48 protein-coding genes and 1 pseudogene are annotated in these 45,091 nt (G+C 54.4%); 28 read left to right on the top strand and 21 right to left on the bottom strand.

The features are described from left to right. The 3 genes from V7665_RS04190 to V7665_RS04180 all read left to right on the top strand — a co-directional run. Nucleotides 1-523 (top strand): UDP binding domain-containing protein (locus tag V7665_RS04190; protein WP_335663281.1); only part of this gene is annotated, 523 nt, incomplete at its 5' end. Nucleotides 524-539: 16 nt separating this feature from the next. Beyond that, nucleotides 540-1,343, top strand: coding sequence for a class I mannose-6-phosphate isomerase (locus V7665_RS04185; protein ID WP_335663280.1), 804 nt, complete (start codon nt 540-542; stop codon nt 1,341-1,343). A gap of 10 nt (nt 1,344-1,353) precedes the next feature. After that, the gene (locus tag V7665_RS04180; RefSeq protein WP_335663279.1) at nt 1,354-2,421 is read left to right on the top strand and encodes a mannose-1-phosphate guanylyltransferase/mannose-6-phosphate isomerase; all 1,068 of its coding nucleotides are present in this window, start codon (nt 1,354-1,356) and stop codon (nt 2,419-2,421) included. 9 nt (nt 2,422-2,430) lie between these two features. Here V7665_RS04180 and V7665_RS04175 read toward each other — a convergent pair whose 3' ends face one another. Next, nucleotides 2,431-2,805 carry a hypothetical protein gene (locus V7665_RS04175; RefSeq protein ID WP_335663278.1) on the bottom strand — a complete coding sequence of 125 codons (375 nt, stop codon included), beginning with the start codon at nt 2,803-2,805 and terminating at the stop codon, nt 2,431-2,433. A 94-nt stretch (nt 2,806-2,899) separates the two neighbouring features. Between V7665_RS04175 and wecB the strand changes: the two genes are divergently transcribed. The 3 genes from wecB (at nt 2,900) to V7665_RS04160 (ending at nt 6,797) form a co-directional block, all read left to right on the top strand. Then, on the top strand, nt 2,900-4,045 hold the full coding sequence (wecB, locus tag V7665_RS04170) for a non-hydrolyzing UDP-N-acetylglucosamine 2-epimerase (protein ID WP_335663277.1): 1,146 nt from the start codon (nt 2,900-2,902) through the stop codon (nt 4,043-4,045). Between the two features lie 105 nt (nt 4,046-4,150). Further along, the gene (gene wecC, locus V7665_RS04165) at nt 4,151-5,449 is read left to right on the top strand and encodes a UDP-N-acetyl-D-mannosamine dehydrogenase (protein WP_335663276.1); all 1,299 of its coding nucleotides are present in this window, start codon (nt 4,151-4,153) and stop codon (nt 5,447-5,449) included. A gap of 25 nt (nt 5,450-5,474) precedes the next feature. Beyond that, nucleotides 5,475-6,797, top strand: coding sequence for an O-antigen ligase family protein (locus tag V7665_RS04160; RefSeq protein ID WP_335663275.1), 1,323 nt, complete (start codon nt 5,475-5,477; stop codon nt 6,795-6,797). Here the strand turns inward: V7665_RS04160 and V7665_RS04155 are convergent. From V7665_RS04155 to V7665_RS04135, 5 genes are read right to left on the bottom strand one after another with little or no spacing between them, the layout of a single operon-like run. Next, the gene (locus V7665_RS04155) at nt 6,742-7,575 is read right to left on the bottom strand and encodes an SMP-30/gluconolactonase/LRE family protein (RefSeq protein WP_335663274.1); all 834 of its coding nucleotides are present in this window, start codon (nt 7,573-7,575) and stop codon (nt 6,742-6,744) included. The genes V7665_RS04160 and V7665_RS04155 overlap by 56 nt on opposite strands. After that, nucleotides 7,572-8,315 carry an SDR family NAD(P)-dependent oxidoreductase gene (locus V7665_RS04150; RefSeq protein ID WP_335663273.1) on the bottom strand — a complete coding sequence of 248 codons (744 nt, stop codon included), beginning with the start codon at nt 8,313-8,315 and terminating at the stop codon, nt 7,572-7,574. Before V7665_RS04150 ends, V7665_RS04155 begins: the two co-directional genes overlap by 4 nt. Further along, entirely contained in the window at nt 8,308-9,252 is a 945-nt protein-coding gene (locus V7665_RS04145) for an NAD(P)-dependent oxidoreductase (protein WP_335663272.1), read from the bottom strand. Before V7665_RS04145 ends, V7665_RS04150 begins: the two co-directional genes overlap by 8 nt. After that, complete coding sequence (locus V7665_RS04140; protein ID WP_335663271.1) at nt 9,249-9,953, bottom strand: acylneuraminate cytidylyltransferase family protein; 705 nt, start codon at nt 9,951-9,953, stop codon at nt 9,249-9,251. Before V7665_RS04140 ends, V7665_RS04145 begins: the two co-directional genes overlap by 4 nt. Beyond that, a complete protein-coding gene (locus tag V7665_RS04135; RefSeq protein WP_335663270.1) occupies nt 9,904-10,857 on the bottom strand; it encodes a glycosyltransferase in 954 nt (317 codons plus the stop codon). The genes V7665_RS04140 and V7665_RS04135 overlap by 50 nt, the downstream gene beginning before the upstream one ends. Before the next feature lie 126 nt (nt 10,858-10,983). On the opposite strand from V7665_RS04135, the gene V7665_RS04130 reads away from it, so the two are divergent. Then, the gene (locus tag V7665_RS04130; protein WP_335663269.1) at nt 10,984-11,805 is read left to right on the top strand and encodes an FkbM family methyltransferase; all 822 of its coding nucleotides are present in this window, start codon (nt 10,984-10,986) and stop codon (nt 11,803-11,805) included. Nucleotides 11,806-11,814: 9 nt separating this feature from the next. Next, nucleotides 11,815-13,236 (top strand): hypothetical protein, encoded by a 1,422-nt coding sequence (locus V7665_RS04125; RefSeq protein ID WP_335663268.1) that lies wholly within the window; start codon nt 11,815-11,817, stop codon nt 13,234-13,236. A gap of 16 nt (nt 13,237-13,252) precedes the next feature. Here the strand turns inward: V7665_RS04125 and V7665_RS04120 are convergent, their stop codons facing one another. From V7665_RS04120 to V7665_RS04105, 4 genes are all read right to left on the bottom strand, one after another. Next, nucleotides 13,253-14,083: a hypothetical protein gene (locus tag V7665_RS04120; protein WP_335663267.1), complete on the bottom strand. Its 831-nt coding sequence runs from the start codon at nt 14,081-14,083 to the stop codon at nt 13,253-13,255. Continuing rightward, a complete protein-coding gene (locus V7665_RS04115) occupies nt 14,034-14,666 on the bottom strand; it encodes an FkbM family methyltransferase (RefSeq protein ID WP_335663266.1) in 633 nt (210 codons plus the stop codon). Before V7665_RS04115 ends, V7665_RS04120 begins: the two co-directional genes overlap by 50 nt. A 62-nt stretch (nt 14,667-14,728) precedes the next feature. After that, on the bottom strand, nt 14,729-16,003 hold the full coding sequence (locus tag V7665_RS04110) for a WcaI family glycosyltransferase (RefSeq protein WP_335663265.1): 1,275 nt from the start codon (nt 16,001-16,003) through the stop codon (nt 14,729-14,731). A gap of 108 nt (nt 16,004-16,111) precedes the next feature. Continuing rightward, on the bottom strand, nt 16,112-17,548 hold the full coding sequence (locus V7665_RS04105) for an exopolysaccharide biosynthesis polyprenyl glycosylphosphotransferase (protein WP_335663264.1): 1,437 nt from the start codon (nt 17,546-17,548) through the stop codon (nt 16,112-16,114). Between the two features lie 154 nt (nt 17,549-17,702). On the opposite strand from V7665_RS04105, the gene V7665_RS04100 reads away from it, so the two are divergent. From V7665_RS04100 to V7665_RS04090, 3 genes are all read left to right on the top strand, one after another. Then, a complete protein-coding gene (locus V7665_RS04100; RefSeq protein WP_335663263.1) occupies nt 17,703-18,581 on the top strand; it encodes an HpcH/HpaI aldolase/citrate lyase family protein in 879 nt (292 codons plus the stop codon). A gap of 97 nt (nt 18,582-18,678) precedes the next feature. Further along, a complete protein-coding gene (locus V7665_RS04095; protein ID WP_335663262.1) occupies nt 18,679-20,133 on the top strand; it encodes a coniferyl aldehyde dehydrogenase in 1,455 nt (484 codons plus the stop codon). A gap of 12 nt (nt 20,134-20,145) precedes the next feature. Further along, a complete protein-coding gene (locus V7665_RS04090) occupies nt 20,146-21,315 on the top strand; it encodes a CaiB/BaiF CoA transferase family protein (protein WP_335663261.1) in 1,170 nt (389 codons plus the stop codon). A gap of 1 nt (nt 21,316) precedes the next feature. Here the strand turns inward: V7665_RS04090 and V7665_RS04085 are convergent, their stop codons facing one another. After that, nucleotides 21,317-22,702 (bottom strand): DEAD/DEAH box helicase, encoded by a 1,386-nt coding sequence (locus V7665_RS04085; RefSeq protein WP_335663260.1) that lies wholly within the window; start codon nt 22,700-22,702, stop codon nt 21,317-21,319. A gap of 409 nt (nt 22,703-23,111) precedes the next feature. On the opposite strand from V7665_RS04085, the gene V7665_RS04080 reads away from it, so the two are divergent. Beyond that, nucleotides 23,112-24,029 carry a glutathione S-transferase family protein gene (locus V7665_RS04080; RefSeq protein ID WP_335663259.1) on the top strand — a complete coding sequence of 306 codons (918 nt, stop codon included), beginning with the start codon at nt 23,112-23,114 and terminating at the stop codon, nt 24,027-24,029. A 242-nt stretch (nt 24,030-24,271) separates the two neighbouring features. Here V7665_RS04080 and V7665_RS04075 read toward each other — a convergent pair whose 3' ends face one another. Then, on the bottom strand, nt 24,272-24,628 hold the full coding sequence (locus V7665_RS04075) for a hypothetical protein (protein WP_335663258.1): 357 nt from the start codon (nt 24,626-24,628) through the stop codon (nt 24,272-24,274). Nucleotides 24,629-24,915: 287 nt separating this feature from the next. Here V7665_RS04075 and ggt point away from each other — a divergent pair, with 287 nt between their 5' ends. From ggt to V7665_RS04015, 12 genes are all read left to right on the top strand, one after another. Next, nucleotides 24,916-26,706: a gamma-glutamyltransferase gene (ggt, locus tag V7665_RS04070; RefSeq protein WP_335663257.1), complete on the top strand. Its 1,791-nt coding sequence runs from the start codon at nt 24,916-24,918 to the stop codon at nt 26,704-26,706. A gap of 46 nt (nt 26,707-26,752) precedes the next feature. Further along, nucleotides 26,753-27,298, top strand: a complete 546-nt coding sequence (locus tag V7665_RS04065; protein WP_335663256.1) for a DsrE family protein — start codon at nt 26,753-26,755, stop codon at nt 27,296-27,298. A 17-nt stretch (nt 27,299-27,315) separates the two neighbouring features. Further along, entirely contained in the window at nt 27,316-28,011 is a 696-nt protein-coding gene (locus V7665_RS04060) for an endonuclease/exonuclease/phosphatase family protein (protein ID WP_335663255.1), read from the top strand. 100 nt (nt 28,012-28,111) lie between these two features. Beyond that, nucleotides 28,112-29,770, top strand: coding sequence for a cytochrome-c oxidase, cbb3-type subunit I (gene ccoN / locus V7665_RS04055; RefSeq protein ID WP_335663254.1), 1,659 nt, complete (start codon nt 28,112-28,114; stop codon nt 29,768-29,770). 13 nt (nt 29,771-29,783) lie between these two features. Beyond that, a complete protein-coding gene (ccoO, locus tag V7665_RS04050; RefSeq protein WP_335663253.1) occupies nt 29,784-30,518 on the top strand; it encodes a cytochrome-c oxidase, cbb3-type subunit II in 735 nt (244 codons plus the stop codon). Next, entirely contained in the window at nt 30,515-30,676 is a 162-nt protein-coding gene (locus tag V7665_RS04045) for a cbb3-type cytochrome c oxidase subunit 3 (protein ID WP_335663252.1), read from the top strand. The genes ccoO and V7665_RS04045 overlap by 4 nt, the downstream gene beginning before the upstream one ends. Beyond that, a complete protein-coding gene (gene ccoP, locus V7665_RS04040; RefSeq protein ID WP_335663251.1) occupies nt 30,669-31,604 on the top strand; it encodes a cytochrome-c oxidase, cbb3-type subunit III in 936 nt (311 codons plus the stop codon). The genes V7665_RS04045 and ccoP overlap by 8 nt, the downstream gene beginning before the upstream one ends. Next, complete coding sequence (gene ccoG, locus V7665_RS04035) at nt 31,591-33,048, top strand: cytochrome c oxidase accessory protein CcoG (RefSeq protein WP_335663250.1); 1,458 nt, start codon at nt 31,591-31,593, stop codon at nt 33,046-33,048. The genes ccoP and ccoG overlap by 14 nt, the downstream gene beginning before the upstream one ends. Continuing rightward, the gene (locus V7665_RS04030) at nt 33,045-33,521 is read left to right on the top strand and encodes a FixH family protein (RefSeq protein ID WP_335663249.1); all 477 of its coding nucleotides are present in this window, start codon (nt 33,045-33,047) and stop codon (nt 33,519-33,521) included. Before ccoG ends, V7665_RS04030 begins: the two co-directional genes overlap by 4 nt. After that, nucleotides 33,518-35,641 (top strand): heavy metal translocating P-type ATPase, encoded by a 2,124-nt coding sequence (locus V7665_RS04025; RefSeq protein WP_335663248.1) that lies wholly within the window; start codon nt 33,518-33,520, stop codon nt 35,639-35,641. Before V7665_RS04030 ends, V7665_RS04025 begins: the two co-directional genes overlap by 4 nt. Then, entirely contained in the window at nt 35,638-35,790 is a 153-nt protein-coding gene (gene ccoS / locus V7665_RS04020) for a cbb3-type cytochrome oxidase assembly protein CcoS (RefSeq protein ID WP_335663247.1), read from the top strand. The genes V7665_RS04025 and ccoS overlap by 4 nt, the downstream gene beginning before the upstream one ends. Then, nucleotides 35,787-36,020, top strand: a complete 234-nt coding sequence (locus V7665_RS04015; RefSeq protein ID WP_335663246.1) for a hypothetical protein — start codon at nt 35,787-35,789, stop codon at nt 36,018-36,020. Before ccoS ends, V7665_RS04015 begins: the two co-directional genes overlap by 4 nt. Nucleotides 36,021-36,036: 16 nt before the next feature. On the opposite strand, the gene V7665_RS04010 is transcribed toward V7665_RS04015, so the two are convergent. From V7665_RS04010 to V7665_RS03985, 6 genes are all read right to left on the bottom strand, one after another. Further along, the gene (locus V7665_RS04010) at nt 36,037-36,672 is read right to left on the bottom strand and encodes a response regulator transcription factor (protein WP_335663283.1); all 636 of its coding nucleotides are present in this window, start codon (nt 36,670-36,672) and stop codon (nt 36,037-36,039) included. Next, nucleotides 36,662-38,194, bottom strand: coding sequence for a PAS domain S-box protein (locus tag V7665_RS04005; RefSeq protein ID WP_335663245.1), 1,533 nt, complete (start codon nt 38,192-38,194; stop codon nt 36,662-36,664). Before V7665_RS04005 ends, V7665_RS04010 begins: the two co-directional genes overlap by 11 nt. A gap of 116 nt (nt 38,195-38,310) precedes the next feature. Then, nucleotides 38,311-39,123 (bottom strand): universal stress protein, encoded by an 813-nt coding sequence (locus V7665_RS04000; RefSeq protein WP_335663244.1) that lies wholly within the window; start codon nt 39,121-39,123, stop codon nt 38,311-38,313. Nucleotides 39,124-39,235: 112 nt separating this feature from the next. Further along, nucleotides 39,236-39,823 carry an NAD(P)H-dependent oxidoreductase gene (locus V7665_RS03995; protein ID WP_335663243.1) on the bottom strand — a complete coding sequence of 196 codons (588 nt, stop codon included), beginning with the start codon at nt 39,821-39,823 and terminating at the stop codon, nt 39,236-39,238. Continuing rightward, on the bottom strand, nt 39,820-40,455 hold the full coding sequence (locus V7665_RS03990) for a hypothetical protein (RefSeq protein ID WP_335663242.1): 636 nt from the start codon (nt 40,453-40,455) through the stop codon (nt 39,820-39,822). The genes V7665_RS03995 and V7665_RS03990 overlap by 4 nt, the downstream gene beginning before the upstream one ends. A gap of 30 nt (nt 40,456-40,485) precedes the next feature. Further along, a complete protein-coding gene (locus tag V7665_RS03985; RefSeq protein WP_335663241.1) occupies nt 40,486-40,845 on the bottom strand; it encodes a hypothetical protein in 360 nt (119 codons plus the stop codon). A gap of 274 nt (nt 40,846-41,119) precedes the next feature. Between V7665_RS03985 and V7665_RS03980 the strand changes: the two genes are divergently transcribed. From V7665_RS03980 to V7665_RS03965, 4 genes are all read left to right on the top strand, one after another. Next, entirely contained in the window at nt 41,120-41,671 is a 552-nt protein-coding gene (locus V7665_RS03980) for a glycoside hydrolase family 108 protein (RefSeq protein WP_335663240.1), read from the top strand. 160 nt (nt 41,672-41,831) lie between these two features. Beyond that, nucleotides 41,832-42,245, top strand: coding sequence for a holin family protein (locus V7665_RS03975; protein ID WP_335663239.1), 414 nt, complete (start codon nt 41,832-41,834; stop codon nt 42,243-42,245). A gap of 172 nt (nt 42,246-42,417) precedes the next feature. Then, nucleotides 42,418-42,681: a hypothetical protein gene (locus V7665_RS03970; protein ID WP_442955169.1), complete on the top strand. Its 264-nt coding sequence runs from the start codon at nt 42,418-42,420 to the stop codon at nt 42,679-42,681. 17 nt (nt 42,682-42,698) lie between these two features. Continuing rightward, entirely contained in the window at nt 42,699-43,325 is a 627-nt protein-coding gene (locus tag V7665_RS03965; RefSeq protein WP_442955167.1) for a DUF6969 family protein, read from the top strand. Nucleotides 43,326-43,334: 9 nt separating this feature from the next. Here the strand turns inward: V7665_RS03965 and V7665_RS03960 are convergent, their stop codons facing one another. From V7665_RS03960 to V7665_RS03950, 3 genes and pseudogenes are all read right to left on the bottom strand, one after another. Next, complete coding sequence (locus V7665_RS03960; RefSeq protein ID WP_335663236.1) at nt 43,335-44,177, bottom strand: class II aldolase/adducin family protein; 843 nt, start codon at nt 44,175-44,177, stop codon at nt 43,335-43,337. 220 nt (nt 44,178-44,397) lie between these two features. Further along, nucleotides 44,398-44,775 (bottom strand): diguanylate cyclase domain-containing protein, encoded by a 378-nt coding sequence (locus V7665_RS03955; protein WP_335663282.1) that lies wholly within the window; start codon nt 44,773-44,775, stop codon nt 44,398-44,400. Continuing rightward, a pseudogene (locus V7665_RS03950) lies at nt 44,762-45,091 on the bottom strand (hypothetical protein); the annotation flags it as partial. The gene V7665_RS03955 and the pseudogene V7665_RS03950, both read right to left, overlap by 14 nt.

Below are 45,091 nucleotides of genomic sequence, written 5' to 3'. Positions count from 1 at the left end.
CTGCTTTCCGAAGGACACGCTGGCCTTGATGAAGACGGCACAGGACAATGATAGTCCGGTTCGCATTGTCGAAGCCGTGGTTCAAGTGAATGAGCAACGCAAACGCGCCATGGGCCGCAAGGTCATTCATGCTTTAGGCGGCACCGTACGCCTCAAAAAAGTGGCTTTGCTCGGCCTTACATTCAAACCGAATACTGATGATATGAGGGACGCACCCTCCATCGCCATCGCGCAAACTTTGATTGACGCAGGAGCGGCAGTGACCGCCTATGATCCCGAGGGCATGGAATTGGCGAAAGAGATCATGCCATCAGTCACAATGGCGAACAGCAGTTACAATGCAGCGAAAGATGCGGATGCGGTCGTCATTGTCACCGAATGGGACGCATTCCGTGCCTTGGATTTGAAGAAGCTTGCAGATGTAATGAAAGGCAATGTGCTGGTCGACTTGCGAAACATTTACAATCCATCGGAAGTTGCCCAAACCAGTTTAATATACACGAGCGTCGGGAGAAACCGGTGAGCCTTAATTCCAGGACATGAAGTTGAAGAGGAAATTCGTCGAAAAGCCCTGGGGTCAGGAAGTTTTACCTGATATTTTTGATGGCGGCAGCGGAAAGAAGATTGGAGAGGTCTGGTTTGAAGCGCCGAAGGGCATCAAACTTCAGCTCATGGTCAAATATCTTTTCACCAGTGAAAAGCTGTCCATTCAGGTCCACCCCAATGACAGACAGGCGCGCAGGATTGGATTTCCGCATGGCAAGGAAGAATGCTGGTTCATTCTCGATGCAAAACCAGACGCCGTTTTGGGTCTCGGTTTGAAAAAACCCGTCAGCGCAACAAAATTGAAAACCGCTGCAATATTGGGAGAAATTGAGCAACTCATTGACTGGAAGCCAGTCAAGAAAGGCGACTTTTTCTATGTCCCGGCAGGAACGATCCATGCCATCGGAGCGGATGTCTCGCTGCTGGAAGTACAGCAGAATATTGATATAACCTATCGCATGTACGACTATGGTCGGCCGCGCGAGCTCCACCTCGAGGAAGCGATTGCGGTTGCCAAGCTGACCGCTTATGACATGGATTATTGCAATGAGATTCCGGTTGACGAGTCTGCCATTCTTTGCGTTGGCGCACCATTTGCATTGTTCCAAATTATCGGAACCGACGACGACGTAATTTCGAAGACGGCGAGCAAAGAATGGCAAATCATCCCTTTGGAAGGGTCGGTTACCGTCCGCGGCAAATTGATCAAGGCGGGGGACTGTGGAATTTGCCCGCGATTCTCCGATATCGATCTATCTAAAAACAAAAGGTCACTCATCGCTTGTACGATGACGTGAGATATTGACCATGGCGCAGACCACGCAAATCACTCCTGTTATCTTATCCGGTGGCACCGGAACGCGATTATGGCCACTTTCGACCCAGGAAAAGCCGAAGCAATTTCTAAACCTGCTGGGCCCGCTAAGCATGTTCCAACAGACGCTGCAGCGCTGTGCAGACCAAACAACATACCGCAATCCGGTCATTGTGGGCTCTGCCAGACATATTGAAATCATGCAGGATCAGATGCAGGAAGTGGGTGCGACAGCCCGCACAATGATCTTGGAGCCCTGCCCTCGCAATACCGCACCCGCGATTGCGCTTGCGGCGCTCGCTGCTGAAAACCCGACCGATTTGTTACTGGTTATGCCCAGCGATCACATCATCAAAAATATTGCTGCATTTCAAAAAGCCGTGCTCGCATCGGTTCCAGTAGCAGAAGCCCGCTGGTTGGTGACATTCGGGATCGAACCTACCGGACCCGAAACCGGATACGGCTATATTCAACAGGGAGATGCCATCGTCGGAAGCGACAGAATTTTATCGGCAAAGAGATTCGTCGAGAAACCAAATAAGGACAATGCCGAGAAAATGCTCGCTGATGGCGGCTTTCACTGGAACGCAGGAATATTTCTCTTTCGTGCCGATGCCTATTTGGCTGCCATGGAGAAATACGCTCCCGAGATACTTGCCGCCTGCCGGTCCGCCATGGCTGGCAAGCAGACAGAAAACGGGCTTTGTCACCCTGACTCGGAGGCTTTCGCATCCGCACCCTCTGACTCAATTGACTATGCGATCATGGAAAGAGCGCAAAAGGTCGCGGTAACTCCCGTCAACCCGGGCTGGTCAGATGTCGGCAGCTGGGATGCCCTGTTCGAAATCTGCAACAAGGACCCGCAGTCCAATGCCCTGTTCGGCAATGCTGTGACAATCGATTCAAGCAATAATCTGATCCACAGCCAGGAACTTGAAGTCGCGGTTCTGGGCGTGGAAAATCTCATTATCGTCACCCATGAAAATAAAGTCATGATATTGCCCCGTGGACAATCACAGGACGTCAAAAAAATAGTGCAAAAACTTGGGGGGAGAGACTAGGATCAGGAGTTATATTGGCGGATTGGCACGATCCAATTTTTCCGGCTCGCCAACCGTTTTAGCTCTTCCGGTAAGCCAAGTCGGCCAATATCTGGCAATCACCAAAAGCAATGATGGCAATAGCAACGTGTTCCAGACATCTCTGATCGCCCCATCAAAATATTCCTGCGTAGCATTTAAAGGATCCGGAACGAAGGAATAGTCATAATATTCATTGGTCAAGGCAGCCACTGCAACCAACAACCAAGGAACCGGGCTGGCTAACGAACGACGAAGAATAAGGGCTACAATCAGTTGAACCCCGACACCCGCATAAATATGCAGGGAGTCACGATCCAGCCCGGTTGACAGTTCCAGCCAGTTTTTGATTTCAAACCAATCCATGAAAATGCGATTGGGCTAGCCGAACGCGGCGGTCAACGCTTTTGCGAAAGATATGATTATCAAAATTTTAGCCAAAAGTGATTAAGCAGCCGGAATGACAAAACAGATGATAACAAAACCGAAAATCTTGACTATTTTTGGCACCAGGCCGGAGGCAATAAAGCTTTTCCCGGTCGTTCAGGCCTTGTCAGCGCGAGACTCTCTGGAAACGCTATCCTGCGTCACGGCCCAGCACCGGGAAATGCTGGATCAGGTTTTGCATATCGCTGATATCCAGCCCGATTTCGACCTGGACCTGATGAAAGCCAACCAAAGCCTCGATGATCTTACCGCCAGATTATTGTCCGGCATTGGCAAAATACTGGACGAAACTAAGCCGCAACGAGTCGTGGTGCAGGGAGATACGGCCACTGCCATGTGCGGCGCTCTGGCTGCCTATTACCGGCAGATTCCGGTCAGTCATGTCGAAGCCGGCCTGCGCAGCTACAATATCTATCACCCGTGGCCGGAAGAGGTGAACCGCAAGATCATCGGCACGATTGCGGACCAGCATTTTGCCCCGACCCAGACATCGGCAGACGCGCTCAAGAAAGAAAATATCCCGGCTGAGCAAATATATGTCACCGGCAATACCGTGATCGACGCCCTTCTTGTCACTTCAACTAAATTTAATGATCAAAGCATGTTAGACGTTAATCTTGGTGAACTATATAAGAAGTTTAGCGACCGCAGGATCATCGGGGTGACGAGCCATCGGCGGGAAAATCTGGGCGATGGATTGACCAATATTGCCAGCGCGCTTCGAACAATCGCAGAGCGCGATGATGTAGCCCTGATTTTTCCGGTTCATCTCAACCCCAAAGTAAGGGCGATCATGCAGGACGCCTTGGGTGATCTCGATAATGTCGCGATGATCGAACCGCTAGACTATCCCAATTTTGTCAGCCTGCTCAATCATTGCAGCTTCATGATGACCGACAGCGGCGGCGTACAGGAAGAGGCGCCAGCGCTTGGCAAGCCGGTGCTGGTGATGCGGGACACTACCGAACGACCAGAGGGCGTTGCAGCCGGAACCGCCAAGCTGGTCGGGACGGACAAAGACGTTATTCTGGCAGAAGCCACCAGGCTGCTCGACGATGAGGAATATTATCTTGCAATGGCCCGCGCGCACAATCCGTTTGGCGATGGCAAGGCCAGCCAGCGCATCGCCGACATCATCGAAAAGAGCCTCACCGCCTGAATATTTCCGGTCAAGCCAGCATATTACCTAAATATTTACAATGATTGGCTAGCTTCCCCGCAGGTCAATCGCGCCGGTGCGGCGCCCTGGGGAGTGGTTTTACACATGTTATCGGAAGAAAAGCCAAGCGTCTGTGTCATGGGACTGGGCTATATCGGCCTGCCGACGGCAGCCGTTATCGCTCGCTCGGGATGCATGGTTCTCGGTATAGACATCAACGAACAGGTCGTGGAAACCATCAATTCGGGCAATATCCATATCGAAGAAGTGGATCTGGACGGACTGGTTCAAGGGGTCGTATCCCGCGGAACGCTTCGCGCTTCGTTGATGATCGAACCGTCCGATATTTTCATCATTGCGGTGCCGACTCCGTTCGGCGAAAATCATATTCCCGACACCAGCTATGTCATGGAAGCAGCGACCAATATCGCCGCCGCCCTGAAAGCGGGTGACACGATCATCCTGGAATCGACCTGCCCGGTTGGCACCACAGAAAAAATGCGGGATCTGATCGCAAAACTGCGCCCGGACCTCAAGGTACCGGGATTGACGAGCGACATTCCAGACATTGCCATCGCTTATTGCCCGGAACGGGTGCTGCCCGGGAAAATCCTCGAGGAACTGATCCAGAATGATCGCAGCATCGGCGGTATCACCCCGCGTTGCGCGCGCAAGGCGCTCGGCTTCTACCGCCGCTTTGTCCGCGGCGAACTGGTGACAACTTCGGCGCGCGCAGCGGAAATGACCAAATTGGTCGAGAATAGCTACCGCGACGTCAATATCGCTTTCGCCAACGAACTTTCGATCATCGCCGATCATATGGAACTCGACGTGTGGGAGGTCATCCGCCTCGCCAACCGCCATCCGCGCGTCAATATCCTGCAACCCGGCCCTGGTGTCGGCGGCCATTGTATCGCGGTCGACCCATGGTTCATCATTCACAGCGCCCCCGAACAGTCACAGCTCATCCGCATCGCCCGCGAAGTGAATGACGGCAAGACCGGCCATGTCCTGGAACAGGCCTCGCTGCTGATTGATGAACTGCCCGGTGTATCGATCGCCTGCTTCGGACTCGCGTTCAAGGCCAATATCGATGATTTCCGCGAGAGCCCTGCCCTCAAGATCGCCACCAAACTGGCGCGGCGCTATGGCGGACGTGTGAAAATTGTCGAACCCTATGCCAGCGAGCTGCCGGCAGCCTTTGCAGATACGGGTGCCGAGCTGATCGATATCGACCAAGCGCTGGAAACCTGCCCGATCATGATCACCCTCACCGATCACGACATGTTCAAATCAATCCCGCTCGACGAACGCGCAGGCAAGGTGGTCTATGACACGCGCGGGATCTGGCCGGATCAGCCGGACAATCGGCAGGCGGTCAACGAAACCAGGCTGGCGAGCTGATTTTGTGATCGCGGAGGAAGCTGCATTGAAGGCGCAAAAATGGCAATGGTCTGACATCCGACCGACCTTGAACAATTTTCTAGGTCGCAACTGGCTCATGTTGCTAGCGATCATTCCCCTCTTCAGAATATTGGTTCTGACATCGTCAGATGGTGATTTTACAAATTGGCAATTGAGCTGGCGCATCTTTTGGTCGCCTTCACTCTATGTTGAACTCGCGGTGATAATTATCGCGCTATTGCACAAAATGAGCCCTGCGAGCATGTTCTCCACCCTCTCAAGACCGGTTCAGTATATATCGGGCATATGGCTCGTCGCAGTCATCGCGGCCTCGTCATTGGCGGCATTTCCGACACTGGCGATAGCGTCCGCGATCAACTGGATTGTGCACATTTTATTTGCGGCAAGCGCGGTACATCTCTTTCGCTGCTTCGACGCAGATCTGGCATCCATGATCCAGAAATTTTGCCTGACCCTTGCTACCTGCGCCGCACTTGCGGGGACGGCGATCATTGCATTTGTGATAATCACCGGCGTGGATTCCGGATATGACTGGAAGAGCAGCCTTCCCGGCTTTGCCCACATTCGTCATACGGGCTATATTTTTGCACCCGCAATTGCCGCCGGTCTTGCCAGCCTCGCCATTTGGCCGAAGTTTCAGATCAAGCCCCACCTGTTCGTCCTGATGATCAACACCACCGCCATGCTATGGCTGGGATCCCGCGGGCCAGCGGTAGCCCTGATCGCCGCGATTGTGATTACCATGATTTTCTCACCCCAGTTGCGCAATCGCTTATTCTGGACGCGTATTGGTGCGGCAATACCGACCGGTTGCATCCTGTCGATCCTGTTGCCAGCACCTGCAATAGGCTGGTTTGGCGCCATTCAGCGTTTCTGGAACGCCAGCGGAGAGCCTTCAGACATATCGTCCGGTCGCACCGATATCTGGCTAGAAACAATACGGCTGATTGGAGAACAGCCATGGTTAGGCTATGGAGGGCTGCAATTTCAGCAGATCAATTCCGCTGCGGAGGGGTTTTTCAAACATCCTCACAATAGCGTACTCCAGTTCATATTTGACTGGGGTCTGCTGGGCGGCACAGCGATGCTGCTGCTACTGGCAATTGCCTATTTCCGCTTGTTACTGGACAAGCGAATCCCAAGTGAATTGCGGACTTTTGGAGTGCTGGGAGCAAGCACAATGCTGGCATTTTCGATGTTAGACGGCGTACTATTCTATAACTTCACAATTGCCGTCACAATAATATTCCTGCTGTTGCCGCTTGCATCCATCAATCCACACGGAATGCGTGCAAGCGACCATCAATCCCTTCGCCTGCGAGATTGACCATCGCACTTGTGACATAGAAGGTTCCGTCCGCTGCAAAAGCAATTTTTGTTGGACGCTGCACTGGCAAATCAACTTTTTTGACGACTTGGCCAGTTGAATCCAAAGCTCGCAGACATGCACCATCCCAGAAGGCTACCCACAAGTTGCCGTCCGGACCAAAGATCATTCCATCCGGATATCCATGGCCTTGACCAAACTGCGCCCATGGAGCGATATCACGGATACCGATAAACTTGTCATAGCAACCACGAAAGATCGTCTGTTTCGCAGAATCAGTAAGAAAAACATATTTTCCATCCGGCGAGAAGGCAGGCCCGTTGGTTACTTTGTATCCGGATAGCAGCTTGTTCACTCGTCTGTCCGGAGCCATCCGCCACCAACTGCCACTGTCAGTCTTTTCGGCATCGTCCATGGATCCTGCCCAAAAATAACCATCCTTGTCCACGGCACCGTCGTTGAAGCGATTTCCCGGGATGTCTGCCTCAGGATTGCATATCGGATTGACGATGCCCTCCGACGAATAATCCGGTAGCATGATCGCGGAAAAACCGGATTGCATGGCAGCCAGAAAACCTGGGCCGGCCGGGTCATCCGCGATACAACCGATCTGCTCGGACACCGACCAGATCGTCTCTGTGAGAGTTTGCGGACAATAGCGAATGATCTTCTGTCCCTTGATATCAAGCCACAGAAAGGCATTTGCTTTCGTGCTCCAGTAGATCCCTTCCCCCAACCGCGCGCGATAATTTCCGATGAGGTATATATCGGGTTTCATACTGGGTCGTGTAGTCGAGACAATATGCCGCCATCAAGATAGAAGCAGCATCCGGTGACGAAAGATGTATTGGAGGAAAGCAGAAAGAGAGCGGCTTGAGCCACATCTTCGCAATCGCCAATTCTGCCAACGGGATGGGCAGCTTCCAGCGCCGCAAATTCTTCATCCTTCCCTTCGAACCCGGCCTTCAGCATGTCCGTCGCAATCGCTGCGGGCGCCAGGCAGTTGACCCGGACATGTGGGCCCAAATCGACGGCAAGTGCGCGGGTTAGGCCATGAAGGGCCGCTTTGCTGGTGGCGTAAGCAACAAAACGCTTCTTTGTCGCCTGAGCATGCACAGAGCCGATATTCAGGATTGACCCTTTGGCCTCGTGCAAATGTGGCAAAAGAGCTTGTGACATAAAAAAGGGTGCGCTCAGATTGACCTTCAGCGTTTCATGCCATTCTTCCGGCTTGATTTCCTCCGTCGATCCCAGAATCTGGACCGCAGCGTTGTTGACCAAGGCCTTGATCGGGCGATCGCCAGCCGCCTTCAGGATGGCATCGATGCAGCCGGTCTGAAAGTCGGCTTCGTCGCAACAATCCGCCAGATCATAGTTGATGAAAGCGTCGCATTTTGCATGATTGATGGCGTTGCGGTCGATGCCTATCACGAACCAGCCTGCTTCGTGCAGCGCGGCAACAATTGCTTGTCCGATACCGCCGTTGGAGCCGGTGACCAGAGCTGCAGGTTTAGTCATTTTGCAGGAACCCCGCGATAATATCGATCGCCATTCGGCTTACACGCTCCACGGCATCGATAGTGTTTGAACCATTATGGCTACCGAAAACATTATAGGGATAGTCCCGAAGCGGGCTATCCACTGGTAAAGGCTCGACTTCAAACACGTCCAGTCCAACCGAATGGATTACGCCCCGTTGCAAACCGTCAATCAGCGCCTGCTCTTCGACCACGGGTCCGCGACCAACATTGACAATGCGCACGCCCGGCTTCACCCGATCAAGCAGTCCGCGATGGAACATATGCCGGGTATGGTTATTGAGCGGAGCGGTAAAGACGAGGAAATCCAGTTTCGATAGCCCTGTAGGCCATTGTGCCGGTGTAACGTGCAGCCCCTCGACTGCTTCGAAAAAAGGATCATAGACCGTAACCTCCATGTCCGCGGAAAGCATCCGTCTGGCTGTGTTCCGACCGATATCACCAAAGCCGATGAGGCCCACTTTTTTGCCTGCCAGCGAAATACCTGCCGGTTTGGGCCAACTGCAATTCTGCCGGATTTCCCGATCGATATAAAAGCTCTGGCGGGCCAGAGCACCGACATAATTCATGGCGAGGTCCGCGACTTCTTTGCCGAACACTCCAGGCGTGTTGGTGGAGTGAAGGCAGAGCCGGTTGGCGGCGTCAAAATCAACATTGTCGACACCGACGCCCCATTTTACAATCGCTCGCAATTTCCCGGCAGCCCCGGCTTCCAGAACATCAGCCGTGGCTGGATCATCGCCGATAATCCAGCCATCATAGGCCGGCAGCATATCGATCAGTTCGGCTTCGCTCATCACTTGCACAACGGGAGCCGCTGTGAAATCGAGGCCTTTCGCGTCAAAATCACCCGCAAATTCTTCAATCAAACCCAGCATGGGTGGACAAGTAACAAGAATGTTCTTGCGCTCGCTCATAGGGCTTTGTCCTGCTGATAAACTGCCATTGCTTCAGCCATATCCCATTCGGCCTGTCCGTCGATATCAACGGATTCCGTTTTGTCCATTTCAAACATCACGGGATTTGCGCCAATACGCGCGTTGGTTTTTGCGAAGCTATCGCGATTAAAAATGTAAAGATTGGAATTTTCCTCAAACCATGTTTCCAGGTCCTGAGTACGGATCAGATTGTCCGGGTCATGATTGATTGCCGATCCATCTTCGCGGTAAAATCGGGTTTGTACCTTGTTCACGGAGAATAGCGAATCTGCTCCCAGCTTCTGCATGGAACTCTTATATTGAGACAAGGCTCGCTCAATCGTCCTGCTCCGCAACAATGGATTGGTTGTATGGGTCATGACATAGTTGTCCGCCGTCACGGCATCAATATCGTCGGCAAGCACCATATTCATCGAAACGAAGTCGCCGCAAATTTCTGGTTTGCGATCTCGGATGACGATCCGGCCACCGGCATCACCATCTAGCAAACCGTTGTCCGCCAGAATGTCGCGCGCATCCGTGTTGATCACAACCGCATCAATCGCGCCGACTCCAAGCAACGAGTCGAGCACCCAGCGGAACAAAGGTTTGCCAGCAAATTCCCTGAAATTTTTACCGGAAACCCGAGCGCTATGCGCCTTCATCGGCAGGAGCGCGACGGTTTGAAAATTCTGGACCACGTGACGATGACCTTTCCGTTGACCGGGGATAGAAATATTTTTCTTTCGCTTCGCGCGAGAGCTTGCGGTGATCGTTATTGCCTCGCCATGTTCCCCAATATTGCATGGCACGGAACATAACGATTTCTCCGAAATGCTTCAGTAGTCGATGTTCCTGCAAGGCAGCTGCGCTATCGAATAGGATACCGATGGCTGTATATCTCACAAAATCGGAAATACTGACATGGATTTCGGGCATAATCGCTTGCAAGGCGATCGCCTCGCGTTCGTATCTGCGCCTTATCTGGGACCAGCTTTCCTCATGAATATGTTCCACTATGGCAGCGGCAGCATAGCCAATTTTTCCGCCATCCTGCCAAAGCTGCTTGGCGAGCGCCATATCCTCAAGACCGGTTAATTCTTCGTCGAACCGATATTTTTCCCAGGTTTCGCGACGCAACACGCTATTGGCGTTGTTGCAGAAAAAATCGCCTTGCGGCAACTTCGATCCATCAGGAAAATATTTGAGCAGCAGACATTTCTCAGAAAATTTGGAATAGCCTTCCCGCGTGATCTGGCGTCCATAGCCATAGTCACAAATATCGTCGTCCAGTGGTTTGCACAGATTGAGGAGCCAATCATTTCCTACAGGCACGCAATGTCCGGAAATCAACACCAAATAACGTCCGCTTGCCGCTTCGCATCCATGATTGAGCGAGCGACCGAAGGTAAATTGGGATTTATCAATCGTGACGATTTTGCAGCCAAAGGATGCCGCAATTTGGAGCGTTCCATCGGTTGATCCGGAATCGACCAGGATGGTTTCGCAGGACAAACCGTTCAATTGTTGCCCGCGCACCGCTTTGAGCAGTTCGGGCAGCCATTTCGCTTCGTTCAGCGTACGGATGATGATGCTGATATCCATCTGGTTTCTCCAAAAACCGGCCTATGGGAAAAGAGTTAACGAAAACTTATTTTTGTGGTTAATAAATCTCAAAGGCTTTTGTGTTTAAAGCTCTGGTTCACCGACTTATGGAGATCATCAAAACCCGTGCTAAAAGACAAACTTCGCCGCCTGCTGGGAGATAGCAAGGTTCGTCGCCTCAAACAGCTCACCGGGCGCGATCAGTTCGATGAGGTGCGGTTGATTCATGAGGTTTTTCGCCAAGCTGCGAAGACGGGAACGATGGTCGATATCGGCGCCCATTACGGCATAGAGCTCGCAATGTTCGTCGATCTGGGCTGGGATATCGTCGCATTTGAACCCGATCCAAAAAATAGGCAGCATCTTGAAGCGGCTTTTGGCAATCATCCCCTCGTGAAAATCGACACCCGCGCTGTTTCGGATCATGCTGAACCGGCGAAGCCCTTTTTTGCCAGCGAGCAAAGCTCCGGCATCAGCGGTCTTTCGGCTTTTCACGAAAGTCACCAACAAACAGGAATGGTTGAAGTCACAACCATGGCGAATGTAGTTCAGGAATATGACTTGTCTGCAATCGATTTTCTGAAGATCGACATCGAAGGCTTCGATTTTTTTGCGATCAAGGGGATCGATTGGAAAACCACCAGGCCGGAGGTTATCATCTGCGAATATGAAAATGCCAAGACATTGCCATTGGGATATTCTGTTGCCGACCTTTATGCATATTTAAGCGAACGTGGCTACCGGATCACACTATCCGAATGGTATCCGATCAGCGAATATGGTGCGCAGCACCGATGGAAAGCTTTTGCTGCCACACCGGATATGCTGGATCCAGAAGGTTGGGGAAATCTCATCGCCTTTGAAAACGGGCCAAGCTTCGACCTGCTATCCATGAAACATATCAACGATCTGGCCAAAGAAGTCTATCCCCGGATTTTTGGTGGATAACAAAGTCAAATGCTAAAAATCGCAAGACATTATTGGCATTCTGCGGGTGCCATGACGGCTTCTTCGGTAGTTGCTCGCGCTCTGGCGATGGCGCTCCCATTGCCCGTTCTCTATGCTTATTTTGATACCACCGTGGTATCCTTTTGGCTGCTGATCACGACATTCCAGTCAATCATTGGGGCATTGAGCGGCAGTTTACCCACTATATCGATGCAGATGCTATCCTATGCATTTGCGGGATCAAATCGATTGACCGGTTCCACCGGGGAACATGCCGCCACCAAACAGTCTGGACCCAATCGCAAATTGATGGCCCGTGTGAACGCGCAGTTGCAAATTGTTTTTCTGATACTTTCCGGTCTGTGGCTGCTTTTTGCAATTACCGGCGGCACCTCGATCATCTATCGCAGCCTATCGGCGCTTCCAAACATGGAACATGGCTGGATGATGTGGGCGGTCTTTATCATTCTGTCGATCCTCAGATTGCTCATTCAACCAATGATGGCGTTCCTGTTTGCGGTTGGGGAGACTTCCTCCGCGCGAAGGGCAGAAGCGTTCACCTGGCTTGCAGGCGCACTGCTCACCCCACTATTGCTTTGGATAACGCATAATCCAGTGATCGGCCTCGCATCACTTTATGCACCTTTTCTCGTCCAGTATTTTGTCGTTCGGCGCTGGGCCAGGAAGAACGGATTTGAGTGTGAGCGCACTAAAAATCCGGAAGAAGACGAGCAACCCATTATGCGCTTGGTATGGCAACGCGCATGGCGCGGGACGATCGGTACTTTTGCCGGCATGTTCACGCTATATGGCGGTGGGTTCCTTTTCGCTCAATATGCGACTGCGGCTGATTTGGCGGCCTTTTTGCTCGCATTAAATGTTCTGGGATTTATTCAGCAGTTTGCGATGTCGCCCCTGTATGGCGCGATGCCTGCAATGGCGGCATCTTATGCCAGTGGAGATGCAACCAAGCTTCTAGGTTTGGCAGATCGGGTCATCTTGAAATCTTCCTGGCTGACGGCGTTGTTGCTCGTCCCGGTGCCACTCGCTTTCGCCTTTGCGCATTCCATTGGCATCGACATTGGGTTCGTTCCGGTTTCAATCTGGCTGTTGTTGGCCATTGCGACGATGATCGCCCGCTATGGGGCGACCCATCTTCATCTTTACGCGGTGTCGAACGAGATCAAGCTACACATCGCAAATGGACTGTTTGCATGCCTCTATCTCATCCCCCTGATGCTTGTGGATCGTCCAAGCCTGACCCTGTTCGCAGCTTTTCAGATTGGCTCGGCGATCCCCTACGCATGCTATGCACGCTCGCTGACATTGGGGGCATTCGGATATGTTTTGGGTCGCGATATCTGGGCGATATTACTACCGATCGGGGCTGTAATCCTATTGATCGCCCCTCAGGTTCAATGGTTTGGATGACTATTCTGCGACGCGGTCAGGAGTTGCTTAACGCCACCGCCTCGTCGATATCGATCTTTTCGAAAATCTGCAACTTCCCACCAACGGTCGCGTCGTAAATTTTGCGGCCATCCTGCTCGAAGGCAAGCCGGCTTTTCAGGAATACTTCCTCGCTTGCGTCGAGATTGGGAACGCCCCAATAACTGCCGTCCTTGAAATAATTGGGGTCAAAATGATTATTGTCGGCGCCGCGACGCTTTTCATAGATATTGGCAGCACCTGACTTGTCAAAACTATGATCGACGCCGACGATTATCACGGGATTGGCACCCATATGATAGGCAAGCTGCAACGCTGCATATGTTACCGTTGCCCCGGACCCCATGCCGCTACTGACATCGCCACTAAATTCCTCATCATTTCGCAGGTTAAAGAAACGGATTGCAGCGGACCGTTTCTTCAGAAACCATCGACTTTTCCAGGCCAGATAGATCGGAATTTCACTCGCTGCAAAAACGTCGCTATGCTGTTTGACTACCAGATTGTTGGTGCACATAATCAGCGAAGGTCGCCAACTTGAGCGATCAAACAGCATATCGATTTTGTTCATCCCGATGGAGGCAATCGAATTGAATCTTTCCAAAGGTGTTTTGTTGATACTGGGGCCATTGCCTACAATCAGAAGCGGTTGCCCTTTATATATATCTTTCAAACTCGCAAGATGCTCCTTTTCGGAAGACCGGAGAAAGAGCATCTCCTCAACCTTATAGCGCACGGGTTTAGTCAGACCGATAATCCATCTTAGCATTTTTATTGACCTATAGCCTCTGGAACAAAATATCGGCCTGAACCGGCTCATTCCTGTCATCTGATACCATATTAAAACGCCCGATCTCCTCATAGCCGTAGCCTGCGAGCAGCTGTTCAATTTCGGGGAAGAGGCGTTGTCCGGTATATAATTCCATAAATGACGCTTCGACAAAGATCCATTTGATTGCACCGACGAGAGCCGTGGCACCCAGCAAAACTTCATATTCGAAACCTTGCACGTCAATTTTTAGCAGCGCTTGCCCGGACATCATTCCCGAAGTTATAATCTCATCCAGTCGACAGACCGGAACGGTCAACAATCCGATTTCTTCCATATCGAACATTGATTTCTGACGATCCGCTAGCGGCAACAAGGAGGAGGAATCGGCGCGGGAAGCGAGATGCAATTCCATGTGGCTTTGCTCAGCGGCCAAGGCGCACCGATGGAGCGTTGCGCGCTTCCCGAGGTGACTGACAAATTTGTCGGCCTGGTCGGGCAGCGGTTCGAATGCAATCAGTTGTGCATCTGGCCACAAGTTTGCGGCCATTGCTGAAAATTGCCCTTTGTTGGCGCCAACATCGATAATCGTGTCGGGTTCAAGCCCGTCGAGAGCGGAAATATGCTCGATCGTCGGTACCACGCCGCGAGACAAGGCAGGCCAATAGGCCGGGTTGCAAAATGCACGCAATGCCTTTCCTACTTTCATCCTGCTCCCCCTGAAAATTCTGACTTGCCAACCGGTTTTGAGAATTTATCCGCCCCGGATATCTGAGCAAAAGCGCGTTCCAAATCAAAAATGATCTGCTCTTTCGACCAGTCTTGCAGACTGCGCCTCCGTGCCGCTTTCGAACATTCGCTGTGCAAGATAGAATCATCCATCAGATTGACTATCGCTTTCGCCATCGCGTCGGGACTATCCGGTTCCACAATCAAACCACATCCTGCGACCGCAACGGCAAGACCGGTCCCTGCCTCGGCCCCCGCAACAACCGGACGACCGGAAGCCAACATATTTGCAAGCTTTGAAGGCAACAGTAAGTCAGCTGCATCTCTTTTCTGCGGTAGCAAATGAATCGTAGCCAATGACAATAGATCGTTCAAATCTTCAAATTTTTGCAGTCCATGAAACTGGATATTTTTCAAATCGGCAGCACATTTCTCCAGTTTCCCGCGATTGGGACCGTTACCGCAGATGACAAATGTTATGTCTTCACGATTTTTCAGACGGCGGGCCGCCTCAATGACATTTTCCAGGCCCTGCTTTTCGGAGATACTTCCCGAATAGAGAGCCACATGATCTGTTGCAATATTCCATCGGCTACGAAACAAGGAGTGGCTCTTGGGTTTGATCGTCGCATCATCTGCCCAATTATTCAGCTGATAAACAGCTGCCGAAGCAACGCCCTTGTCTAACAGTTTCTGGCACATGGCGGATGAAATACTGCTGACCTTGTCAGGCAATGACAAGCAGAAATGTTCGAACGAGTGCGCCCATCGCTTGACCATGTCTTGTGAATTGATTTGTCCTGTTGCAAATGCCGCCTCGACTTCAAAATCCTGAATATGCAGCCATTGCTTGGCACCGGTCATACGAGCCGCCAACGCACCGATCGGCGCGGAAAAAAGTGACGGCGAAACAGTGAATATAATGTCCGGACGCATCCGGAAGCTGCTCGCGATCATCGGGAATAGCGAGGTTATCGCGAAACTGAGATGGTGCAAGATGCGTTTTGGGCCACTGGGATTTCGAGGAACGTAAATAGGGCATCGCGTTATTTGAACACCCGCCTGTCGGTCGCTCGCATAACGCCAGGGTGAATGACCTGCAGCGACCTGCCAATCCGGATAATAGGGCGGCGCGGTGACAACCTCGACCGCATGACCGCGTGCGACAAGATCCTGCGCAAGGCCAGCTGTATAGACTGCAATACCGGTTAATTCCGGTGCGTAATTTATGCCGAGAATGAGGATTTTCATGGCTTGAAGCTATTAAGGAATATGATTAAGAAACGCTTACAAATAATCAAAATGCGCAAGACTGGGTTGCATTCAAAAATTTTTCTTGCCCGCTTATACGGTATTTTATCAGTAGGCATTTTTGTGAATCAGGACCGTAAAGGTCTTCAGGATGATCTCCAGATCTTTCCAGAATGACCAATTCGAGAGATATTCCAAATCTGCCTGCAAACGGTTGACCAAATCCGCTTTGGCATGCGTAGCGCCGCGAAAGCCCCTCACCTGGGCCAGTCCTGTCAGCCCTGGCTTCACCGCATTGCGGTGCCAATACCGCCCGTCAATATCCCAGAATAGCCGGTCATCGGCTTTCGAGGCTGCAGCATGCGGGCGCGGCCCGACAATGCTCATGTCGCCGATCAAAACGTTGAACAATTGTGGCAGTTCATCAATGCTGGTGCTTCTTAAAAAAGAACCCACTCTTGTCAGCCGTTCGTCATCTCGATGGGTCGATATCCTGCCATCAGAGCCAACGGCATTCATACGCATGGAACGGAGCTTCCAGATCGTGAAATTTCGATTGGCGAGGCCAATGCGCTTCTGCAAGAAAAATGCCGGTCCACGACTCTCCAATTTTATTGCGGCTGCGGCAATCAATATGACCGGCAATGCAGCGGGTATAGCCAGCGCGACGATCGTGAGATCGAGCAGTCGTTTTGACACCCGTTGCCTTAAACTCAGCGGATCGCAGCTCAAAAGCAGGGCGGGTTTCCCGTCGATGGTTGTCAAAGCAAGAGGTGCCAGTTCGGTCAATTCCTCAACAACGATTTCACCGTGAATGTTTAACGACTTCATGGCGAAAGCCCATTTTGCTCTATTTTCTGGCGCACATTTGATGATCACTCTTTCCATATTCCGAGCAATCTGGCCTAGTCTGAGGAGGGCATCATAGTCCGAGGGAACTGGCGACCCGGATCTCGTCGTTCCAAAGGTCATTGATGCGGAATCATTCTCATCAATCAATAATATCGCATAGGGATTGTTGCCGAGTATATGTCTGCCAATCTTCGTCACAAAATGCCGGGACAAGGCAAGATTGGCTGCCGATAGGATCACAGCAATACCGAACATGATCCGTGAAAATTCTTCGCTTGTTTTTAACGCGTAAGCAAACAGCAACATCGAACCTGCGGCGAACAGAAACCCCATGATTGCTTTTCGAATGCCAAAATTGGAATCTATCGTAGCACGCGCACTATAGCCATCTTTTGACAGAGTTATCATTGCAAAAATTGGCAGAATAACGGTCAGCAGCAATGATTGCTGATGAGTCAAACCGCCATGACGGAACATATCTGCAGTCAAAAAAGCAACAGATATCGCAATGATGTCGAATAAAAGCAGGGCCAAGCCAATTGTCCTTCGGACCTGCTTCTTGTTGGATAAGCCTGAATCAAGGCCAGTTCCGAAGGGAAATTGTTGGGCATCCGCAGTGTGACCTGTTGCAAACTGCCCCTCTACCGCCGCTCCCTCAGCATCAACCGGCCCAAATTTATGATTGTGCTTCATGAAATTGGCTTTTCCCTTTGGAAACGACATTCTTTTTACGAGTAGAAACTATTGACACCGGGATGGTTAATATGCGGTAAAATTTCTTCATTGCCGCTTCGATTGATCCGAAATTCGGCCTTTTCCATGGTCGCCTCCGATGTTAGAGTTGTTCATGACCGATACCCATTACCGCCCTCGCCGATCCTGCCTGTACATGCCCGCGTCCAACAAACGCGCGCTGGAAAAGGCAAAAACCCTCCCCGCCGACACGATAATCTTCGATCTCGAAGATGCCGTGGCACCGGACGCCAAGGAAGAAGCGCGCGAAAATGCCTGCGCCGCGCTGCAATCCGGCGACTATGGCAACCGGGAACTGGTCGTACGCGTCAACGCGATGGACACACCCTGGTTTGCGCATGACCTCAGGCAGGCATGTCTGAGTCAGGCAGATGCCGTGCTGGTTCCGAAAATATTGAACGCCGATGATATCATCCAGATCACCGATTTCATGGAAGATCTCGATGCCAGTCTCGACACCCAGCTATGGGCGATGATCGAAATGCCGCAGGCGATTTTGAAGCTCGCCGAAATTGCCGCGCTTGGCCCGCAGCGGCGACTGACAACTTTTGTCATGGGTTTCAATGATCTGGCCAAGGAAATGCGGGCGGATCATGATCGCGCGGTTTTCGGCTCGGTGATGACGCAAACAGTTATCGCCGCGCGGGCCTATGGCCTCAACGTCATCGACAGCGTCTATAATGATTTCAACGATCCGGACGGTCTCGCGGCAGAATGTATCGAAGCGAAAAAGCTGGGTTTTGATGGCAAGTCGCTGATCCATCCGGCACAGATCGAGACCGCCAACCGCGTTTTTGCACCAAGCGCGGATGAATTGGCTGCGGCAGCGGCGATCATCGCGGCGTTCGCAGATCCGGTCAATGCCGGCAAGGGCGTGATCGTTGTCGATGGCAAAATGACCGAGCTGCTGCACCTCAGGCAGGCCAGGCAGCTGGTCGCGACCGCACAGGCGATCGCGACATTGGCGGATTAGCCGGTTCACCCTCGACAAGCCGCCAGAAAACCGTTTAAGTGGTCAATTGAAATGGATGATGCCGGGGCGTTAACACCCTGCGCGATGGAGAGCAGATATGGAAGCATTGGAAGCGGCAGCTGGCGAAGTCAGTAAAGACGAAATCATGAAGCTTTTTCAGGCGCAACGCGACGCCTTTCACGCGGAATTGCCGGTCAGCTTTGGCGCCCGCATGGACCGGATCAACCGCACTGCGCAAATGATCATCGATCATCAGGACGATCTGTGCGAGGCGGTATCCAGTGATTTCGGCCACCGCAGCGGCGTCCAGACGGTGATGACCGATCTGATGTCGGTGGTCGGCCATGCCAAGGATCACAAGAAAAATCTCAAAAAATGGATGCGCCCGGAAAAGCGCAAGATGGATTTCCCGCTCAATCTGCTCGGTGCCAGCGGACAGGTCGAATATCAGCCCAAGGGTGTGGTTGGCGTCATCGCGCCGTGGAATTTCCCGATCAATCTGGCCTTTGATCCGGCGATCGGCGCCTTTGGTGCCGGCAACCGGGTAATGATCAAATTTTCCGAATTCTGCCCCGAAACCGGTGAACTGGTCAAGAAGCTGGTCGCCGAATATTTTTCTCCGGAAGAAATGACGGTCATCACCGGCGGACCGGAAACGGGCAAATCCTTCTCCGAAATCCCCTGGGATCACCTGATCTTCACCGGTGGCGGCGGCATTGCCAAACATGTGATGGCAGCAGCAGCCCAGAATCTGACCCCCGTCACGCTGGAACTGGGCGGCAAGTCGCCAACCATCGTCGGGCCGGATGCCGATGTCCAGAAAGCAACCCAGCGCATCGCCATGGGCAAGATGATGAACGCCGGTCAAATCTGTCTCGCGCCCGATTATCTACTGGTCCCGCATGACAAGGAAGAAGCGGTCGTGTCCGGCATTGTCGCGAGCGTTTCCGAACAATATCCGACTTTGATTGCCAATGATGACTATACGTCGGTGATCAACGCCCGGCACAAGGACCGGCTGCAAAGCCTGATCGATGATGCGCTGGCAAAAGGCGCGAAACAGACGATCGTCAATCCGGGTGACGAGGATTTTTCCAACACCAACAGCAACAAGATGCCGTTGACCGTGCTCCAGGACGTCAATGACGACATGCGGGTGATGCAGGAAGAAATCTTCGGTCCGATCCTGCCGGTAAAAACCTATCGCAATCTGGAAGAAGTGATCGATTATGTGAACGATCATGACCGGCCGCTCGGGCTTTATTATTTCGGCGAGACCGAAAGCGACAAGCGCAAGATATTGGACAAGACAATATCCGGCGGCGTCACGGTGAATGATGTGATTTTCCATATCGCCCAGCATGACCTGCCGTTTGGCGGGGTCGGCCCCTCCGGCATGGGCGCCTATACCGGCCCCGATGGCTTCAAGGAATTTAGCCATGCCAAGGCGGTCTATCGTCAGCCGAAAATCAACATTGCCAAAATTGCTGGTTTCCTCCCGCCATATGGTGCGACTACGGACAAGACCATGAAGCAGCAGATGAAACTCTAAAGTCAGGCAAATATGGCAGAATTTCCGTTAGCGGGGCTCAAGGTCCTCGATTTTTCCCGTGTTGTCGCTGGGCCTTATGCCACGCGCATGCTCTCCGACCTGGGCGCAGAAGTGCTCAAGGTGGAGCCACCGGAAGGCGATGTCACCCGCAAGCTTGCCAAGCGGGAAAGCGGGGTCAGTGGCAATTATCTGCAGCTCAATATCGGCAAGCGGAATATCTGCGTCGACCTGAAAGCTGATGGTGCACGCGCGTTGATTCACAGGTTGGCGGCACAGGCCGATATTGTCGTGGAGAATTTCCGTCCCGGCGTAATGGACAAATTTGGTGTCGGTTGGTCCGACCTGTCAAAGGTCAATCCCCGGCTCGTGATGCTCTCTATCTCCGGCTACGGGCAAAATGGTCCGGAGCGCGGCCGAGCGGCCTATGCGCCTGTGCTGCACGCCGAAAGCGGACTGATTGCCCGACAAGCCGAGATGAGCGGCGGCCATCCAACCGATATCCAGTTTGCGATGGCCGACAGCTACAGCTCCCTGCACGGCGTTATCGCAATACTGTCCGCCTTGCGTACACTCGACCAGACCGGCGAAGGCCAGCATATCGATCTTGCGATGCTGAACGTGCTCCACTCAGCCGATGACTATGCCCATTTCGCCCTCGACGACATCTGGCCCAAAGCACCTGAGACACTGGTCTGGAAAGCGCCAGAAGATCGCCAGATTTTAATCACCGGCGATATGAAATGGCTATGGATCATGTTTTCAACAAAAGATGGCCTGAAGGATCCAACCCCTGAAGGGGCCGATGTCGCGACAAAAGTCCGGCTGCGGCGCGAGGCAATGGAACAGCATATAATGTCGCACAAGAGCTTCGATGCGCTGACCGCGACCCTGGACCGGCTCAACCTCGCCTGGGGCGAAGTGCATCCATTTGGACCGGAAATCTACGAACAAACCAGTATCAAGGCTCTGGGCACGATCGTTGACGTTACCGATGATGACGGCAATGCACGGCGCACCGTGCAATCGCCCTATCGCTTTTCAAAATCGAAAAGCGGCATCGACGCCAACGCCAAAACCGCAAAACGCGGCGAACATAATGTCGCCGCGCTTCGGGATTGGTTGCATATGGATGATGCAGAAATCAGCGCCCTGACTGAAAGCAAGGCGCTGATTTCAATATAGTCTAGGCGTCGGCGTTGCGCACCTGACGGCGTTTGAACGATTTCGCGCCATTGTTCCAATGTTTCGGTCCGTCGCTCTTGGCGCCGGCACCTGCGCCGGAACCTGGGCCACCGCGTCCGGTACCACCGCCACCAGGACGGCCTTTACGGGCGCTATGCTTGTTCTTGGGCGGTCCATTGCGGGTTGGCGTTGCGCCATATTTTTTCGGCTTCTGGCCATAGATGCGCGAAGCCACTTCCTCGCGAGGCGGTTCGTCATAGCCTTCCGGCAATGCAATGACATCGGGTTTGACACCGGTCAGTTTCACCACATCACGCAGGAATTGCCGTTCATCCGGTGCCACCAGCGAGTAAGAAATACCGCTCGCGCCTGCCCGTGCTGTCCGGCCGATCCGGTGGACATATTGCTCGGACACATTGGGCATGTCGAAGTTGATGACATGGGTGATGCCATCGACATCGATGCCGCGCGCCGCAATATCGGTGGCGACAAGAATGTTGATCTTGCCCTTCTTGAAGTCACCCAAGGCGCGTTCGCGCTGTGGCTGGCTCTTGTTGCCGTGGATGGCAGCAGAATGAATGCCAACCGCCATCAGGTTTTTCACAACCTTGTCAGCACCATGTTTGGTCTGGGTGAAAACCAGCATATGATCGGGATTTTCGTTGTTGACGAAATCCTTCAGCAGCCGCTGCTTGTCATCCTGATTGATGAAGGTGACGCGCTGATCAACCCGTTCGGCGGTCGTCGATTGCGGCGCAACCGATACCTGGATCGGATTGGTCAGAAACTGGTCGGCCAGTTGCGAGATTGTCTTGGGCATGGTTGCCGAGAAGAACAGGCTCTGACGCTGTTTTGGCAGCATCGGAACGATTTTCTTCAGCGGAACAATGAACCCGAGATCCAGCATCTGGTCGGCTTCGTCGAGCACCAGGATTTCGACCTTGGACAGCGTAAGAAAGCGCTGATCGATCAAATCGAGCAGACGACCCGGTGTTGCCACCAATACGTCGACGCCGCGTTCCAATATGCGCTTCTGCCGGTTGATCGGCACGCCGCCAAAGGCAGAGGTGATGAACAGGCCGAGACCCTTGGAATAGCCGGTCATGCTGTCGGCAATCTGCCGTGCGAGTTCCCGCGTCGGCGCCAATACCAGCATCCGGCATTCATAGCGTCCGGCCCGGCGTTTGTCGTTCAACAGGTGATGGATCGAAGGCAGCGAGAAAGCGGCGGTCTTGCCGGTACCGGTTTGCGCGATACCGAGAATGTCCTTGCCTTCCAGCGCTGGCGGAATAGCCTGTTGCTGAATTGGCGAAGGAGTCGTGTAGCCGCTTGCAGCCACGAGTTTTTGAATAGGTTCCGCCAGAGCGAAATCAGAAAAGTTAGTCAATTTTAATACCTTGTAATAGCAGCAAGTTTCCAGCGCACAGCATGGAAGCTATACGCGTGTTCGCCGTCTGTTAAGACGACCCGCGTGATCAGGCTGCCGGAAAGAAAGAAGCAATGAAGGCGATAGGTTCGAGATGATCTTGTCACCTCTCACGCAGAACTCTCGCCAGACGGTCAATATCAATTGCCGCCTTTGCTGCAATGCAACATAGGTGTTTTTGCGACCAAGTCAAGCGTTACCGTATTCCGCTTGTGCCTGAGGGTGAATTTCCGGTTGGCCGCGGTTGCTCACGCCGAGCCTCTCCGCGGCGAAGATTTAGAACCCCGGCCGCGACCGAACTTACACTCGCTGTGCGGGATCAATTGACCGCTTCTGCTAAATCCTTCATCCACTGTCCATGATTCCGGAGATGACCACAGTGCCTGACATTCTTTTTCACCAATATGACAGCTCACCATTTTCAGAGAAAGTGCGCGTTTGCCTTGGCATCAAGAAGCTGGCTTGGGCTGCTGTCGATCAACCGGTGATCATGCCCAAGCCCGAACTTGTGGCCCTGACGGGCGGATATCGCCGTATTCCGGTCATGCAGATCGGTGCAGACATTTACTGTGACAGCCAGCTAATCGTCCGGGAACTTGAACGACGATTTCCTGAACCAACGTTGTTTCCGCAGGGCGACCACGGCCTGGCATACGCCAATGCGATGTGGTCGGACCGCACAATATTCCAAGCGGCGGTTGCGATCATCTTTGGGGGCCTCGGTGACAAAGTTCCGGCCGCTTTTGTAAACGACCGCGTAGCCCTTTCCGGGCGTTCGTTTGACCCGGTCGCCATGCAGGCCGCGGTGCCCCACATGGAAGCGCAGATGCGTGCACATGTGGCATTGCTGTCCGATCAGCTTGCAGACGGGCGCAGGTTCCTGACCGGCGACCGCGCCGGACTGGTTGATGCAAATAGCTATTACAACTTGTGGTTCATCCGGTCTGCCTTTCCACCAGCGGCAAGCCTGTTTGAGAACATGCCTCACGTGCCTGAATGGTTGGAGAGAGTAAAGGCGATTGGCCATGGCGAGCGATCGGCGATGAGCCGCGAGGACGCGCTCGATATTGCGCGGACAACCGAGCCGATGGCCAGCAAAGTTGCACCTCGGGACGCCGAACTCGAAGGTAAGAGGGTGACTGTTGCCGCCGACGACTATGGACGCGACGCGGTTAATGGACTGTTTGTGGGCTCGTCCGAACATCATGTCTCGATCAGCCGCGAAGATTCCCAAGCCGGCCAGGTCGTTGTTCATTTCCCGCGCATAGGATTTTCCGTGCAGAATTGACGCAACCAGGAGCGTATCCTGCAAAGAATTTGAGCAGAGGGGGAATATCAGAACTGCCGGTCGAGAGGCAGGATACCACGCGTAACGCGCTAGAAAAGCAGCCCGACGAAAGGCCGCGATCGGGCTACTCGCTCCGCCGGCAGCGGACTGACCGCTTCAATGCCATCCCGAACGTTCAAGCGTCTGCGAACGACAACAACCGGTTGGCTAGCCTAATGGCAGTATCTGGCGACGTTTCGGACTTAGCTGCCTTCATTCTCGACAGCAAGAGCAAGGCGATCAAGCCACGCCCGCGCTTGCTTGGGCTCGCCGACGGCCTGCGGGCCGACCGGGCCGCGTGAGGCGAGGAATTGCTGTTGGAGTTCATATGGGGGCATGGTGAGTATTTCCCTCGCCTTGTCTATCTCCTGACCTATTTCATTCAGATTGTCGATCGTCGGAGCCATGGCTGAGCGTGTCCTGCGATCCCCACTATGGTCAAACAAGCCCGATTTGCCCGAGGCGGCTATTTGCAATGCGTCGATGAGCGCAGCAGCATATTCCGCTTCAAGTTCTGTACGACGGGCATCTAGGCGGTCAAGTCGATCAGCTTTGGACATGTCCGGCCATTACACCGCCATATTCACGTTGGCAATCAGGACCGCAGAGGCAATGTTCGAACAGGCGCCAGCTGACCGACAGCTTCTGGCTCCGCAATGTCCGCTTTCGCACCGATAACGAATATTGCACTCGATGCGGTTGGACGTTCGCCACGACCCAAAGCAGGAATGAAAATTGAGACAATGGCCAACGTTCGGACTTGATGCCGGAAGCAGAGTGTCTAGAGTGAATATTTCGACAGCTTCGCAAATGGCGAGGCGTTTATTCCTGCAGGACGGATCATGATATGCGCACCTTATTCCTTTCCACCCTCGCTCTGACGGCTTTGACCTTTGTCCCCGCCTATGCCCAGCAACCAGAATCTGCCGAAAAACCTGCTCTGGAAATCGGCGGCGGTGGACGGCCGGTTGGTGAAGCCTGGTCGCGCAGTCCGGTCTATGCTCAGCATGGCATGGCGGCGACGGCCCATCCGCTGGCCAGCCAGATCGCCCTCGATATCTTGAAAAAAGGCGGCACGGCGGTCGATGCGGCGATTGCGGCCAATGCCGCGCTCGGCCTGATGGAACCGACCGGCAACGGAATGGGCGGCGATCTGTTTGCGATAATCTGGGACCCCAAGACGCAGAAATTATATGGTCTGAACGGCTCCGGCAAAAGCCCGATGGGGACCAGCTACAAGCAATTCATCAAACAGCTCAAGGGCAGCAAGACGATTCCGCCATTTGGTCCGATGCCGGTGACCGTTCCCGGCACAGTCGATGCCTGGTTTGAAATGCATGAGAAATTTGGCAAGCTGAGCATGGCCGATATTCTGGCCCCGACCATCGCCTATGCCAAAGAAGGCCATCCGGTCGCGCCGGTGATCGGCTATTATCTGGAAAGCAATCTCAGCCGTTTCGAGCAGAGCCTCGATATGATCGGCGATTTTGACAATGCGCGGGCCACCTATTTCAAGAACGGCGCGCCCAAGGCAGGAGAGATATTCAAGAATCCGGACCTTGCCAATACGCTGAGCAAGATTGCCGTTGGCGGCCGCGATGCCTTCTACAAGGGCGACATTGCCAAAACCATCGACGCCTATTTCAAACGGATTGGCGGCAATCTGCGCTATGAAGATCTTGCCGCGCACAGCAGCAAATGGGTCGAACCGGGCTGCGTCGATTATCGCAAGGGCTATGAATTGTGCGAACTGCCGCCAAACTCGCAGGGCTTCGCGGCGCTGCAAATGGCGAATATCCTGAAAAATGTCGATCTCGCGCAATGGCCGCGCGGCAGCGCTGAAGTATTGCATTATATTACCGAGGCCAAACGGCTGGCGTTCGAGGATGTCGCGCGCTTTTACGCCGATCCCGATGTCTCCCCTGCCCCGCTCGATTGGCTGCTCTCGGATGCCTATGGCAAGGAGCGTTTCGTGCTGATCGATCCGGCAAAAGCGACGCCGGAATTCGGGCCGGGCGAGCCCAAGCTGGAAGGCGAAGGCGATACGACCTATCTCACCGTCGCCGACAAGGACGGCATGATGGTCTCGCTGATCCAGTCCAATTATCGCGGCATGGGCAGCGGCCTCGTCGCCGACGGCCTTGGCTTCATGTTTCAGGATCGCGGCGAGCTTTATTCGCTCGATGCCAAACATCCCAATGCCTATGCGCCGGGCAAGCGCCCGTTCCAGACGATCATTCCCGCCTTCATGAAGAAGGACGGCAAACCCTATATGTCCTTTGGCCTGATGGGCGGCGGTATGCAGCCGCAGGGCCATGTTCAGGTGATGATCAATCTGGTCGATTATGGCATGAACCTGCAGGAAGCAGGCGACGCCGCCCGGTTAAATCATGATGGCGGCCGTCAGCCGACCGATGACCTGGCCGGAACCGGCGCCGATCTTCTGGGTATACTCAACGTCGAACCGGGTATATCGACCGAAACCATCGAGCGCCTCAAGGCCATGGGGCATAATGTCGAAGTCGTGAGCAATGGCGCAATGTTTGGCGGCTATCAGGCGATCGTCCGTGATCCAGAGACCGGCGTTTATACCGGCGCAACCGAAATGCGCAAAGATGGTCAGGCGATCGGCTATTGAAGACGCGCTATATGTGACTCAAATATCAAACTGAACTGGAACGAAAATGCGAAAATCCTGTCTCGTCGCCCTGCTGCCCTTATTGGCCCTCGCCCAACCGGCAGCGGCCCAGATGGAAAATTTCAAGACCGGTCCGGTTTTTGAAGATTTCGGCGCCACCGCTCCGGTTCAGATGGACGAACCGGTTGCGAAAGATACGCTGTTTCACATTGCCTTCGACGTCAAGGATGCCGCCGAACCGGGCAAGCTCAATCGCACGATCGAAAGCGCCGCCCGTTTCATCAACATGCAGGTTGCCGCCGGCGTGCCGGAAGAGAATATTCATCTCGCGATCGTTGTCCATGGCGGTGCCTCGTTCGACCTGACCAGTCAGGAATTTTTTGCCGCGCACAAGGACGGCAAGGAAAATGCCAGCGCCGCCGCGATCGCGCAACTGCAGCAACATGGCGTCGAATTTCACCTGTGTGGCCAAAGTGCGGCGGCCCATGGCATCAGCAATGCCGACCTTCTTCCCGGCGTCAAAATGTCGCTCTCCGCAATGACCGCCCACGCCTTGCTGCAGCAGCATGGTTTCACTCTGAATCCCTTCTGACCTGCTAAAAACAGACAATGTTCAAGGTCGCGAGCTATAATATTCACAAGGCAGTTGGTACGGATCGGCGGCGCAATCCCGGCCGGATCGTCGACGTGCTGAACGAGATGGATGCCGACATAATCGCGTTGCAAGAGGCCGATCGCCGCTTTGGCGCAAGGGCCGCAGCCATACCCGAAAAACTGCTGGAAATGCACAGCGACTATCGCGCGATTCCGCTCGACGTGCAGATTGATTCAATGGGCTGGCATGGCAATGCGATATTGGTTCGGAAATCGGTCGAGGTGCTGGCCAATGACATCATGCACATCCCCTGCCTCGAACCGCGCGGCGCGATCATGGCGCATTTCGAACTGCAGGGAAAACAGCTGGCGGTTTTCGGCATGCATCTTGACCTGTCCGGCCTGTGGCGCAGGCGGCAGGCCGCAGCGATCATCAAGCTCGCGCAGGAAAAGCAAAAGGATGTGCCGGTTCTGCTGATGGGCGACCTCAACGAATGGAGCGCGGCCGGTGGCTGTTTGAAAGATTTTACCAAGGCTTTCCAGATGGTCCCTTGCGGCCGCAGTTTTCATTCCCGCGGTCCCATCGCAACCCTCGACCGGATCATGCACTCGGACGGAATCCAGTCCTTTGAGGCGGGTGTTCACGACAGCCCCTCCTCCCGCAAGGCATCCGATCACCTGCCAGTATGGGCCAAAATCGCCGTTGACTGAGCGCTTGTTTGCCAGCGGATTGTCGAACTACGTAAATCTCCTGATATGGCCGCAACCGGCAGGCTGCTAGCGCCCTTCCTATAGAACGGGGAAGGACGTTATGGATAATTTACTGGTGAAGGCCGGCGGTTGGCTGGTGCTCGTGTTTTTGGCATTCATTGCGATGGTCATGGCTGTCGATGGGGGGTTTGCCGTTCACATGGGGATCATCATGGCGGCTTGCCTGATCGCGCTTTTTGTGACGATCAGCAAGGCTGACTATGCCGCCATCGGTCGCGGGATATTGAACGCTCCCGCCGATCCCGGAAAATATGACGACGATCCAATCCGTTGGGGGGTTATCGCGACATTATTCTGGGGCATGGCGGGCTTCGCGGTTGGGCTGTATATCGCCCTGCAGCTGGCCTTTCCGGTGCTCAATCTGGGGCTGGAATATACCACTTTCGGGCGGCTCCGTCCGCTCCACACCTCTGCCGTTATTTTCGCTTTCGGAGGCAATGCGCTAATCGCGACGAGTTTCTATATCGTCCAGCGCACTTGCAGGGCGAGGCTGGCCTTCCCCGGCCTCGCCCGCTTTGTTTTCTGGGGTTACCAGCTGTTCATCGTGCTGGCCGCCACCGGTTATCTTCTGGGCGTCACCCAGTCCAAGGAATATGCCGAGCCCGAATGGTATGTCGATATCTGGCTTACCATCGTCTGGGTCAGCTATGCAGCCGTGTTCATCGGCACGATCGTCAAACGCTCGGAACCGCATATCTATGTTGCCAACTGGTTTTTCCTCGCATTCATATTGACCGTGGCGATGCTGCATCTGGTCAATGGCCTGGCCATGCCGGTCAGCCTGCTCGGTGCGAAGAGCTACAGCGCCTTTGCCGGTGTCCAGGACGCGCTCACCCAGTGGTGGTACGGCCATAACGCGGTCGGCTTTTTCCTGACCGCTGGTTTCCTTGGCATGATGTATTATTTCGTGCCGAAACAGGCAGAGCGTCCGGTCTACAGCTACCGCCTGTCGATCATCCATTTCTGGTCGCTGATCTTCCTCTATATCTGGGCCGGTCCGCACCATCTTCACTATACCGCGCTTCCCGACTGGGCGCAGACACTGGGCATGGTCTTCTCGATCATCCTGTGGATGCCAAGCTGGGGCGGCATGATCAACGGCCTGATGACGCTCAACGGCGCCTGGGACAAGATCCGCACCGATCCGATCATCCGGATGATGGTGCTGGCCCTCGCCTTTTACGGCATGAGCACCTTTGAAGGTCCGATGATGTCGATCAAGTCGGTCAACAGCCTGTCGCATTATACCGACTGGACCATCGGTCATGTCCACAGTGGCGCGCTCGGCTGGAACGGCATGATCACCTTTGCCGCCCTCTACTTCATGGTGCCGCGCCTCTGGGGTCGCCCCAGACTCTATAGCCTGCGGATGGTGAACTGGCATTTCTGGCTCGCGACCATCGGCATCGTTCTCTACATCGCTTCGATGTGGGTCGCCGGTATCATGCAGGGCCTGATGTGGCGCGAATATGGCGACGACGGCTATCTCGTCTACGCCTTCAGTGAGGTCGTCTCGGCGATGTTCCCAATGTATCTGATCCGTGCAGCCGGAGGCCTGCTCTATCTCGCTGGTGCGGTGGTGATGGTCTATAATGTCTGGATGACGATTGCCGGCAAGCTCCGGGATGAAAAATCAATGACCGAAACACCTCATGACGAGGCCGCTGACAAGCCGCTGGTCGCGGTTCCGGCAGAGTGAGGGAGATAATATCATGACCACATTCACGCAAAAACATAAGAAGATTGAACGCAATATCACCCTTCTGGCGGTACTCGCACTGGTCACCGTAACGATCGGCGGGATCGTCGAGATCGCACCGCTTTTCTGGATCGACAATACGGTCGAAAAAGTCGAGGGCGTGCGGCCTTATACTCCGCTGGAGCTGGCCGGTCGCAATATCTATGTCCGCGAGGGCTGCTACGTCTGCCACAGCCAGATGATCCGGCCGTTCCGCGACGAAGTGGAACGCTATGGCCATTACAGCCTGGCAGCGGAATCCATGTATGATCATCCATTCCAATGGGGTTCAAAGCGCACCGGGCCGGATCTGGCCCGGGTTGGAGGACGTTATTCGGATGATTGGCATGTCCAGCATCTGACCGATCCGCGCGCCGTTGTGCCGGAATCGATCATGCCGCCTTATGCCTTTCTGGCCGAAAAGGATCTGAACCCGGGCGACATGAGCGGTCATCTGCGCGCCCTGAAGCGCGTTGGTGTTCCCTATACCGAGGAAGCGATTGAAAAAGCCAATGAGGACCTGCTGACCCAGGTCGATCCGATGGCCAGTTCAACCGACTTGGAGAAACGCTATCCCAAGGTGCAGGTCCGCGACTTTGATGGCAATCCTGACAAGCTCAGCGAAATGGACGCTCTGATCGCCTATTTGCAGATGATCGGCACATTGGTCGATTTCGAGGCGGGTGAAGCACAGGAGCTGCCCCGATGAGCTATGACGCGTTACGCCATTTCGCCGATAGCTGGGGCCTGATTTTCATGGGTCTGATCTTTCTGACCTTGATAGGATGGACCTTTCGTCCCGGCGCCGGACGCAATCACGAAGAAGCAGCCCATATGATTTTTGACGAGGACAAAAACGATGTCTGAGAAAAAACGCGTTGATGAACCTACCGGCACCGAAACCGTCGGCCATGAATGGGACGGTATCGAGGAACTCGACACACCGATGCCGCGCTGGTGGGTATTGACCTTTTACGCCACCATCATCTGGGCGATCGGCTATGTCATTCTCTACCCGGCGATCCCGATGCTGCACTCGGCTAGCGAAGGGCTGCTCGGCTGGAGCAGCCGCGGCGACTATGCCATGCAGGTGGCGGAGCGACAAAAGCAGCTGGAGCCGGTCCGGCTGGCGCTGGTTTCTCAAGATATCGAAGCGATCGGCAACGATCCGCAATTGCTGCAACAGGCGATTGAAGGCGGCCGCTCCGCGTTCAAGGTCCACTGCGTACAATGCCACGGCTCCGGTGCAGCCGGTTCAAAGGGCTACCCCAATCTCAATGATGATGACTGGCTCTGGGGCGGCGATCTGACCGCGATCGAATATACGCTGAGCCATGGTATCCGAAACCCGGATCATGACAAAACCCGTTTCTCGCAAATGCCCGCCTTCGGCAAGGACGGCATATTGCAGTCGAATGAAATTCAGGATCTGGTTTCTTACGTCCGGCTATTGTCGGGACGTGAAAAACAAAGCGCTGCTGCCCGGCGCGGCGCGGCTCTGTTCGAAACCAATTGCGCAGTCTGTCACGGACCGGATGGCAAGGGCGACCGCGTTCAGGGCGCGCCCAATCTCACCGATGCGATCAGCCTCTATGGCCTCGACCGTGCCACGCTGACCGAGACGATTACCAATGCCCGCTACGGCGTAATGCCGCGCTGGGGACAACGGCTCGACCCGGCAACGATCCGGATGCTGGCTGCCTATGTCCATTCTCTGGGAGGGGGTGAAAAGGCGCCGGTCGCTGAGCCAGCGGCTGAAGCCAAGGTTGAGAGCGGGGAAGATGAGCAATCCTAAGGAAATTCTCGATCCGGAGCTGAAACTCTACGAAGCGCGCAAAAATGTCTATCCCAAGGCGGTCGATGGCACATTTCGGCGTTTGAAATGGGTGATCATGGCGATCACCCTCGCCATATATTATGTCACGCCGTGGATCCGCTGGGACCGCGGGCCTTATGCCCCCAATCAGGCGGTACTCGTCGATCTCGCCAACCGGCGCTTCTACATGTTCGGCATCGAAATCTGGCCGCATGAATTTTATTTTGTCGCGGGTATGCTGGTGATGGCGGGAATCGGTCTTTTTCTGGTCACGTCTGCTGTCGGCCGGGCATGGTGCGGCTATTCCTGCCCGCAAACCGTGTGGACCGACCTGTTCCAGCATGTCGAGCGCGCCATCGACGGTGACCGCAATGCCCAGTTCCGGCTGCAGGACGCGCCCTGGGGACCGAAGAAAATCGGCAAGCGCCTGCTGAAATGGTCGGTCTGGCTGTTTATCGGTTTCTGGACCGGCGGCGCGTGGATCATGTATTTCGCCGATGCGCCAACCCTGGTTGCCGACTTCTGGACTGGTCAGGCGGCCTTTGTCGCTTATGCCACGGTCGGCGTATTGACGATGACGACATTCATTTTCGGCGGCTTCATGCGCGAGCAAGTGTGTATCTACATGTGCCCCTGGCCGCGCATCCAGACCGCGATGATGGATGAAAAGTCGCTGACCGTTACTTACAAGGACTGGCGCGGCGAACCGCGCGGCAGCGTTAAGAAGGCGGAAGCCCAGCCGGGCGGTTTTGGCGACTGCATCGACTGCAATCAATGTGTATCGGTGTGCCCGACCGGCATCGATATCCGCGAAGGACCCCAAATCGGCTGCATCACCTGCGCATTGTGCATCGACGCCTGTGACAAGGTGATGGATCAGGTCGGGCGGCCCCGCGGGTTGATCGACTATGCCACACTGGAAGATGCAGAGCTCGAAAAAGCCGGAAAACCGCACGCGCCGATTCTGAAAACCCTGTTTCGTCCCCGTACGATCCTCTATTCCACGATCTGGGGTACGATCGGGCTGGCGATGCTGTTCGCGGTCGGCAATCGAACCCGCATCGACATCAGCGCCAATCATGACCGCAACCCGGTCTATGTCCAGCTCGCCGACGGCCATGTCCGCAACAGCTACACGATCAATCTGCGCAACATGGAAAATCGCCCGCGCAACATGATTATCGGCATGACCGAACTCAACGGTGCGGTCATGTGGTCCAATGCCGGATCACGGGAAGCCGCCGGACAGACGCTGGTCACCAAGGTTCCTGCTGATAGCATCGCCAGACTGCGGCTCTACGTTGCCGCGCCCAGTGCAGGGCCGGCGCGGGAAGAATTCGCACTGACCGTTACCGCTGCCGATGATGCCGAGGCCAAGGACATCGACGAAGTATTTTTCGAAAGACCGGAGACAGGCGAATGAGCGAGCAACCCTCCCCCGTAAAAAAATTCACCGGCTATCATGCCACGATGATGATCGTCGGTTTTTTCGCGGTGGTAGTAGCCGTCAATCTGGTCATGGCGCAATTTGCCCTGTCCACCTTCAGCGGCACCGTCGTCGACAACAGCTATGTCGCGAGCCAGAAATATAACAAGTGGCTCGAACAGGCCAGACATCAGCAAGCCAATGGCTGGACCGTGTCACCGGCTGTGCGAAAAGCGGGCAAGGCCAGCATCGCCATCACCACCACCGATGGTGCTGGCTTGCAGGGCGCAACGATGGTGGCCATTGCCGAACATCCCATTGGTCAATCCGAACCGTTCGAGGTCAGTTTCACCCAGGCCGGCGCAGGGGAATATCAAAGCGTCCAGACATTGCCTGCGGGCCGCTGGAAATTGAAGATCGTCATCACCCAGGATGACAAGAACATGCGTGTGGTTCGGGATATCTGGTGAACGCCATTACCCCTGCCAGCACCGGTCCATCGCAATCGATTGTGTCCCGCTTCGCCGTGCCTGCAATCCGCTGCGCCGGCTGTATCTCGAAAATTGAAAATGGTCTCAACGGCGCGCCCGGTATCCTTTCTTCGCGGGTCAATTTCTCGACCAAACAAGTGGCGATAACGCATCTGCCGGAATGGGATGACGACCAGCTCAAACGCAAGATCGAGACCCTGGGTTTCGAAGCCCAGATTCTCGCTGACAACCCGCTGGCCGAAGAAAAGGGCAGCACCGACAAGCTGATCCGCGCGCTCGCGGTTGCCGGTTTCGGGATGATGAATATCATGCTGTTGTCGGTCAGCGTCTGGTCCGGTGCAACCGGTGTCACCAGGGACCTGTTCCACTGGCTTTCCGCGCTGATCGCCATTCCGGTGATCGCTTATGCGGGGCGGCCATTTTTTGCGTCTGCGGCCATGGCGCTGCGCTACGGCCGGACCAATATGGATGTGCCGATCTCGATCGGCATATTGCTGGCAACCGGTCTCAGCTTGTATGAAACCGCAACCGGCGGTGCCCATGCCTATTTTGACGGAGCGGTGATGCTGTTGTTCTTCCTGCTCGCGGGGCGGGTATTGGACGGGATGATGCGAGACCGGGCCCGCGAAGGCATTGGTGCACTGCTGAAGCAAACCGCCCCTGGCGCGATGGTTATCGGCAATGATCGCAAAACCACCTGGGTCGCCGCCAGGGATTTGCAACCGGACATGCAGATGATGGTTGCAGCTGGCGGAAATCTCGCCGCAGATGGCGTGATCATATCGGGTTCGAGCAGCTTTGACTGCTCGCTGATGACCGGTGAAAGCGAACCGCAGCCCAGAGGCAAAGGGGATCTGGTTCTGGCCGGAACGCTGAACCTGTCATCACCCGTCATTGTGCGGATAACGGCCACTGGCGAAGACACCAGTGTATCGGACATTACCCGGTTGATGGACGAAGCCGGTCAGCGCCGCTCCTTCTATGTCCGCGTCGCCGATCGGGCGGCCCGTTTCTATGCGCCGGTGGTCCACAGCCTTGCCCTTCTGGCCTTTATGTACTGGATGTTCGCCGGAGCCGGCTGGCACCAGTCGTTGCTGATAGCGGTCGCGGTGCTGATCATTACCTGCCCCTGCGCGCTGGGCCTCGCGGTACCGGCGGCACAGGTCGTGGCCGCGGGCGCGTTGCTGCGCAACGGCGTGATGGTCAAGGACGGCAGCGCCCTGGAACGTCTGGCAGAGGTCGACTATGCGCTTTTTGACAAGACCGGCACACTGACCCTCGGTCACCCGATTCCGATGAATCTCGATGACCTGAGCCTCGCGCAGAAACAGATCACTCTGGCGCTGGCGCAAGCCAGCCGCCATCCGATCAGCAAGGGTATCCGCTCCGGGTTGCTGGCGCTGGATATCGAGCCGGCCGCACTGGACGACATCCAGGAAATTCCGGGCGAAGGCATGTCTGCGCGTTGGGGGCATGTGAACGTGATGCTTGGAAAACCGGAAAGATCGGAAGACCATCTGTCCAGTCAGCTAAGCGTTGGTGGCGATATCGTCGTGCTCCAGCTGCAAGACGAGATCCGGCCGGATGCAGCAGAGGCCATTGCAGAATTACGCGCGCTGGGATTGTCTTCTTCGATCATATCCGGCGACAATATTCGCTCGGTTTCGCTAGTTTCCCGGAACCTGAATATTTTTGCCCAAGCCAGTGCCTCGCCGCAGGACAAGGTCGAGGCGATCACCCGTCTCACCGATAGCGGTCACAAAGTATTGATGGTTGGGGATGGACTGAACGACGGCCCTGCCCTTGCCGCTGCCCATGTCTCGATTGCGCCGGGTTCCGCCAGCGACGTCGGCCAGCAGGCTGCCGATGCCGTCTTTACCAGCGAATCCCTTATGCCGGTGGCGCTTTCGATCAAGGTCGCGCGCCGCACCATGCAGATCGTCCATCAGAATTTCGCCCTCGCCATTGGCTATAATATCTTCGCCGTGCCGCTGGCCCTCACCGGCATGGTCACCCCGCTGATCGCCGCGATAGCGATGTCGCTGTCGTCCTTGATCGTCGTCGGCAATGCCCTGCGTCTCAATGGGGCCGCCAAATGAGCGGGCTGGCGATCCTGATACCGGTGGCCCTGTTGATGGGGCTCTGCGGTCTGGTGTTCTTTTTCTGGGCGATGCGCAACGACCAGTTCGATGATCTCGACGGCGCGGCGCAGCGGGTGTTGATCGACGAGGAAGACGAGCAGCCATGATCGTGAAGGTCAGAACATCCAGAATCAGCCGGCTGGTGATCGCCGTGATTGCCCTGCCGCTGGCGACGATGCCCCTGTCTGCAAAATCGGACATGATGACAATCGAACTATGCTCGGCAGATGGAGCGGTAAAGAGCCTGTCCATTCCCGTCGATCAGGACAATGGCGAAGATCATTGCGCCAAGCCTTGCCACGCCTGTCTGTCACGCAAGAAAAGCCCGAAAAGCTGAGACAGTCGCGTTCCGACTATTTTGCCTGCGATTCCTGGCGGTCCATTCCTTCTGCGGCAAAACCGATGCGCAAGGCCTCGGCGAGACTGCGCACGCGCAATTTTTCCATCATATTGGCCCGATAGATTTCCACCGTCCGCGGCGAAATGCCGAGATCATAAGCGATGGTCTTGTTGGGATATCCGGACATCAGACCGTCGAGCACATCCTGTTCTCGCCCGGTCAGACAGGCCAGCCTGACTTTCGCTTCGGAAGCCGCCATTTCCTTGAGGTCACTATTCTCCAGTCGCGAGAACGCCTCTTCCATCGCTGAAATCAAGGCTTCCTTCTCATAGGGTTTTTCGAGAAAATTGATCGCCCCGGCGCGCATCGCCTGCACCGCGATTTCGACATCGCCATGGCCGGTCAGGATCACCACCGGCATATCGATGCCATCCTTGATCATCTGCTGCTGCACCTGCAGACCATCCATTTCCGGCATCCGCACGTCGAGCAGGACACAGCCCCGCTCCGCACCCTTGGCCATCTTCAAAAACGCAACCCCGGACTCTAACGGTTCGACCTTGAATCCGGCGTGCCGCAGCATGAATGCGGCTGACCGCCGGACGGAATCATCATCATCAACGACATAGACCAGCCGTTCATTCGTCATCATTTTGCTCCTGCCCTGCTTTTTCCAGCGTTACCCGAAATATGGTTCCACCGTCAGGATTGGGTTCTGCGCGGATGGTTCCACCATGCGCCTCGATGATCGTCCGACATATCGAAAGGCCCAGGCCCATACCGGTTCCCTTGGTACTGGCGAATGGATCGAAAATCCGGTCGCCCAATTCCTGATCAATGCCAGTGCCGGTATCCGACACGGCAATTTCCACCCGCTCATCATCGATCGAAGTCACAGCGATGTGAAGCTTTTTCTGCGGGCTATCGGCCATTGCCTCGATCGCGTTGCGCATCAGATTGACCATCACCTGCTGAATCTGCACGCGGTCGACAAACACGTGATTGGTATCCGGTGCAATATTAATCGAGAATTGGACACCTTTTTCCTGCCCTCCGATCATACCCAGGACGGTCGCATCTTCCACCACCTGGGCAATCGACAATACCCGCCGGTTGATCTCTCCGCGCGAGACAAATTCCCGCAGCCGCCGGACAATGATCCCTGCCCGCAAGCTTTCGGACACGCTTTCCTGCAGCGCTTCGAGGAAAAACTCCCGGTTCTCCGCCAAATCGCCATCCATCATATCCCGCGCAGCCGACAGATAATTGGCGATCGCGGTCAGCGGTTGATTGATTTCATGGGCGAGAGCGGACGCCAGGGTACCGACAGCGCTGAGGCGAGAGGCGTGCGCCAGATCCGCCTGCAGCGACTGGAGTTCCGCTTCCGTCTGTTTTTTCTCGGTAAGATCTATGATGAAACCGGTAAAATATCGCTCATCGCCAATCTTCGCTTCTCCAACCTCCAGTTGCAGCGGGAAGGTGGTGCCGTCTTTCTTGCATCCGACGACGGTTCGGCCGATGCCGATGATCCGCTTTTCGTCGGTCTGAATATAGCGGGCAAGATAGCCATCATGCGCGGCCCGATAAGGCTCCGGCATCAAGATTTGGACATTCTGCCCGATTATTTCACCTTGTGCATATCCGAACATTTTTTCGGCTGTGGCGCTGAAAGAGCTGACCAGACCCGCTTCATCAATGACCACCATCGCATCGGGTATGGTGGTCAGGATTGATTTCAATATGGAATTGGCCTGATCCAGTTTGCTTTCGGTTTTTCTAAGAGCCGTTAGATCCTGAAAGGATATCATGACGGCGTCAATTTCACCTTCGAGATTGGCCAGTGGCGCCAGATTGCATTCTGCCAGCATCGAACGCCCATCCGGCAACTCCAGTTGCACCTCGAACGGCTCGATATGCCTGCCGGGTTGGGCATCAAATGCGCGAACCACGGTTTCCTGAAACTGGGGCCGATGGGATTGGGCCACGCAGGTTCCCGGCGCGCCGTGCGGCAACTCGGCGATGCTGGCTACACCGAGGATGTTCAAACCAGCAACACTGCAGTTGATAGCGCGCAGATTGCGATCCACAATCATGACACAATTCGGGAGGCCGGCCAGAATGGACTCCGGATTGGGTAGCCGACCATTGTGATAGGCGATCGTTTCACGCACTTGTTAAATCTATCCTTCGGCTGTCCGATCGCCACTAGCGAAAATGTTGATCCTACACAGGATTCGCACTTTGCCATAAGGAAATATATTCTATCTTTGAAGGGGTTCTTGTCCATTCAGTGTGAAACAACAAGCGGTATGGGACAGTCCTTGAACAGGTTGCGCGTTACGCCGCCAAACAGAAACTCTCTCGCCCTGCTGTGGCCATAGGCACCCATGACGATATATTCGGCATTCACATTGTTCGCTTCCGCCAGCAGCACCGCATCAACCCGATCTTTTCCTGCCGGTGGGCTGTGAATGACGGATTTGATGCCATGATAGGCCAGATATTCCGAAGCGGCGAGTTGCGGCAGATCGTGATCCTTGTCCTCTTCCACCGTCAAAATATGCACATCGCTGGCCATTTTCAGCAGCGGCACGGCAGCGCGCAGGGCATTGCCCGCCTCGAAGCTGCCGTTCCAGGCGACCAACGCAGCGCCACAGGCGTCAAATTTTTTCACATTGTCCGGCTGGACCACGACCGGAGCCGTCGCATTGAACAACACGTCACCCAATATTCCGAGCGGCAGTGCATTGTCCTTATCACCACTGGCAGAACTCAAAACAATGATGTCAACCAGAGCAGAATGTTTGGACAGACCGCGCGATGGATCGACATTTTCTTCGCGATAATCCCATGAAACATCTTCACCAGCCAGCCGTTTTTCGATCTCGGCGCGCAGCTTTTCATCCTGTTCACGTGACAATTTGCTGATATCATACATCACCGAAATGCCAGTGACGCCATCGAACGCCATTTGCGGATTATAGGGATTTGCGCGCAGGCAATGGAGATGCCCACCCAGCGAACGGGTCAAATCAAGCGCCGCTTGGAACCGGGCCTCCAGGCCCGCATCATCGGCAATATATAGCAGCACGGATTTCATAAACTGTCTCCTGTGATCATCTCTCCCATTCGAGAATGGTCGTGCTGGCAGGATTAGCTGGCCATGCTCTTGCTCTATATACGGGTTTATACGGATAGGCAGAGCGCCGCGATCAGTCCCCGGCAGCACCATGGGCAGCGATTTTCTCGAGCCAGCGCAAACGGTGCCTTTCGCTGCTGTCCACATTGCCGATCAAGGAGGTAGCAACCGGAGCAATGCCGGTCAGCTTCAAAATGTTGCGCTCGAAACTGCGGACGCTGTGGGAAGCAAAATAGGCGCGATAGAAAAGCGCCGGCATGCCCATGCTGACAATGAGGCGGGCCGAGCGACCGCGCAGCAGTTTTTTCGGCAGTTGACTGCTACCCTCCTCGCCATAATCGAGGGCGAAATTGGGGCGGAAAGCCTGCTCGATAAACGCCTTTAGCATCGCAGGCATATCGCCCATCCAGAGCGGATAATAGAAAACGATATGCTCTGCCCATTTTATCGCATCCTGCCCGGGGCGGACGGCGGCGGGCACATCCTCTTCGAGCCATTGCTTGCGGCTTTCGAGAATCGGGATATTCTGGCCAGCCAGACGGATAACCCGCACATCATGCCCCGCAGCGCGGGCAGCATCGGCATAAGCGCTAACAATGGCATGACCAAAACGGCTTGGGCTTGGATCGGGATGGCCATCAATCACCGCAATGCGTTTCATGGCACCGCTACTTCCCTGTTGCCGGCGATCGGCGTTTGCCACTGAAACGCCGTGATCAATTCCATGATCGCCTCTTGCGCAGCGGTATCGATTTCCAGCGGATAGGAAGCCATGACACGTGCATCCCAATAACCATAATCCAGCGCCGTCACGCTGAAATGCCAGGGCACACCGTCCTTGCCCCCATCAAAAATACCTTGATAGGCGGCAATGTCGGGGCGTCCCGAGACGAAATAATCACCTTCCGAAACGACCGCAGCGCTTGAATAGTGCGAGAGCATGTCGGGCTTTATGATCTTGTAATGATCTTCGGCATTCAACTCTGCCAGATGGATAATCGCGATCTTGATTTCGATTTCATGATCCTGATAATCGCGCAAATAGCCAATCTCGAAATTATTGCCGCTAAAATCGGTTGTCATTTCGCATTGGCGACGAAACCCCGCGATGGTTGCGGGAAAGATGAAACCGCTATCCTTGTGTATGATTGCGCCCGGTTCTTTATAAGGCGCGAACGGATCAAACAGCGGTGCCGATCCGATCACGCATTCTGCTGCCGCAGGACTGCTGGTCAGAGTCAGGGCCAGCACTGCGACCGATGCATATCCGATCCGTTTCATTTTCGTCAGCATATGACTTCCCCATAAGGCCGAAATTTGTACCTATTCGTGACAGCTGATGACGCGAAACGGCAACTCGCTGCCATCCGCTTCTGTGATCGTCAGATATTCTCCGACTTTCAGCGGATGATCCTTGAGCCGAAAAATGACTTCATCATCATCTTCGCCGACCTTGTAGGAAAAGGCCCATCCCTTGGACGAGGCAATCACAACCCCGCTCTGATCAGCTTCCTTTGGCCAGAACCGGCGCACAACAGGCCGCTTTTCAGCTTGTTTCAGCGCCTCCGGTTCAATGAAGCCTTCGTCGTTCAACGGAACGCGAAAGACATATGCATGGGCTGACGAGCCATTGGGATAGTCAGCGGTTCGGGCCAGTTCAAGGCGGATTGTTTTCCAGGTCATGCATTGTGTCTGAACGAGAGCAATGGTCCGCGCGATACGCAATATTGCGTAGATCGTGCAATTATTTAAGCGGGAAGCCCATGAATATGGACGTCATGAGCGGAATGAGCAGAAAGTATTTTGTACGGCTCTAGGGTCAGGACCTATTAAATGCGCCAGGGCGGAAACTGAAACGAATCGTCGGCGTGCCAATATGCAATTTCCGGCACCTCTTTCCTACAGATAACCAAATAGGTTATATTTATGCCTTTCCAGAAAGAAAGGTGATTCTCCCATGCCCAATATTCACAATATCGACACACTGATCGACAAGGTCATCAGCCTGGAAGGCGATTTTTCCGATCATCCGGCGGACCGGGGAGGCCCCACGCGTTGGGGTGTTACCGAGGCTGTGGCTCGGGCGCATGGCTATGCTGGCGAAATGCGGCATTTCCCGCGCGCGCAGGCGGCGGCAATCTACAAACGCCAATATTGGCATCGCCCCGGTTTTGACCAGATCGCACGGCACGCACCGCATATCGCAGCCGAATTATTTGACAGCGGGATCAATATGGGAACCCGAATCGCGAGCGGTTTTCTACAGCGCGCGCTGAATGCGTTGAACCGCAATGGGCGCGACTTTCAGGATATTGCGGTCGATCGAGTGATCGGCGGCAAGACGCTGTCCGCGCTAGAGGCTTTTCTCGGCAAACGGGGATCCGAGGGTGAAACCGTATTGCTGAAAGCAATCGAGGCCCTCCAGGGTGCCCGCTATATCAAGCTCGCGGAAACCCGTCCGGCCAACGAGGCCTTTCTATATGGCTGGCTGGCCAACCGGATCGGCTGAATCCCGCCAAAAATAGTTTTGCTCATAACAGTGTAAAGTTTGTCAAGAATGGCGCCGTTCTTCAGACTCTTTCTTAACTTCTCCCTGCCCTGCAAAACCCGTCATTGGCCCGAACTTTGACGAACTTTGAAATCTGACACATCGAAAGGAAACCTGCAAAATGTCCATAATCTCGACACTTATCGGCCCCGTTTCAAACATCATAGACAAAATCATTCCGGACAAGGAAGCGCGTGATCGGGCCAAGCTGGAACTTCTCAAACTGGAAGGCAGTCAGGAGCTGGAAGAAGTGCGCGTGCAAATGTCGGCCATATTGGCTGAGGCGCAATCAGCCGACCCGTGGACCAGCCGGGCGCGTCCCAGCTTTCTCTATGTGATGTATCTTCTGCTGCTCTGGTCTATCCCGATGGGGCTGATCGCTGCGTTCCGTCCCGATGCCGCCCGCGACATTGCCGCTGGCATGAACGCATATCTCGCCGGCATCCCCGAGCCACTCTATGCGCTCTTCGGTACGGGATATCTGGGCTATACCGTAGCGCGGCAGTGGGGAAAGATTCGCGGTGTGGAGAGATAGCAACCCAAAAGCCCGGCATTTGGGACGGCTATTCGCATCTCGCAGCGATAATATTTGGTCAATTATCGACAGATTTCTGCGAGATTAATGCAATATTTACGAAATGGGCTTGCCTTGCTCACCCGTTTGCGAATAAAGGGGCAAGTCTAGTTCATCCAAAGGGGATATTTTAATGAATACAGAAACCAACTTCCGCAAAATGCTCGCTGTAGCCGGCGGCCTTGCACTTGCTGTTCCTGCTCTTTCCGCATGTGCAGAAAAAGCTGAAGATGCAGCAGTTGTTGCTGATTGTGCAGCTGAAGAAGCTACATGTGCTGCTGAAGAAGCTACATGTGCAGCTGATTGTGCTGCTTGTGCAGCTGGTTGTGCAGCTGATGCAGCAACATGTGCTGCTGATGATGCGACTTGTGCAGCTGCTGACGCAGTTACCGAGTAAGCTCAGCTTATTCAGCATTGAAAAATGCATTAGAAAGGCTATTTGAGCTTACCAGCCAGATAGCTAGAGAGGGCGTCTCGCTAGTACCCAGAGTGGTACCGGCAGACGCCCCTTTCGTTCAATATCAGCATTACCCCAAAGGGGATTGCATCGCACCTGGCAACAAGTCGCGCTGGTTTTACCATGCGCACAAACCGGAAGAGCGCGAAGAAGGCGAACATGGCCATTTCCACATGTTCCTGCCGCTTGACATGTTTGATGATGTCGAACCCTATTACCAACCGCCCGCCAAACTACCCAATGGCAAGAAGACGCAAGGCGTCGTCCATTTTGGCGCGTTGAGCTTTGGCCTTGATGGCATGCCGATCAGCTGGTTCACCACCAACTATTGGGTCACATACGAATATATGATGCCGGCAGAAGCCATCACTTCAAAGCTGCGCAACTATGACATGACCGGTGCGCCGGGTGATCCGCTGGTCAACGACTGGCTTACCGCAGCGGTCCAGCAATTTCACGATCCAATCATCGAGATGGTCCGCCAGCGCGATCGTCTCCTGATGGAGAAAAAACAAGAACTGGGATCCGCCGTCTTCGAGAACAAGAAAGTCGAGATTCTCTCCCGCCAGCCCTTTGATCTCTAGCGCCTTGGCCTAGTGATCATATCCCGGATTGGTGCGCTGCAATTTCCGCATCAGGCCCGGCCAGATCAGATTATCGCCAAATCCTTTCTGAAACGCGGCAGAAGCCTGCTGGTGCACGCGATGCGCCATTTCGGCGCTCTCTTCATGGAGATGCTCTTCGCCGCCCACCGATTGCGCCAATATCTGTGTCTTGCAGGCATTTTCGAGGATATACATGCGCAGAAAGGCAATCGCACAATTCTCTCCGACGGTTAAAGTACCGTGGTTGCGCAGGATCAACAGGTTCTTCTCACCGAGATCATTGATCAACCGGTCCCGCTCGTCCAGATCGAGCGCTATGCCTTCATAATCATGATAGGCGAGGTCATCATTGATCTGCAGCGAAAATTGGGTGTAGCGTCTGAGCCCGGCCTTCTGCACGGACACAGCGATGCCATAAGGCGTATGGACATGAATGACGCATCCCGCATCCTCGCGAGCGCTGTGCACAGCGCTATGGATGGTAAAGCCGGCGGGGTTGGTGAAATAGGGTGTGTCCTGCTTGATATTGCCGTTGAGGTCGATCTTCACCAATGCGGATGCGGTCATTTCGTCAAACAGCACGCCATAAGGATTGATCAGGAACCGCTCCTCGCCGTCTTCATCGGGCAAGCGGGCAGAAATATGAGTGAATACCAAATCGGTCCAGGCATGCATGGCACAAAGCCGGTACGTCGCCGCCAGATCACAGCGCAACTGCCACTCTACATCGGACACGACACCTTTCAGACTTGCTATATCATGCGGGTCGGGGATCGAAAATCCGGGGCCAACGCCCATTGCGGATTCATGGGTTTGGATTGCTGTTGCCATGATCAGTTCCTTTGCTTGAAAATGCGCCGTCAATGCAAATTGGCATGCATTGTTCCCTTTCGCAACTAAACTATCTTTTGCGCTCCGGAGTCAAGCATCTCGGCGATAGCTTCGTCAATCAGCGATAGCCCAAGCCACGGCCTGACAGCGACCATCAGGTAGCCGCGCTGCCTGCACATGGATCCCATTTGGCCGGTCGCTGAGAATGCTGCTATTGGGATCAACTCACCAAGTCGTGTTGCCTGTCAGAATCTTCGTCAAATGCGTTGCGGCCCGCTGTTTTTGCATCGAGAAGAATAATGTCCGCCTGCTTGAGCCAGTCATCACAAACTCCCATTCCCGCCGATATCTCGCAATAGCCCACATCGAAAAATATCTTCGTATTGGTTTGCTCCATTTCTCTTTGCATTTCTTCCGTCGCACGCAATGCTTTGGCTTCGGTGGTAGATGTGAGGAGCACGGCAAATTGCGTTCCTCCCAGGCGACCGATGCAATCCGTCCGCCGAAGGCGGCTGACCAGAGGCTGGATGATTGACCTCAACAGCGCGTTACCGGAGGGGCGACCGAAGCGGTGGCGAACCATTTTATACAAATCCACCAAGTTTCAAATCCAAACATTGCTCACACAGAGCAGCTGCGTGATTGGTCAACTTCACGCAACCAAGGTCGAAGTTTTTGTGCGAGCGGCATCGCTCGACATAACCTTCTACTTCCAGAATTGCCGCCAATCTGGTTATAATCTGATGCGGTTTACGCAGGCCATTCTCCAGATCCGATAAGGCAACACATCGGTTCTCAGCCGTTGCGATATAGGCTTCAAGCACAAGCTCCCAGGCCGGATCACCGAAAACCTGTGAATTGGAGAAGTATGAATTCCGTTGCCGCCGCGTCCGGAGTTCGTTTCTTGCAACCGC

This window comes from Parasphingorhabdus sp., assembly GCF_036964675.1.
Classification (GTDB): domain Bacteria; phylum Pseudomonadota; class Alphaproteobacteria; order Sphingomonadales; family Sphingomonadaceae; genus Parasphingorhabdus.
Note: the sequence above shows the minus strand (reverse complement) of the source record. Positions and strands in the feature narration are given on the sequence as shown.

Bases quoted from the DNA above. Each gene is read 5' to 3' on its own strand.
- V7665_RS04185 (WP_335663280.1), top strand. From the start codon at position 540: ATGAAGTTGAAGAGGAAATTCGTCGAAAAGCCCTGGGGTCAGGAAGTT.
- V7665_RS04180 (WP_335663279.1), top strand. From the start codon at position 1,354: ATGGCGCAGACCACGCAAATCACTCCTGTTATCTTATCCGGTGGCACC.
- V7665_RS04175 (WP_335663278.1), bottom strand. From the start codon at position 2,805: ATGGATTGGTTTGAAATCAAAAACTGGCTGGAACTGTCAACCGGGCTG.
- wecB (WP_335663277.1), top strand. From the start codon at position 2,900: ATGACAAAACAGATGATAACAAAACCGAAAATCTTGACTATTTTTGGC.
- wecC (WP_335663276.1), top strand. From the start codon at position 4,151: ATGTTATCGGAAGAAAAGCCAAGCGTCTGTGTCATGGGACTGGGCTAT.
- V7665_RS04155 (WP_335663274.1), bottom strand. From the start codon at position 7,575: ATGAAACCCGATATATACCTCATCGGAAATTATCGCGCGCGGTTGGGG.
- V7665_RS04150 (WP_335663273.1), bottom strand. From the start codon at position 8,315: ATGACTAAACCTGCAGCTCTGGTCACCGGCTCCAACGGCGGTATCGGA.
- V7665_RS04145 (WP_335663272.1), bottom strand. From the start codon at position 9,252: ATGAGCGAGCGCAAGAACATTCTTGTTACTTGTCCACCCATGCTGGGT.
- V7665_RS04135 (WP_335663270.1), bottom strand. From the start codon at position 10,857: ATGGATATCAGCATCATCATCCGTACGCTGAACGAAGCGAAATGGCTG.
- V7665_RS04125 (WP_335663268.1), top strand. From the start codon at position 11,815: ATGCTAAAAATCGCAAGACATTATTGGCATTCTGCGGGTGCCATGACG.
- V7665_RS04120 (WP_335663267.1), bottom strand. From the start codon at position 14,083: ATGACAGGAATGAGCCGGTTCAGGCCGATATTTTGTTCCAGAGGCTAT.
- V7665_RS04110 (WP_335663265.1), bottom strand. From the start codon at position 16,003: ATGAAAATCCTCATTCTCGGCATAAATTACGCACCGGAATTAACCGGT.
- V7665_RS04105 (WP_335663264.1), bottom strand. From the start codon at position 17,548: ATGAAGCACAATCATAAATTTGGGCCGGTTGATGCTGAGGGAGCGGCG.
- V7665_RS04100 (WP_335663263.1), top strand. From the start codon at position 17,703: ATGACCGATACCCATTACCGCCCTCGCCGATCCTGCCTGTACATGCCC.
- V7665_RS04095 (WP_335663262.1), top strand. From the start codon at position 18,679: ATGGAAGCATTGGAAGCGGCAGCTGGCGAAGTCAGTAAAGACGAAATC.
- V7665_RS04090 (WP_335663261.1), top strand. From the start codon at position 20,146: ATGGCAGAATTTCCGTTAGCGGGGCTCAAGGTCCTCGATTTTTCCCGT.
- V7665_RS04080 (WP_335663259.1), top strand. From the start codon at position 23,112: ATGACCACAGTGCCTGACATTCTTTTTCACCAATATGACAGCTCACCA.
- V7665_RS04075 (WP_335663258.1), bottom strand. From the start codon at position 24,628: ATGTCCAAAGCTGATCGACTTGACCGCCTAGATGCCCGTCGTACAGAA.
- ggt (WP_335663257.1), top strand. From the start codon at position 24,916: ATGCGCACCTTATTCCTTTCCACCCTCGCTCTGACGGCTTTGACCTTT.
- V7665_RS04065 (WP_335663256.1), top strand. From the start codon at position 26,753: ATGCGAAAATCCTGTCTCGTCGCCCTGCTGCCCTTATTGGCCCTCGCC.
- V7665_RS04060 (WP_335663255.1), top strand. From the start codon at position 27,316: ATGTTCAAGGTCGCGAGCTATAATATTCACAAGGCAGTTGGTACGGAT.
- ccoN (WP_335663254.1), top strand. From the start codon at position 28,112: ATGGATAATTTACTGGTGAAGGCCGGCGGTTGGCTGGTGCTCGTGTTT.
- ccoO (WP_335663253.1), top strand. From the start codon at position 29,784: ATGACCACATTCACGCAAAAACATAAGAAGATTGAACGCAATATCACC.
- V7665_RS04045 (WP_335663252.1), top strand. From the start codon at position 30,515: ATGAGCTATGACGCGTTACGCCATTTCGCCGATAGCTGGGGCCTGATT.
- ccoP (WP_335663251.1), top strand. From the start codon at position 30,669: ATGTCTGAGAAAAAACGCGTTGATGAACCTACCGGCACCGAAACCGTC.
- ccoG (WP_335663250.1), top strand. From the start codon at position 31,591: ATGAGCAATCCTAAGGAAATTCTCGATCCGGAGCTGAAACTCTACGAA.
- V7665_RS04030 (WP_335663249.1), top strand. From the start codon at position 33,045: ATGAGCGAGCAACCCTCCCCCGTAAAAAAATTCACCGGCTATCATGCC.
- ccoS (WP_335663247.1), top strand. From the start codon at position 35,638: ATGAGCGGGCTGGCGATCCTGATACCGGTGGCCCTGTTGATGGGGCTC.
- V7665_RS04015 (WP_335663246.1), top strand. From the start codon at position 35,787: ATGATCGTGAAGGTCAGAACATCCAGAATCAGCCGGCTGGTGATCGCC.
- V7665_RS04010 (WP_335663283.1), bottom strand. From the start codon at position 36,672: ATGACGAATGAACGGCTGGTCTATGTCGTTGATGATGATGATTCCGTC.
- V7665_RS04000 (WP_335663244.1), bottom strand. From the start codon at position 39,123: ATGAAATCCGTGCTGCTATATATTGCCGATGATGCGGGCCTGGAGGCC.
- V7665_RS03995 (WP_335663243.1), bottom strand. From the start codon at position 39,823: ATGAAACGCATTGCGGTGATTGATGGCCATCCCGATCCAAGCCCAAGC.
- V7665_RS03990 (WP_335663242.1), bottom strand. From the start codon at position 40,455: ATGCTGACGAAAATGAAACGGATCGGATATGCATCGGTCGCAGTGCTG.
- V7665_RS03985 (WP_335663241.1), bottom strand. From the start codon at position 40,845: ATGACCTGGAAAACAATCCGCCTTGAACTGGCCCGAACCGCTGACTAT.
- V7665_RS03980 (WP_335663240.1), top strand. From the start codon at position 41,120: ATGCCCAATATTCACAATATCGACACACTGATCGACAAGGTCATCAGC.
- V7665_RS03975 (WP_335663239.1), top strand. From the start codon at position 41,832: ATGTCCATAATCTCGACACTTATCGGCCCCGTTTCAAACATCATAGAC.
- V7665_RS03970 (WP_442955169.1), top strand. From the start codon at position 42,418: ATGAATACAGAAACCAACTTCCGCAAAATGCTCGCTGTAGCCGGCGGC.
- V7665_RS03960 (WP_335663236.1), bottom strand. From the start codon at position 44,177: ATGGCAACAGCAATCCAAACCCATGAATCCGCAATGGGCGTTGGCCCC.